The sequence below is a fragment of the Methylotenera mobilis 13 genome (assembly GCF_000384255.1).
GTDB lineage: Bacteria > Pseudomonadota > Gammaproteobacteria > Burkholderiales > Methylophilaceae > Methylotenera > Methylotenera mobilis_B.
In genome coordinates, this window is record NZ_KB913035.1 from 288,357 (window position 1) to 346,027 (window position 57,671).

Consider the following 57,671-nt stretch of genomic DNA (forward strand, 5'->3'; position numbering starts at 1 on the left):
GGGCACCGACCCGAATCAGGCCATGATTAACGTGAAAACGCGTTTAGATCAGGTCATGAGTCGGCTACCAGAACTAGTACAGCTTGAGGGCGTTGTGGTTGAGCGCGTACAGCCTAGTATGCTGATGTATATCAACTTGTTCAGTAAAGATAAAAATGCTGATGAGAAGTTTTTATTTAACTATGCCAACGTCAATGTGATTCCTGAGATTCAGCGCGTTAACGGTATTGCCAGTGCAAAGATTTTAGGTAGCCGCCAGTATGCGATGCGTATTTGGCTTAACCCAGACAGAATGCGGGCTTACAAGGTTTCGATTGATGAGGTGATGAAGGCGATTGGCGAGCAAAGTATTATTGGCCGCCCTGGCCGATTGGGGCAGAGCTCTGGCATTGCTGCACAGTCTAAAGAGTATGTGTTGGTATACAAGGGACGCTATAACAAGCCTGAGGAGTATGGTGACATCATCATCCGCGCTGATTCTGAAGGTGAAATACTGAAGTTGAAAGACTTAGCAAAAATAGAGCTAGGCAGTGAGTTTTTTGATATTTATTCCAACAAAGATGGTTACCCGTCTTCTGCGATTATTTTGAAACAGAACTATGGCAGCAATGCGAGTGAGGTGATTGACCAAGTTAAGGAGAAGATGAAAGAGTTGGAGGGTTCGTTTCCAGCAGGCATGGAATATGAAATTGACTACGATGTTTCTAAATTCTTAGATGCCTCGATTGAAAAGGTGTTGCATACCTTGGTTGAAGCATTTTTGTTGGTGGCATTAGTGGTGTTTATCTTTCTTGGTGATTGGCGCTCTACGCTGATTCCCATATTGGCTGTGCCAGTATCGTTAATTGGTACTTTCTTTTGTATGCAGATGTTTGGCATTACGATTAATCTCATTACCCTATTTGCATTGGTCTTGGCGATTGGCATCGTGGTCGACAATGCGATTGTGGTAGTAGAGGCGGTGCACGCCAAAATGGAGGAAGACGCAGATATTACGCCTTACAAAGCGACTCAAAAAGTACTAGGGGAAATAGGTGGTGCGATTGTGGCCATTACGTTGGTGATGACGGCAGTGTTTGTACCAGTTGCCTTTATGACAGGCCCTGTCGGTGTTTTCTATAGGCAGTTTTCTATTACCATGGCGTCCTCGATTGTGATTTCTGGCGTAGTGGCGCTTTCTTTGACACCAGTACTTTGTGCCATGTTATTGAAAAACCATCATGGACATCCTAAAAGAAAAACACCGATAGGTTACTTCATCGATATGTTTAATCGTTGGTTTGAGCGGCTAACAGGGCGCTACACCAACTTATTAAACAAAGTGGTTACGTTGCGAGCAGTGACTATTCTGGTATTGGCTGGGTTTGCGTTTGGTACTTTTTACATTAACAAAACCTTACCAGCAGGCTTTATCCCTGGTGAAGACCAAGGCCAGATTTACGCCATTATTCAAACGCCACCAGGCAGTACGCTAGAGGCTACCAATAAAGTAGCACGTGAACTGCAAAAAGAGGCCGAGAAAATTGAGGGGATTGCCTCGGTTTCTTCATTAGCTGGCTACGAGATTTTGACTGAAGGCCGTGGCTCCAATGCAGGTACATGTCTGATTAACCTTAAAGACTGGTCTGACCGCGATAAATCTGTGCATGAAATCATTGAAGAGCTGGAAGAAAAGACCAAGAACTTCGGCGCTGTAGTTGAGTTCTTTGAGCCACCTGCTGTGCCTGGGTATGGTGCGGCTTCTGGTCTGGCTTTACGTTTATTGGATAAAACTGATAGCACTGGTTACTATGAGTTTGACAAAATTAATCAGGAGTTCATGGCTGCTTTAGGTAAGCGAAAAGAGTTAACAGGTTTGTTTACTTTTTATGCTGCCAATTACCCACAATATGAGCTAGAAATCGATAATAAGGCTGCCATGCAAAAAGGGGTATCGATTGGTAATGCGATGGAAAATCTCAATATTTTGATTGGTAGTACTTATGAGCAGGGTTTCATCCGCTTCAATAACTTCTTTAAAGTGTATACACAGGCCAGCCCTGAGTTCCGTCGATATCCAAGTGATATTTTGAATTACTACGTTAAAAACGATGATGGTGAAATGGTGCCGTATTCGTCTTTTATGAAGCTTAAGAAGCAGCAGGGTCCGAATGAGATTACTCGGTACAACTTATATAACTCAGCAACGATTCGTGCCACCCCTGCTAAAGGCTATACCACTGACGATGCAATAAAAGCTGTGCAGGAAGTAGCAACAGCAACGCTGCCGCATGGATATGACATTGGCTGGGAGGGTTTGTCTTTTGATGAAGCCAAACGAGGCAATGAAGCCGTGATTATTTTTGCCGTGGTGCTGGTGTTTGTTTACATGGTGTTAGCGGCACAGTACGAAAGCTTCCTGTTGCCACTTGCCGTGATTCTGTCATTGCCTGCTGGTATTTTTGGCACATTTCTATTACTCAAAACCTTAGGTCTAGCCAATGATATTTATGCGCAACTTGGGCTGGTCATGCTGGTTGGTTTGTTAGGCAAGAATGCAGTATTAATTGTGGAATTTGCCGTACAAAAACACGAGCAAGGGATGTCGGTAGCTGCGGCGGCGATAGAAGGTGCGAAAGCACGTTTCCGCCCTATTTTAATGACATCGTTTGCATTTATTGCTGGGTTGATTCCGCTGGTGGTTGCAACTGGTGCAGGTGCAGTTGGCAACCGCACCATCGGTACCTCTGCGTTAGGAGGGATGCTATTTGGCACGGTATTTGGTGTGATTCTAATCCCTGGACTTTACTACATATTTGCAAAAATGGAAGAGGGTAAGTCATTGATTAAAAATGAAGACTTTGAGCCTTTAACCGAGTTGTATCACTACAATAGAGATGATAATGATGAATAAACACAGCTACATTCGCTTGGCAGTCATCGGTGCGTTAGCACTGATGATGCAGGCTTGCTCTATCCCGTTGTTAACCACGAAAAAGGCAGACACTCAACTGCCTGATCACTTCAATAATCGTGCTCAGGAGGCAGAGAATACTGCCGACGTTAACTGGAAGGAGTTCTTTGAAGATCCGTATCTACCAGCCTTGATTGATACGGCGATTGGTAACAATAAAGAAGTGAATATTTTAATTCAACGTATCAGTATCGCATCCAATGAGATTCAGGCGCGTAAGGGTGAGTACCAGCCTTTTGTTAATTTCGGCGCAGGTGCTGAGGTTGAAAAAGTCGGGCGCTATACCCGCAATGGTGCCGTAGAGGAAAATCTGGAAATTAAAGAAGGTAAGTCATTTCCAGAGTATTTAGGCAACTATCAGTTTGGGCTTTACTCATCGTGGGAGTTGGATGTTTGGAAGAAGTTAAGAAATGCAACCAAAGTCGCCACCATGGAGTACATGGCTTCTATCGAAGGCAAAAACTTCTTAGTCACGAACCTAGTGGCAGAAATTGCCAATGCTTACTATGAACTCATTGCCTTAGATAACCAGCTAGAGAATTTGGAACAAAATATTCAAATTCAGCAAAACGCGTTGGAAGTCACCAAGCAGCTTAAGGAGTACGCGAGAGCCACCTCTTTGGCTGTGAAGCGTTTTGAGGCAGAAGTTAAGAAAAACCAGAGCAAGCAATATGTGATTAAGCAGCAAATGGTTGAGTTAGAAAACCGCATTAACTTTTTGCTAGGCAGAACGCCGCAATCTATCCAAAGGGCCTCATCAGGCTTTATGGCTAAAAAGCCTAAGATTATTCAGGCTGGCGTGCCCTCTCAGTTGCTGCAACATCGGCCAGATATCAGAAAAGCAGAGTTAGAGCTCGCTGCGGCAGATTTAAATATTGCGGTGGCGAAAGCAAATTTCTACCCTTCATTTGCAATACGGGCTGGGTTAGGGTTTCAGGCATTTAACCCAAAATATTTGCTCAACACGCCTGAATCTTTAATGTTCTCAATTGCTGGTGATGCAATGGCGCCGCTGATTAATCGTAATGCGATTACTGCCGTGTATAAAAATGCAAATGCAATGCAAATTCAAGCGGCTTACGATTATGAGCAAACCATTATCAACGCTTATGGTGAGGTGTCTAATCAGCTTTCAAGTATTGATAACTTAGAAAAGAACTATCAACTTAAAAGTACGCAGGTTGAGGCTTTAGCTGAATCTGTTGATGTAGCTAACCAGTTGTTTAAATCCGCAAGAGCAGACTATTTGGAAGTGCTGCTAACGCAACGAGAAGCTTTAGAAGCAAAAAGTGAACTAATAGAGACTAAGCAGAAGCAGATAGTCGCAATGGTCGGTCTATATAGAGCACTTGGTGGTGGGTGGAAGTAAGCTGGGCTAGTGCTTTATGTGATTCGTTAGTAATAATGTCCTAACGAATCACAAAATCGCCATTCACCCAAGTGTTACATTCCTTATCGCAATTGCTAAAGCTTTAAAGAGACGCCTAGATTTCTAGGCCATGATTATTTTTATAAAATATTTGGAGTACTAATGAAATTGTTCAAATTATTTATTTTTAGCATTTTCATCACGGCTAACGTAAATGCGAATGAAAGCAACGTTGAATACGATGCAGCTGCTACTCAGAAATTACAACCTCAACCATCAGCAGTGAAAGCTATTGATGAATGTAAGGTAGCTACAAAGCGTGTTTTGGAAGGGAAATTACATCAGCATGATGTGTTAAAAACCCAATTTTTGGGTAAAAGGCCGTACATGGATACAAACAATAAATAGTCACTCACTAGCATAGATTATGTAGAAGCCAGTTTTTATTACTTTCGCAAAATCTATATGATATTGAATGGATATAGAAAATTTAATAATCAGTATCAATCAATAGACATGAAAAAAGGGGCGCTAGAAGCGCCCCTTTGATTTACTAGTGTTTAGAACTAGTTGTGATATGCACGTTCACCGTGTTGGCTTGTATCTAAACCTTCACGTTCAGATTCTTCGCTTACACGTAAACCGATTAACACATCTACAATCTTGAAGGCAATGAATGAAACCACTGCTGATAACAAGATTGCAGTACCTACTGCATAAAGTTGAGCAGTCATTTGTGCACCAAAGTCGTAAGCTGCTACGCCGTTTGCTACATAATCAACTACACCTGCGCCACCTAGTGCTGGGTTAACAAACACGCCAGTCGCTAATGCACCGAAGATACCGCCAATTGCGTGGATACCGAAAACATCTAATGCATCATCGTAACCTAGTAAGTATTTCACTTTCGCCACCATGAAGTAACAGATTGGTGATACTAACAAGCCGATCACGATTGCACCCATTGGACCTACGAAGCCACAAGCTGGAGTAATTGCTACTAAACCTGCTACAGCACCAGACACTGCACCTAACATTGATGGTTTGCTTTTTAGTAACCACTCAGAGAATGTCCAAGACAATGTTGCTGCACCAGTTGCAATGATTGTGTTTACTAAAGCAAGCGCTGCGTAACCGTTAGCTTCAAGGTTAGAACCAGCGTTGAAACCAAACCAGCCCACCCATAGTAATGCTGCACCAACCATGGTTAAAGTTAAGCTATGAGGAGTCATTGCTTCTTTACCGTAACCGATACGTTTACCAACCATGATTGCACCAACTAAACCAGCAACACCAGCATTGATATGTACAACGGTACCGCCTGCAAAGTCTAGTGCACCTTTAGCCCATAACCAACCTGCGTTCGCTACGACAGTTTCAAGAGAAGCTGCATCAGTAATTGCATCTGGACCATCCCAGTACCAAACCATGTGTGCTAGTGGCAAGTAAGCAAATGTGAACCACAACACCATAAATGCTAAGATTGCAGAGAACTTCATACGCTCAGCAAATGCACCAATGATGAGTGCCGGTGTGATGGCTGCAAACGTTAATTGGAACGCAACAAAGACTAGTTCAGGAATATAAACACCTTTGCTGAAGGTTGCACCTAATGATTCAGGAGTAACGCCAGCAAGGAAAGCTTTACCTAAACCGCCAAAGAATGGGCTGCCGCCTGTAAAAGCAATGCTGTAACCATAAATCGCCCACAATACTGCCATGAGTGAGAAAATCATGAATACTTGCATCAATACGGACAACATATTCTTTTGACGAACTAAGCCACCATAGAACAATGCCAAGCCAGGGATGACCATTAGAGTGACCAGCACGGTTGCGATTAACATCCACGCTGTGTCACCCTTGTTTGGTACTGGCGTTGGCGCGGCCTCTGCAGGAGCTGCCTCTGTTGCAGCCGGTGCAACTTCTGCTACAGGAGCGACAGCCTCAGCAACTGGAGCCACTTCAGTTGTTGTTACAGTTTCAGCTGCTGGCGCAGCATCTTCTGCTAATGTGTTACCTGTAAAGCCAAAACCTAGCATGGTAACTAAAGCAAACATCGAGAGTAATTTCTTCATCATGATCCCCTTATAGCGCTTCTACGCCGGTTTCACCGGTGCGAATACGGTAGACTTCTTCTAGATTGAAGATAAAAATCTTACCATCACCAATCTTGCCAGTCGCTGCTGATTTTTCAATCGCATCTACTACTTGGTCTAGTAATTCATCTTTAATCGCTACTTCTAATTTAACTTTAGGTAAAAAGTCTACCACGTACTCAGCGCCACGATATAGCTCGGTGTGACCCTTTTGGCGCCCAAACCCTTTTACTTCGGTGACAGTGATACCCTGTACTCCGATGATTGAAAGCGCCTCGCGCACTTCGTCAAGCTTAAAAGGCTTGATAATTGCGGATACAAATTTCATGAATGTCTCCTAGATTGATATTAACAATGACGGGTTTTGGTCCGTCATTTCTTTAGATTTAATTAGAATGAGCGACCTAAGGTTACAACTAGGCGATCTTTTGTTAAATCTCTAGTTTCGAAGTTGCCGTTGAAACTTGCACCACCAAAGCCATTTTTACCCCAGTAGCCTTTGTTTCCCCCGTTTGTAGCACCTACGTAATATACGCCAGCATTCCAGCCTTCAGATTTAAGTACACTGAATGATTTGCTTAAGCCTACCTTGTAGTCTGTGTAGTCAGGATTGTCTTCATTAGCAGTGTTTGCGCTGCTAGAAACAGTTAAATCAAGTTTGCCAGCAACGTTTAAATGGCCAACGTGACCCACTAAAGTTAGGTCCCACCATGGTAATGGATATGCTGCGTTCATCTCAAGATATGTTGTACCGCTGGTGCTACCATCCCAACCAGTGCTTTTCTCTGCGCCGAACCAGTCGCCTAATGTTACAGATGCTTTAGCACTTAACCATTTGTATGATAAGCCAAAGTTAGCTTCATAAGTGTTCCAACGACCACCTTTTGGTGTTTGGTTAGGAACATTTTGGTAACTATATTTTTTCCAAGTACCATTTGGGTAAAAATAACCAATCGCACCAACAGTGTAACCTAAGCCTTCAATTGCTGAAATTGAACCATTATAACCAGCGTATGCATCAATCTCTAGTGATGCATCCGGGAAAGTGTTAGGAGAGATGCTTGAACCCCAAATGCCAGTATAAAAACCGCTTGAGTGAGTTAGGTCAACACCGCCTTGTAATGCTGGTTTGTGCCATGATTGTGAAACACCACGAACGTAGTAGTCAGATACTAAGCCAATGTTAGATGATAATGTCCAAGTAGGCTCTGCCTCTTTAGTTACTGCAGCTTCTGCAGCTTCTTCTGCAGCTGAAGCGAAAGATGGTGCTACGAGAGCACTCAGAACTGCCAGTGATAGTAATGATTTACGCATGCTATTAACTCCAAATAAAAAAGTGTTATCTAAAAAATACACGATTTTGTTAAAGCAAGTGGCGTGCCAACAATAAAAACGTTTAAAATCAACAAGATATTAAATTGTCTGATTATTGTGTTTATGTAACGCTGGTAAATAATCTGATAAACTAGGCTTAATTAACTAGGAGTTTATCATGCTAGATACCCATAAAATTAATGAAATATCCAATAAAATCAAAGAGGTAGTAGCATCATCTCCTTTGGCGGATGTAGAGAAAAACGTAAATGCACTATTAAAGAGCGCATTCACCAAAATGGAGCTTGTGACGCGAGAGGAGTTTGAGGTGCAAGCGGAGGTGCTACGTCACACGCGTGAAAAACTTGATTTATTAGAAGCTCGCTTGGCTGAATTGGAAGGACAGTAAGCCTTATGAGTTTGGCTGTATTGTATAGTCGTGCGCTGACAGGCATGGATGCACCGCAGGTTGTAGTGGAAGTGCATCTTGCAAACGGCTTACCTAGCTTTACCATAGTCGGTTTGCCTGAAGCTGAAGTTAAAGAGAGTAAAGACCGTGTGCGCGCAGCTTTGCAAACCGCTCAGTTTGAATTTCCCGCACGACGTATTACTGTCAATTTAGCACCAGCAGATTTACCTAAGGAGAGTGGGCGCTATGATTTACCCATCGCATTGGGTATTCTTGCCGCCAGTGGTCAGATTCCTGTTTCATCTTTATCTCAATATGAGTTTGCTGGTGAGTTGGCCCTGACAGGCGAGTTGCGCCCAGTTCGTGGTGCATTGGCAATGACTTATAAGTCTTATCAAAGTGGGCGCGCTTTTATTTTGCCTACCGAAAGTGCGGTCGAAGCTGCATTAGTGAATGATGCCATCATTTATCCAGCAAAAAGTTTGCTAGAAGTGTGCGCACATTTAACCGGGCGCACTTTATTAGTGCAGCTAGATGCCCAGCGACAAGCACAGCCTATTATTTATCCTGATTTTAGCGAAGTTAAGGGACAGTCTGGGCCAAAGCGTGCTTTGGAAATTGCAGCTGCTGGTGGCCATAGTGTGATTATGAGCGGCCCGCCAGGTACAGGTAAAAGTATGTTGGCAAGCCGCTTTGTTGGTATATTGCCTAGCATGGCAGAGGATGAAGCTTTGGAGTCGGCCGCACTACAGTCGTTAAATGGCCATTATAAAATTGAGCATTGGAAGCGTCGTCCATTTCGGTCACCACATCATACTGCTTCTGGAGTAGCTTTGGTCGGTGGAGGAGGCATTCCGCGCCCAGGTGAAATTTCACTAGCGCATCGCGGCGTTTTATTTTTAGATGAGCTGCCAGAGTTTGACCGCAAAGTGTTGGAGGTGTTACGTGAGCCTTTGGAGAGCGGTCATATCACCATTTCGCGTGCAGCACGTCAGGCTGATTTTCCTGCACAGTTTCAGTTAATTGCTGCGATGAATCCTTGCCCTTGTGGGTATTTAGGGCATTTCAACAATAAGTGTCGTTGTACGCCAGATCAGGTTTCGCGTTATAAAGGCAAAATCTCAGGCCCGTTGTTAGACCGCATCGATTTACATATAGAAGTAGCAGCATTAAAAGAAGACGAGCTTACTAAAGCTGCCGATGCGGAAGCGAGTGAGGTTATTCGTAGCAGGGTGGAAAAAGCACGTGATGTACAGCTGCAGCGGCAGGGTAAAGCGAATTTTGCGCTAGGTAGCGCAGAAATAGATCAACACTGTCAGCCTGATGAGGCCGGATTATCCTTGCTCAAAACAGCGATATCGCGTCTAAATCTATCAGCGCGTGCCTATCATCGCATCTTAAAAGTGGCGCGTAGTATTGCCGATTTGGCAGGTGATGCGGATATTAAACCCGTACACATTGCAGAGGCTGTGCAATATAGACGTGGTGACGTGTAGAACTAGATACGGCAAGTAGATACTTGCATGATAAAATTGAGAAAATTTTAACGACTGATTTTCATGGCTCATTTAACGATATCTCCGATAGAAACCAAATTACGCACTTTGTTAGCGCAGCGCATCCTCATTCTAGATGGTGCGATGGGGACGATGATCCAGCAATATAAGCTGACCGAAGCAGACTATCGTGGCGAGCGATTTACTGACTTTAAAGCGCCAGTAGGTGAACGGGAGTTGTTTGTCAAAGGTAATAACGAATTATTGACTTTAACTCAACCTGCGATTATTCAAGAGATTCACGAAAAATACCTAGCAGCTGGTGCAGATATCATTGAAACCAACACGTTTGGAGCCACGGCTGTTGCGCAAGATGACTACCATATGGCGCATCTGGTGTATGAAATGAACGTAGAGGCAGCAAAGTTAGCGAAGGCTGCTTGCGCTAAATACAGTACACCAGAGAAACCGCGTTTTGTAGCAGGTGCATTGGGCCCTACACCAAAAACTGCCTCTATCTCGCCTGATGTAAATGACCCAGCTGCACGTAATGTGAATTTTGATCAGTTGGTGAATGCTTACTTAGAGCAAACGCGAGCATTGGTTGAAGGCGGTGCAGATATCTTAATGGTAGAAACTATCTTTGATACGCTTAACTGTAAAGCCGCATTATTCGCAATTGATGCATTTTTTGAAGAGGTGGGCTATACCCTGCCCCTCATGATTTCAGGCACGGTAACCGATGCCTCTGGACGTATTTTATCTGGCCAAACAGTCACGGCATTTTGGCATTCTGTGCGCCATGCTAAACCGCTCACCATTGGTTTGAATTGTGCACTAGGCGCTACTTTAATGCGTCCTTATGTAGAAGAGTTGTCATCGATTGCAGATACTTTTGTGTGTATCTACCCCAATGCTGGCTTGCCCAACCCGATGTCAGACACTGGCTTTGATGAAACGCCAGAAGTGACCTCAAGTTTAGTAAAAGAGTTTGCGTTGAGTAATTTCTTGAACATTGCAGGCGGCTGTTGCGGAACCACGCCAGCGCATATCAATGCGATTTACAACGAAGTCAAAGACTTACCGCCACGTCAGCTTCCAGTACTGCCGCGCACCTTGAAATTGTCTGGCTTAGAGCCATTTGTGATTGATGATGACTCGCTATTTGTGAATGTGGGCGAGCGTACCAATGTGACGGGTTCTAAGGCCTTTGCTCGTCTGATTATCAACGAGCAATATGATGAAGCGCTAACTGTAGCGCGTCAGCAGGTTGAGAACGGTGCGCAGGTGATTGATATCAACATGGATGAAGGCATGTTGGACGCAATCAAGGCAATGACTCACTTTTTGAACTTGGTGGCATCAGAGCCAGATATCGCGCGCGTGCCGATTATGATCGATTCCAGTAAATGGTCAGTGATTGAGGCTGGGCTGAAATGTGTCCAAGGTAAAGCAATCGTCAACTCTATTTCCATGAAAGAAGGCGAAGAAGAGTTCATTCGTCAGGCGAAATTATGCAAGCGCTACGGCGCCGCCGCTATTGTGATGGCGTTCGACGAAAAAGGTCAGGCCGATACCTTTGAGCGTAAGATTGAGATTTGCAAGCGCGCTTATGATTTATTGGTAAAAGCGCTAGATTTCCCGCCGGAAGATATTATATTCGACCCGAATATTTTCGCGATTGCGACTGGTATTGAAGAGCATAACAACTACGCCGTTGATTTTATCAACGCGACACATTGGATCAAACAACATCTGCCTTACGCCAAGATTTCTGGTGGTGTATCTAATGTAAGCTTTAGCTTTAGGGGTAACGACCCTGCGCGTGAAGCGATTCACACCGTGTTTTTATACCATGCCATCAAGGCTGGCATGACCATGGGTATCGTCAACGCCGGTATGATGGGTGTGTATGACGATTTACCTGCGGAACTTAAAGAGCGTGTGGAAGACGTGGTGCTTAACCGTGTGGTTGACCCCAATAATCCACTAGCCGCTACTGAGCGCATGATTGAGATTGCCAGCACGCTTGTGGCTGGGGGTAAAAAAGAAGCGGCGACGCTAGAGTGGCGCGGCACGCCAGAAAACCCTGTGCCAGTTGAGAAGCGCCTGAGTCACGCCATGGTGCATGGCATTACCGAATTTATTGTAGAAGATACCGAAGAAGCACGGCAAAAAGTCGCAGCGGCTGGTGGCAGACCGATTCATGTGATTGAAGGCCCACTCATGGATGGCATGAACGTGGTCGGTGATTTGTTCGGCCAAGGCAAGATGTTCTTGCCGCAAGTGGTGAAATCCGCACGCGTGATGAAATCTGCTGTTGCGCACCTGATTCCGTTTATTGAAGCGGAAAAAGCGGCAGACGAAGCACGCACGGGGATTGTAGCTAAACCTAAAGGCAAAATGGTAATTGCAACAGTAAAAGGCGATGTGCACGACATCGGCAAAAACATCGTTTCTGTGGTGCTGCAATGTAATAACTTTGAAGTAGTGAATATGGGCGTCATGGTGCCTGCATCAGAGATATTAGCCATGGCTAAAGCCGAAAAGGCCGACATTATTGGTTTGTCTGGTTTGATTACCCCGTCATTAGAAGAAATGGCACACGTTGCGCGTGAGATGCAGCGCGACCCCTATTTCCAAAGTCAGCAAATGCCACTATTAATTGGTGGTGCTACTACTTCACGTGCCCATACTGCGGTAAAAATAGCACCGCATTACGATGGTCCGATTGTTTATGTGGCCGATGCTTCACGTTCGGTGACGGTAATGCAAAACTTACTCACGCCTGAAACACGGGGTGCTTATTTGGCTGAGATTCAGGCAGATTACGAAAAAGCGCGTACGCAGCATGCTAATAAAAAAGGCACGCCGATGTTAACTATCGCTGAGGCGCGTGCCAATAAAGCAGATCTTTCATTTGCAGGCGAAGATGCACCAGTGAAACCTAAATTCATCGGTCGTCGCGAAATTAAAAATGCAGACTTGAGCATCATTGCGCAATACATCGATTGGACACCATTCTTCCAAACTTGGGATTTGGCAGGTTTTTATCCAGCCATCTTAAAAGATGAGGTGGTTGGCGATGCCGCGACCAAGGTATTCAGCGAGGCGCAAGCTATGCTCAAAAAGATCATCGATGGTCGCTGGTTGACAGCTAACGGTGTCGTTGCTTTGCATCCTGCCAACAGGGTACACGATGATGATATTGAGATTTACACCGATGAAACCCGTGAGCAGGTTGCGTTTACCTATTACGGTATGCGCCAGCAAACCGTAAAACCTGTCATTGATGGCATTGCCCGCCCTAACCAATGTTTAGCGGATTTTATTGCACCTAAAGGTACCCCAGACTATATCGGCTTGTTCGCAGTGACGGCTGGCTTAGGCATTGAAAAGCATGAGAAGAATTTTGAAGATGCACATGACGACTACAGCAGTATCATGCTTAAAGCCTTGGCAGACAGGTTAGCTGAAGCGTTTGCCGAGTATATGCATGAGCGCGTCCGTGTTGACTTCTGGGGCTATGCCCCGAATGAAAGCCTAAGTAAAGAAGCGCTCATTAAAGAGCAATACCAAGGTATTCGACCTGCCCCAGGCTACCCTGCCTGCCCCGACCATACGGTTAAACCAGATATGTTTAAGTTGCTACAAGCGGAGACTATTGGCATGGCATTGACCGAGTCATTTGCCATGTCGCCAGGCGCTGCGGTGTCAGGTTTCTATTTTGCACATCCAGAAAGTAAGTATTTCAGTGTGGATAAAATTGGCACAGATCAACTACAGGATATGGCAGAGCGTAGAGGGTTAACTAAAGACTATTTAGAGCGCTGGTTAGCACCGAATCTATCTTAAATTTCCAAAATTTTGTGGTTTAGAAACAAATAAAAATCTTATGCATATTCATATATTAGGTATTTGCGGTACATTCATGGGCGGTATCGCAGTGCTGGCTAAGGCTGCTGGCCATAAAGTCACAGGCTGTGATGCCAATGTTTATCCGCCAATGAGCACGCAGCTAGAGGCGCAAGGGGTGGAGTTGATTGAGGGCTTCGACCCATCGCAAACAGCGCTTAACCCAGATATTTATGTGATTGGTAATGTGGTGTCACGCGGCAATCCTTTAATGGAAGCGATTTTAAATCAAGGCTTGCCGTATATTTCAGGCCCGCAATGGCTGGCAGAGAATGTGTTGCAGGGTAAGTGGGTGCTAGCAGTAGCTGGTACGCATGGCAAAACTACAACAAGTTCTATGTTGGCGTGGATATTGGACTATGCAGGCTTAGCACCTGGATTCCTGATTGGCGGAGTGCCTGAGAATTTTTCAGCATCCGCACGTCTGCCACAAACACCAGTACAAGATAAAAACAGCGTATCGCCTTTTTTTGTGATTGAAGCGGATGAGTATGACACCGCTTTTTTTGATAAGCGTTCCAAGTTTGTGCATTATCGTCCACGTACTGCGGTACTAAATAATCTTGAGTTTGACCATGCGGATATTTTTGAAGATTTAAATGCGATTGAAAAGCAGTTTCACCACTTGGTCAGAACAGTACCTCAACAAGGCTTAGTCGTTGTCAACGGTAAAGAAGCCAGTTTGCAACGAGTGCTCGATAAAGGTTGCTGGACACCTGTAGAGAAGTTTGGCACGGATGACGACTGGCATGCAGTTAATGCACAAGGCAACGGTAGTTTTGATGTTGTTTACAAAGGACAAATGCAAGGACATGTGGCTTGGGGGCTGTTAGGCGAGCACAATCGCATGAATGCACTGGCAAGCATTGCTGCTGCACGTCACGCTGGCGTTGCTGTTGAGGTCAGTATTGCTGCCTTAACCGCATTTAAGAACGTGAAGCGCCGCATGGAAGTGCGTGGTGAAAGTCGAGGTGTGGTGGTGTATGATGATTTTGCTCATCACCCAACCGCGATTGAAACTACTATTGCAGGTTTACGCGCGAAAGTAGGTGCGGCACGAATCTTGGCAGTATTAGAGCCTCGTTCTAACACCATGAAGCTAGGCGTAATGAAAAATGCCTTACCTGCTAGCTTGGCACAAGCTGACTTGGTATTTTGTTATCAGGCGAATTTAGGTTGGGATGCCGGTGCGGCACTTGCGTCAATCGCCAATAAAACGCAAGTACATGACGATCTGACGCAGTTAATTCTTGCCATTAAGCAAGTAGCAACCGCTGGTGACCATGTATTGGTGATGAGTAATGGTGGTTTTGGTGGTATTCATCAGAAATTACTCGATGCTTTAAAAGAAGTGTAGACATTTGGCAAAGCAACCTACAAAAGTAGCGTTACATTCATCGACCTCACTCATTGTAAAAATCAAATCAATGAGTGTGATGACGATTGCGCTCAGTATTTCTTTACTCGTGCATTTAGTGATTCTTAGTATCCATTTCGAACCAGAGCTTAAAAAATTTCGCGATAAGTTACCAGTATTAGAAGTGGTGCTGGTTAATACAAAAACAAAAGCAAAACCTGACAATACAGAAGTCTATGCACAAGCAAATCTGGATCGCGGTGGCAATACAGATTTAGATCGGCAAATGAAAACGGCTTTACCTGCATTAAAACAGCAGCAAGCAGATGTGACACTAAAGCCAGTGGTGAATGTTAAGCAAAGTGCTAAGGCTAGTGAACAGCCATCAGATGAGACACAGGCACAAAAAAATGTAGCTGCGCTAGAAAAACAAGCACAAGCATTAATGACCCAGCTTGAGGCGAAGCACACGGTTGAATCTCAACCAGTACAAAAAGCCAAAGCAACAGAAGTAGATACTCTCCCACAGGAAAGCCAAAGCAAGAGAATTAATCTACAGGACATCACTGCGGCTGCGCTAGAAATGGACCGTCTAGAAGCGTTAATTGCCAAGCAGCAGGATGAGTATCAAAAACGACCTAAGCGCAAGTTTGTCGGTGGCCGCGCGCAGGAATATCGCTATGCGCTATATGTAGAAGCCTGGCGCCAAAAAGTAGAGAAGATTGGTAATCTTAATTATCCGGAAGCTGCAAAGAACTTAAAGCTGTATGGACAGCTACAACTAACTGTTTCAATTAAGGCCGATGGTAGTATTGAGTCTATAGAAGTTAATCGTAGCTCTGGGCATAAGGTGCTGGATGCGGCTGCTCAACATATTGTTGAGTTAGGTGCCCCCTATGCTAGGTTTCCTGACGATGTGCGAAAAGAAATCGACGTATTGAGCATCACCAGAACATGGACCTTTACTAAAGAAGATAGTCTAGCAACGGAATAACTTTGCGCGTGTTTTTTATATTGCTTTTGCGATAGACTCGTTATTTAAGCTGCTGTGCTTAGGTATATTAGTAATGTGCATCCTCTTAATAATTTCTTGAGCATTCATAACGTTTGCACTATTTCAGAACTTTCTAATTAACGGTTAACTTTTTAATGACTAGTCACTTCCAATATCACGTATTTTTCTGCTTAAATCAGCGCGAAGGCGGTGCAGCTTGCTGTATGGACAATGGCGCGGAACAGGCTTTTGATCACATGAAGTCACGTGTGAAAAAGCTCAACTTGAACGGTGTGGGTAAAGTGCGCATTAACCGTGCTGGTTGTTTAGATCGCTGTAACGAAGGCCCTGTCATGGTAGTTTATCCTCAAGCCGTTTGGTACACCTTTGTGGATAACGATGATATTGATGAAATTATAGAAAGCCACTTAGTCAATGGTAAAGTGGTTGAGCGACTCTTGGTTTAATCTGCAGATAGATAATAACTTATTAGATTAAAGTTAATTTAACTTGGATTAAGCGCACACTCAATCAGTGTGTTCATATTCTCTGCCAACACCTGCTTCATTTTCGCATCAAGCGGTGATGTGTTGCTTTCACGCATAGCCTCACCCCAATGCGAGTTTGGAAAATGTTTGTCATGCTCAAAGCGCGGAATCACATGCCAATGGATATGCGGGGTTTTATTACCTAAGCTGGCTAAATTTATTTTGTCAGGGTTGAGTGCTTCCCTTAATGCAGTTTCCACCGCAAACACCACTTTCATCATGCGCGCGCGGTCTTGCGGTGCTAAATCAGTCATTTCTTTAATATGGTCTAGTAACTCTACACGACAATAAGCTGGGTAATCTTCATCGTTAAGCAACACCACACGGCAGAAATCATCTAGCCATAATATTTCATGGGGCGTGGGTTCGCATAATGGGCAACTCATTTAATCCCTTTTAAAACTAATAAAAATAGACGATTAAGAAGCAGTTAGCATTCGGTCTAACGTGAGTTTTGCTAGTTTTGCTTCATGCGCTGGTACCTTAATCTGGTTCACTACCTTACCTTCCACCAAATTCTCCAGTACCCATGCTAGGTGTTGCGGGTCAATACGCGCCATCGTAGAGCATTCACACACTACATGGCTCATAAACTGTACAAGTTTACCTTCTGGTTTCATTTGTTCTGCTAGACGGTTCACTAAGTTTAACTCAGTACCCACCAGCCATTTTGTATTGGCAGGCGCATCACTAATCGTTTTCAAAATATATTCAGTAGAGCCCACATAGTCAGAGTGTTGGCAAACTTCAAACGGTGCTTCTGGGTGCGAAATCACAAATCCATCAGGATGTTCTTCTCGGAATTTAGTGATATTTTGGAGGCGGAACATCTGGTGCACAGCACAATGACCTTTCCACAACAAAATCTTCGCATTCTTGATTTGCTCTACAGTTAAGCCACCTAGCGGTTGGTCAGGGTCCCACACCGGCATTTGTTCTAGTGGAATGCCCATTTTGTAACCGCTCCAGCGACCTAAGTTTTGGTCAGGGAAGAACAACACTTTTTCACGTTGTGCAAATCCCCATTCTAGAATTTTTGGTGCGTTGGTGCTCGTACATACAATGCCACCATGCTCACCGCAAAACGCTTTAAGGTCAGCAGCCGAGTTAATGTAAGTAATCGGCGTGATTTGCTCATCAAAATTAAGTACTTTATTCAGTTCGCGGTAACTACGTTCAACTTTAGCAAGGTTTGCCATGTCCGCCATTGAGCAACCTGCGGCAAGGTCAGGCAAAATCGCGATTTGCTCTGGGCGGCTTAAGATGTCGGCAACCTCGGCCATAAAGTGCACCCCTAGAAATACAATGTACTCAGCATCTAGGTTTTCAGTGTAGCGAGAGAGTTTAAGTGAGTCACCAGTGAAATCAGCATGGCGATACACGCTTTCGTGTTGGTAGTGGTGCCCTAAAATAACAAGGCGTTTCCCTAATTTCTCTTTGGCGGCAATAATCCGGCGCTGACAGTCCGCATCGTCTGCGGCTTGAAATTTTTCAAATTTAATTGGGGCGGCTGGTATGGTTGCAATAGACATAGTATTTTCTAAAAGTGCGCACGCTAAAGCGTATATTTTATAACGGAAACATAGAATAAGTCGACGAGCGGGATGAAGCACAAGGCGCACGGAACGCAGCAGCCGAGATAGTACGATTTGTACATCGAGGTCGCGAGTCCCGCGCAACGACGTGATTCGCACACGTAGTCATTTATTCTATGTTTCCTAAAGTTAATTGATGTCGTTCACCTAATCGTCTTAATGCATCTACATTTGTCCACGAAAACACCCGTTTTGCAGCCTCACGCCAATCGACCCATTCATATTGCAAATGTTCGTCAGGCGCCAGTGTAACGGGCAAGGGACTAGGTAGCACTAAGCCGAATAAGTGTTCGCGGTTCTCTGTGACGCCAGGCGCATAGCGATGGCGCCAATGAGGGTAAATTTCATACACATTTGAAACTTGCCAATCTTCCAAAGCGAATTGCTTAGCATCTATGCCTGTTTCCTCAGACACTTCACGAACGGCTGCCTGATAGGGTGTTTCATCACCCTCAATGCTACCCGTGACTGATTGCCAAAATCCTGCCTTATCTGCACGTTCCATAATTAACACTTTTAAATCAGGTGTGTGGATCAGTACAAGCGCAGAAACTGGGGTTTTATACGTTTTCAATGTGGATTGTTGGCCGTGTTAATGGTTTATGACTGAACCGTATTGGTTTTAGCAGCGCTAGTGAGGTTTTTTGGCAGTTGAAATACAACGCTTTCAACCACACCTTGCAACTCCTGAACATTACCCGCGCCAAAGTTCTGTAATTGCGCAATCACTTCTTTCACTAATACCTCTGGGGCAGAAGCACCGGCAGATACCCCTACTTTTTTCTTGTTAGCTAACCATTCTGGTTTTAAGTAACTGGCGTTATCCACCATGTAGGCATCAATGCCTTGGTTTTTTGCAACTTCACGCAAGCGGTTAGAGTTTGAGCTATTAGGTGAACCTACGATAATCACCAAGTCACAATCTTGCGCCATGATTTTCACTGCATCCTGTCGATTTTGCGTGGCATAACAAATGTCATCGCTTTTCGGCGCGTTAATATGTGGAAATTTCTCTTTTAGTGCGTTGATGACTAAAGCTGCATCATCCATGGAGAGTGTGGTTTGTGTTACGTAAGCGAGCTTAGCAGGGTCTTTCACAGTTAATACAGCAACATCTTCAGGCGTTTCTACTAAGTACATTCCGGTGCTGTTTGTCGTATCGCTTGCTTGATGATCGTCGGTGCTAGTTTGCTCAACTTGCCCCATTGTCCCCTCAACTTCAGGGTGGCCTTTGTGACCAATCATCACGATCTCCATCCCTGCCTTGCGCATTTTCTCAACTTCTATATGCACCTTCGTTACTAACGGACAGGTCGCGTCGTAGGCAGTCAGCCCGCGTGATTCAGCTTCTGCCCTTACCGCTTTTGACACGCCATGTGCGCTAAAAATGACGATACTGCCACTAGGAATTTCATCTAACTCTTCAACGAATACTGCACCTTTGGCACGTAGCTCATCGACGACAAATTTGTTATGCACTACTTCATGGCGCACGTAAATCGGCGCACCGAATTTATCTAAGGCTTGTTCCACGATAATAATAGCGCGGTCAACGCCCGCACAAAACCCGCGAGGGTTAGCAAGTACGATAGCGGCTTCGATTGAAGGCGCTTCGCCTGTAGGCTGGTGTTTCAGAGTGGTTTGTTCAGGGTTCATATTTCATCAACATTCAAATTGCATCAAGCGCTGAGCGCATCAGGTATAATTGCTTCTTTTAAAATAATTAAATTAAAAATATTTTCAGTGAGTCGGCATCACCCAATATTGGGTTAGCTGGCATTAAGTTAGCTGGACTATACATTTTTACTATGAAAAATACTGCAACCCTACTGATTACTTGCCCAGATACTAAAGGCATTGTCGCAGCAATCGCTGATTTCTTACTTCAGCACAATGCTAATATTTTACACGCAGACCAACATCAGGATGCGGAAAATAATCTATTTTTAATGCGCGTTGAATGGGATCTTACAGGATTCAATTTAAATGAAGCGAGCTTTAATCAGGCATTCTCTGAAGTTGCTAACAAATTTAGCATGCAGTGGCAGCTTAAATTATCTCAGCATAAAACGCGCGTCGCCATTATGGTATCCCAATATGACCATTGTTTAGCTGATTTGTTGCATCGTCATAAAAGTGGGGAATTGGCCTGTGAAATACCTTTAGTGATTAGTAACCATCGTGATACTGAAGCGCTAGTTAAATTTTATGGCATTGATTTTCATCATATTGAAGTCAATAAAGACAATAAGTCTCAAGCTGAAGCTGCTCAATTTAAGCTCTTTGCGGATTACAACATTGATTTAATCGTGTTGGCGCGCTATATGCAGATTTTATCGCCAGACTTTGTATCACGCTACCCGCAACGTATTATCAATATTCATCATTCTTTCTTGCCAGCCTTTATTGGTGCGCGACCTTATCACCGCGCATTTGAGCGTGGTGTTAAATTGATTGGTGCAACCAGCCACTATGTGACAGAAGTGTTAGATGAAGGTCCCATTATCGAGCAAGGCATAGACCGCATTTCGCATCGAGATCAAGTAGAAGACCTTATTCAAAAAGGGCGTGATCTGGAGCGCGTTGTCTTATCAAAAGCGGTACGCTGGCATATTGAAAACCGTATTCTGCTATACGCGAACAAGACGGTTATTTTTGATTAAGAACATTCAATTAGTTAAGCCGGTAATTAATTAAGCTAGTCCAGTAAAAAAGCGCAGATTAATCTGCGCTTTTTTTATCAATTGTTTGTTAGCAACAATGTTGATTTACCAACCTAGTTGTTTGGCAATATATTTTCACCAGCAAATAAATCAGCAATCTCTTCACGCTTTCTGACTAAGTGGCACTGATCGTTATCCACCATCACTTCTGCGGCGCGTGGTCTAGTGTTGTAGTTACTAGACATGCTCATGCCATAAGCACCTGCAGACATAATTGCCAACAAATCACCTTCTTGTAATGCAAGGGCTCTGTCATGACCCAAAAAGTCGCCACTCTCGCATACTGGCCCTACTATTTCGTAAATTACTGAAGCTTCTGTTCGAGGCTTAACTGCTTTAATGTCGTGGTAAGCATCATAGAGTGCTGGGCGCATTAAATCATTCATCGCAGCATCGACAATCGCGAAGTTCTTTGTTTCTGTTTGTTTTAAATACTCAACTTTAGTGAGTAAAACACCAGCATTGCCGACTAAAGCACGGCCAGGCTCAAATACCAGTTTCACATCGCGATCACCTAGTTTCTCGCGCATTGCTTTTGCATAAGCCGTAAACTCTGGTGGTGTTTCGTCGTTATAGCAAATGCCAATACCTCCACCAAGGTCGATATGTTGGATATGAATATTGTTTTCTGCCAAAGCATCTACCAGTGCTAGAACGCGATCAAAGGCGTCTAAAAACGGGGATAACTCAGTAATTTGGGATCCGATATGACAATCCACACCATGAATCGCGATATTTGACATTCCTGCGGCTTGTAAATAAATGTCCAACGCATCTTCATAAGCTACGCCAAATTTATTATTTTTTAAGCCTGTAGAAATATAAGGGTGGGTTTTAGCATCTACGTTTGGGTTTACCCGTAATGATACAGGTGCAATTTTCCCCATGTAGGCCGCAACATCGTTCAAGCGTACTAACTCACTGGCAGACTCTACGTTAAAGCAAAAAATACCAGCTTCTAAGGCTGCGCGCATTTCTTCCGCGGTTTTACCTACACCAGAGAATACGACCTTTTTAGGGTCCCCACCCGCAGCAATCACTCTGGCCAGTTCACCACCAGATACGATGTCAAAACCAGCGCCAAGTTTTGCAAATAAATTCAAAATCGCAAGGCTAGGGTTAGACTTTACAGCAAAGCATACTAAGTGGTTGGCGTCTTTAAAGCCAGTGCTAAAGCGTTCAAAGGCTTGGCTAAGTGCAGATTTAGAATATACGTAACAAGGTGAGCCAAAATTCTCTGCAACTTGTGTAAGTGCAACATTTTCGGCATGTAACACGTCATTTTTAAGCGTAAAAGTATTCAAAGTAATGTCTTAACAATAATAGGTTGAAAAGCAGCCGATTTATTGACTGGATGAAGTCGGCTGTGGGTATGCTTGTTCAGGAATGTATAGCGGACCTTTGGTGCCGCAGCCTGTTAGAATTAGCTGAGTAATCAAAAGTAACATAATTTTTTTTGTAAATGGCTTCATAAATATTTAGTGTGATTATTTTAGATAAAGTTGATTATCCACAGCATTTAATAATGCGACTTATTCTATCATTTTTTAGCTGTCTTAATGTTAAGCTAATGTTGTAGAACGCTATTTAGTAACCGTTTATTCGGTGAAATTTACCGACTGTCGGTTGCTAATGGACATCGATTGATGTCAGTAGCATGATGCATTTTAAGTAAAAGGGGGATTGGAATGGTGAACTCAAAAGTAATCCGGCTTAGTCGTATGGCAATATCAAAAGGCTTTACTTTGATAGAGTTGATGATAGTTGTAGCAATTATTGGCATTCTTGCAAGTGTGGCTTTACCTGCTTATAACGATTATGTGGAAAAAGCAAAAGCAGCAGAGGGGCCTACTGCATTGGCAGATGCTAGAGTGAAAATGGAACAGTTTTTTCAGGATAATCGAACTTACGATGGCGGGCCATGTCCTGCAAATATCAAAAACTTTACTTTCACCTGCGACTCAGATGCTACTACATATACGTTAACCGCAGATGGTGTTGGTGATATGAGCAACTTTCAATTTACTATTGATCAAGACAATAATAGGTCTTCTGTCTACGATGGTACTAGTGGTGCCGGCTGTTGGTTAACAGGTAAGAATGGCACATGTTAATTTTGTGCAAAAATCGGCAACAAATACGGCGGACTAGTTTTAGTCATGCTGGTTTTAGTTTAGTCGAATTAATGGTGGCTGTGGCTGTGATTGGTATTCTTGCTGTATTTGCGTTACCAAGTTATACAATTTGGATTGAGAATACTAGAATTCGAAATGCGGCAGATTCAATTAACTCTGGCTTACAAAAGGCACGGGTTGAAGCATTAAAACGTAATGCAGATGTTAAGTTCGAGATAGGTGTAGGGTCTGATTGGACAATCGGCTGCGTCAATGTGACTGCTGATTGCCCAGACACGATTGAAGAGAGGCGCGTTAAAGAAGGTTCTTCAGCCAGTATCTCTGTGACAGCAACGCCAGTTGGATCTACTATTTTGGTTTTTACCAGTTTAGGGCGTGTTCGGTCTGCATTAGAAGGGGCGCCAGAGGAGCCATTTACTCAGCTTGATATTGATAACTCATCGATGAGTGGCTCGGAAAGTCGAGATCTGCGAATTTTGATTGATGCTGGTGGTGCTGGCAAAATGTGTGATCCTTATACAGGATTGTCTGACACTGATCCTCGAAAATGTCCTGCCTGAGGTGTTTAAATGATTAAACAAAATCAAATAATGAGAATTGGGCGTCCAATATTAAAAGCCTCAAATCTTAAAGCTAAAGCGCAGCAAGGGATGGCGTTACTTGAGTCTATGATTGCAATTGTCATTTTCTCAATGGGAATTTTGGCTTTAGCTGGCCTGCAAAGTGTGTTGGTTAAAAGTACGTCAGATGCTAAGTATAGAGCTGAGGCTACGTTTATCGCTCAGCAGCGCTTGGGGTTGGTATGGGTGGGCTCTGGTGACCTTGCTGATTCAGCAGAGGTTGATACTGATATATCAGATTTATTACCTAATGGTACCCGCACAGTTTCCATTTCGCCAGAGCGTGTTGTGACAGTGACAGTAAGTTGGCAATTACCGGGTGAAGATGAACATACCTATAGTGCTAATGCTAGAGTTGAAGGTATCTAAGATGAAGCTGAACAAAAAACATCTATCTTATGACCGGTTGTACCAGTCAGGCTTCAGTTTGGTTGAACTCATGGTCGGCTTAGTGATAGGCTTAATTGCCAGCTTAGTAATTATGCAAGTATTTTCAGCGTTTGAGGGTCAAAAGCGGAGCACTTCAGGTACGGCAGATGCGCAAACTAATGGGAGTATTGCATTGCATCACATTCAACGTGACGTACAAATGGCTGGTTATGGCTTGCCTATGCCTAGTGCCGACGCAGATAACACGTCACTTAATTGCAGTCCATTCCCAGTATTTGACCATGATGATAACCCAGCCACCCCTGACCTTGATGTATTTCCTTTGGTGATTGACGATGCAGGTAGCGCTGATGGTGTGAGTGATGTAGTGACAGCACGTTTTAGCAATACCGCAATGGGCGCAATTCCCGTCAAGATTGTCAATGCAACGAATGCTAATGCTGCTACAGGGTTGGCTGCGGAAAATAATATAGGTTGTAAAGACAATGATATTGTTTTGATTAGCCAAGGACCATTGTGCCGAATGACGCGCGTAGCAGATGCTAACGGAAGCCCAGATACATTGCAGAATATTGCTTTAATAGGATCTACTCCAGTGGGGGCGCCAATTGCTATTGGTGCAAAAATAGCTTGTATGGGTGATTGGCGCGATTACAGATATGAGGTTGTAGATAATCAGCTTACTTTGGATGGTGTGCCGATCGTATCTGAAATTGTGAATATGCAGGCGCAGTATGGGGTCTCAGCGGTAGCGAACAGCAATCAAGTGGTGAATTGGGTCAATGCGACTGGCGCTTGGGCTACACCTACGGTAGCTGACCGAAATAGAATCAAAGCGTTACGCATTGTTATAGTGGCTCGTAATGACTTATTAGAAAAAGATGACGTGACTGCTCCATGTACAACGGCAAGAGGAGTAGTAAATAATGGGCCTTGTGCATGGGATGACGCTGATTTTGATGCCGCGCCAACGATTGATTTATCAGCAATAGAAGATTGGCAGAGATATCGCTATAAAACATTTGAAACGATTATTCCATTACGTAACATGCTTTGGTCTAGGGATGTATTATGAAGATTCAAATCCTACAATCTTTCAAGCAACAAGGTGTCGTGTTATTTGTCGCGCTGATTGCATTAGTTGTCATGTCCTTGGCTGCTGTTGCGCTGATTCGCTCCGTTGATACTAATACCATTATTGCAGGCAATATGGCGTTAAAACATAATGCGCTAGTATCATCTGATCGAGGTGTAGAAACTGCCTTAAATTGGTTGGAAGCTCAGGCGGTAGCTAACCCAGAGAGTCTTTATTCTGATAACCTGGCTCAAGGTTATTATGCAACCTTTTTGCCAGAGGAAGGCTCTCCTGATTTAGACTCCTCGATCGTACTTAAAGCGGATGCAACATGGGCTGCTGCCGCTGTTGCCACTGGTGATGGCGTTGTTGGCGGTACAGAAACCAGTAGTGGCAACAACATAAGATTTATTATTCAGCGTATGTGTCGAGACACGGTCGCTCCTGCTAGCAATATATGTTTGTTAGGAGATCCTGAAATAGGCAATGGTAGTAAAAAAGTGGTACCAGGCGACCTGGGTGGCGCTGAAATTAATACCCAACAAAGTCCAGTTTACAGAATCACAACACGTGTCGCTGGGCTTAAAAATACCGTTAGTTATGCCCAGACATATGTCTATTAGGAGTTAGCGATGCAACGATATCATCAAGAGTATAGGTATGTTTGGAGTCGTTTGGTGGCGGCAATCGCTTTATCTTTTGCTATTCTGATGCCGCAAACTACTATTTCTGCACCAGTGATATCACCTTTGGATCTAGCCACAGTGCCATTGGCTAATAGTCCAACTATCACCATACAACCTAACCTATTATTTATTCTAGATGACTCAGGCAGTATGAGCTGGGATTACATGCCGGACTGGGCAAATAGTGGCACTGATTCACTATTTAGAAACGCTAGTTATAATACTGTGGCTTACAACCCTAGCATTCGCTATTTGCCACCAGTTTTTTTTGACGCATCAGGTTTAAATACAAGTCAGTATCCTAGCCAAGTAGGGCAAAACACAGATACAGGCGCAAGCACTGCAAGCAAACCAAATTGGCGTCAAGTGAAATATAACGCTTATAGCGGCTCTGGCTACCCTACAGGGACTAAAAATTTAGAAACAGACTCCGCTTACTACCATATTATTCCTGGTGAATATTGCACAAAACCTGATTTGCGAGTTTGTGTAGCGCAATCATCAGCTTCAACTACTTATCCTTATCCTGCGCCAGTCAGGTGGTGTAACAATACAACTAATGCTAGCGCGGCCACGCCCGCAGCTAACAGCTGCCAAGCTACAAGAATTCAAACAGGCACGACCTTTAATGAACTACGTGCTCCAACCCAGCGCACTGCTACCATTCGGATTGATAATTCAAATAGTTGTACTTCTGTGAATGGTGTTTTAATTTCAAGTAAACAAATTATGGCGAGTGCAATTACTTGTTCAAGTACAGAAAGTACCACAGCCGATAGAATCGTAACTGAAATCAATGCTTGTACTTATGCTAAAACTGGCAACTGTACTACGTTAGGTTACAGTGCATCTAGATCCTCTGCGACTATCACAATATTTGCACCGACAACTATTACAGCTACGCCCGATGCACCAACTTCAAATGGGTCGTTGACGACAACTAGAACTGCATTTTCTAAAAACAATGTACCTGGAGAAAGGGTGTTTGTGCCAATAGCAAGCTCAGAAAATGGCTATGTGTTACCTGGTTCTACTGTTAAAGCAGTTACTCGCACTGATTGTGCTGGTGCAACTTGTACTTATGTAGAAGAAATGACGAATTATGCAAATTGGCATACCTATTATGGTACGCGTGGGCAGTCGATGAAAACTTCTGCGAGTATTGCATTTAAAGATGTGACAGAGGATTACCGTGTAGGCTTTATGACCACATCGACCCGATCTGCCCAAATGCTTAATTTTGATACATTTAATACCATACAAAAAGCAGCTTGGTACAGTAAATTTTTTGCTGCACCAGCAGATAGAAACACGCCACTTAGAGGTTCACTCTCAAAAGCTGGACGTATTTATGCGAACGAGGCCTTAGCTAAACGAGGAGTTTTTACAGACCCTGTTCAATATGAGTGTCAACAGAATTTCGCTTTATTAACCACAGATGGTTACTGGAATACTGGCGATGAAACGTCAACCTATGCAGGTGGGCCCCTAGGCGTAGATAGTGCTAACGTGGGTAATAATGATAGTGCTGCTGATAACACACCAAGACCAATGCGTGAAGGCGCTACAGCCCGGTCTGATACATTAGCGGATGTTGCTAAATATTACTTTGATACGGATATACGTAGGAATGATTTAGGTAATTGTGACGGTGCTAAAGGTCCTGACGTTTGCCAGTCTCCTGCACCATCCACAGCTAACCAAAAGCAAAATATGGTGACGCTGACTTTAGGCATGGGGGTTGACGGTGTGTTGTCGTATACCTCTGATTACAAAATTGCGACATCAGGTGATTTCACTGACATAAAAAATGGCGTAAAAAACTGGCCTGATCCTATAGCAAACACTGGGCCAGAGCGCATTGATGACCTTTGGCACGCAGCTGTGAATGGTGGTGGAACCTATTTTAGTGCAAAAAACTCTACAGATTTGGTAAGTCAGCTTAAAGAAGCCTTAGCTTCTATTGAGGTGAAGCTTGGCGCCGGATCTGCAGCGGCAACTAGTACGCTAAACCCTGTCGCTGGAGATAATAACGCATACGTAGCTAGCTATACTTCAGGATATTGGATTGGTAATTTAGAAAAAAGAAGTATAGATATTGTGACTGGTGCGGTGAGCCAGTCAGCTAGTGCTTGCGTAGAAGATGTAGTGCCTTCCTCCTCGTGTGTTAGCCCATCCAGTGTTGTGCCTGATGGTAGCGGAGCATACAACTGTGTGACACCAAACATAACTGACGTAGCCGCTTGTAGTGGTACTTTGGTGGGTACTGACTGTAGTGTACCGCTATCAGTTGCTTGTGTTGGCACTTTGAAGAGTAAAGTAGCGAACTTAACCGATACCCGCAAAATATACATGAATAGTGGCGGTGCTTTGACGGACTTTACTTTAGGTGCAATTACCTCCGCAGGTTTAGCCAGCACCCTGCAACCTGCTTTTTTGGCGGCTAACTTAACACAATGGCCAACCTTAACCCCTGAACAGCAGGCAAATGTGACATCTGCTCGTTTAGTGGCTTATTTGCGTGGTCAAACTGGTTATGATGAAAATGCTACCCTACCTGAAAATAAGCTATTCCGTAAACGTCAGGCGGTGTTAGGCGATGCTGTAGATTCTAAACCAGCGTTTTTAGGTAAACCAACTTTTAAATATGCTGATACAGGCTACTCTGCATTTAAAGAAGCAAAAGCAACCAGAGCTAAAATGGTATTTATGGGTGCCAATGATGGCATGTTGCATGCGTTTGATGCAAATACATTACAAGAGTTATGGGCATATGTGCCGAGTATGGTGATTCCGAATATGTGGAAGCTGGCAGATAGCGCATATGGTAATAAGCATAGTTATTATGTGAATGGTGACCCTATTATTTCCGATGTCTATGATGGTGCAGCTTGGAGAACAATATTAGTCGCTGGCTTAAACGGTGGTGGCCGCGGGTATTACGCACTAGACATTACAGATCCGGTTAACCCTACCCTGTTATGGGAATTTGATGCGAATGATCAGCCAAATCTAGGTTATACCTTTGGCACGCCTATCATTACTAAAAAGTCTGATGGGACATGGGTGGTCTTAGTTACCTCTGGCTATAACAATATTCCGGATAACAGTGCTTTTTACTTGTTGACTGATACTAAGTTCAAACCTAATAATCCTGCACTTTATAATGGGGGAGATGGTAAGGGGTATTTGTATATATTGAATGCACTTACCGGTGTTGAAATTTCTGCGATATCAACGGGTATCGGAAGTACATCATTACCAAGTGGTTTGGCCGAAATCAGTGCTTATGCTGATGACCCAGAGAAAAATAATACCGCTACTTATGTGTATGGTGGTGATTTGTTAGGTAATCTCTGGCGGTTTAATCTTGCTGATAATAGTAAGCTATTATTTGCAACGCTCCAAGCATCAGGTGCACAGGCAATTACCACTAGCCCAGAGCTAGGAACTATTAAAAATAAACGAGTGGTGTTCGTAGGAACTGGTAAGTACCTTGAGGTGAGTGACCTGACAGATATTAGCAAGCAAACGCTTTACGCAATTAAGGATGATAATGCGACTTCTACAGTCACCGACCCTCGATCTGTTCTTGTGCAGCAAACCATCGTGCCTGAGGGTTTTGATACGCGGAAGAGTGGAACGAGTAACGCTGTAGACTTTGGTTCTGGTTTAGGTTGGTATATAGACTTCCCTGATAAAGGTGAGCGTCAGAACGTGGCATCGCAACTAGTACTAGGTACTTTGCTTGTACCAACCACAGTACCTACCTCTTCTGCTTGCCAACCAGCAGGCTATGGTTGGTTAACTTTCTTAGATTATGAAACAGGTACGGCGGTTAATAACTTAGGCTCTAATGTTGTTTCGTTAAGAACTAATGCGCCTACGGTTGGTTTTAATGTGGTTTATATTGATGGTAAACCAAAAGTTTCAATCGTAACAGCAGATAACCCGACACCTCAGATATTAGAGGTTCCATTTACTGGCTCTGGTACTGGTTTCCAAAAACATAGATCTATTTGGCGAGAGTTAAATTTCTAGTAGAGGGTATCTTCTATAAATTAAGTATAGCGCTGTAAATAATGTGGTTAACTTTTACGCTGTTTCCCTAGTGAAGCAATACCTTTTAAGGTAGATGGTATAGAGTAATCCGTACTAGAGGAGTCTCGGTATTTTATTTTTAATGAGTGGTATATTACAAGTTTTAACATCTACACTAGTCATAAATGCGTTTACTCAGGGCGAGTAGTGTAGATAGCAGTGGCCGTTTGCTCTAACACCTCGCCGCTTTTTTCTGTTTTACGTATCTTTACCGGAATGTTTTGATAATCAAGAGCAAGCCATATCTCGGTTTTTTCTTGATTATCCCCACTCTTTAATAAGTGCAAAGTTTTAAGCTCACCCAGCTTAGTATTAATCGTTTCCTCACCTTCAAAGCTATAGGTGTAAGTGCGTAAATATTTACCATTTGTCATGGTTATTTGCATAGAGTTTAATGGTGGGGTAAACATAAACTGGTACATAAAGCTTAAAAAATCCTGTGTTCCTTCAGGTAACGGTTCTGACTTTTTGCCCTTTTTACTTGTCATTTCAATGACACCATCAGACCACAACAAATTTGCGTATTGGTTCTTTTCACTATTCCCACCGTATTGGTATGCATAATAGTTTGGTTTTAAACCTTCTTCATTCACGGTTCCTTCACTGTATTGTTCTAATTTACTTAGAAAAAGTGAAGCGACCCCTTTTGCCTCGGTAATGCTGGTTAACTGATAGGAATTTCTACGCAGGCTCATATTGAAAGTAATCTGTGTGACACCAAGTACACCTGAGTCACCACCACGCGTGACTTCAAATTCGGTTTGTACGTATTGATAAGCCGTCGTTATGTCTGTATTGGCACTACTTGCAGTTTCAGTAATTGTAGTATTTTCTATCGAGCTCTCTGCAATTAAGCCTTCACTTTGAGGGCTGGTATCGGATTCTGTATTGGTTTGATTGTCAGAATCAAGTGGATTGGTATTGGGAGTTTCAGTATTTAACACGCTCGTAGGTACTTCCGAATCTAATGTTGGTTCATCTGTATCAGGAGCTGTTGACTTTTGTGTAATTGGGTTCGGGCGTTCCTGAGGGACGTATGGTTTGATAGGCCTTTTCTCTGGAAGTGCTTTTACCAAGCGAACATTAATGGAGGTTAGATTTTTAATATCTGATGGAAATGAAATTGAATAGCTGATGAGCAATAATATATGCAAAGCCATAGAAATAAAGGCTGCAATTAGTAGCCATTTATTTTGGGCAAAGCGTAATTTTAAGGTGCTCAGTATCATGTGGCTTTGTGATGAGTGATGTTCAAGTTGATGACGCCGAATCAATTTTTTCTGAGCTATTATTAAGTAACTGATGAGTAATCAGTCCATTTACTACGCCAAAAAACAATGCTGCTAGTGCAAAAATTGGGATTAAATAAGCAACGCTGGCATGTGGAATCAGCCATAGCCTTACAATCATTAGCTGTCCTGCAATGTGTGCAAAAGCCGCTATCATGCTTAATGATACCGCACCAAAGTACTTTCTTGGTAAGTGCATACTAAGCCACAACACACCTAAACTAAATAGTGCGCCGGCTAGACTCAGTATGAAAGTTGGCGATAGAAATTGACCTAACAATAAACTGCTGGCAAACACACGGAGTATGCTTACCCAAGCGGCACTCGTAAAGTTGTATTTATATAGTACATATAAAGTCACAATGTTTGCGATACCTGGCTTAACGCCTGGTAAAGGGGATGGAATCAGTGCTTCTAACATATGTAGCGCAATAGCAAATGCTGCAAGTTTGGCTATTCTGTGATCATCGAGGGTAGTGTTAATCTGCATTTAATCGTATATGTATGATTGATTGCGCTATTTTTACACTAATAGTTAAGTGAGTCGTAGTGTTTTGTTTCGCCAACTAGTTCTAAACTTAGTTGGTTCGGTAAGCAAATAGCAGCCTGACCTGATCGTGATAACCAGCCTTGGTGCACACAGTATTGATTATGGCATGGGGATTGGGCAAATCTGGCTTTGCCGTTCATGATACTGATTGTGGCGTTGCCTATCGTTCCTTTGACATGAATATCACGTTGTTGATTAAGGCTGTAGGTGCCATAAACGGTATCACCTAGGCGGATTTGAACTGTGGTCGCATGCTCATGTGACCACAGTTGTTGGAACAGAACGATGATCAACATGCTGCTGGCAACAAATATGAGCCAATCACCAATGAGCATGGCACTTGTTATCGCTTTAATGTTGCGTAGTAGTTTGAACATACGCATGCTTCTTAAAATCTTGATCCAGCCAAGTGAGTTTATTTTGCATTTCCTTGGTGACAAATACTTGAGATGATTGATTAATCACCATAAAGTGATTAATACCCATCGCAGTAGCGATTTTTGATTTGCTTTCAGCAGGCTCAATAAAAATGGGTTTTGATGCAACATCAGAAAGTACGCCAGCTTGCGAATGATATGGTGCTTGCGGAGGAATTAGTACTGTTACTGCTTGCGTATGTTGGACTGGATAACCTGTGCGCGGATCAATGATGTGACAATAGCGTTTACCATCTAACATGAAGTAGCGCTGATAATCACCAGACGTACCAATTGCCCAGCCATCAAGTAAATCAAGTGTGGCAATCGCAGAAGGTTTACGCGGATGTTGTATCCCTACCCGCCAAGGCTTATCTCCATGCTGACCAAGTGCAATGATATTGCCGCCTATGTTAATGAGTGCATGCTTCACATATTGCTTGCGCAGATAGCGTACTGCTCTATCTAAGGCATAGCCTTTTGCATAGCCGCCTAAATCAAGCTTAACACTACTATTTGTGCTGTAAGCAGAATTATTCGTCACAACAATATCATCCATACTAGGGTTTGCACTGACTAAGGCGCTGATTTTCTTATCATCGACACTGGTTGCGGCAAACTCATCTGCCTGAAACCCCCATGTGCCGATTAAATGGCCAATGGTTGGATTGAACAAGCCATTCGATTGTTTTGATAGTTTTGTGGCATCTTGCAGAACTTCTATCATGAGTGGGCTGATGTTTAATGGCTTGTTTTGGGAGGCGAATGCTAAGTTGAGCGCGCCTAACTCACTGACTTGGTTTTCAGAAACGGGCTTCCATGCGTGTAACTGATGATGCAAGTGCTGAAAATCTTGCAAGATTTCATTTGAAAGAGACTTAGCACGCTCTTCTGGTTCACCATAAATACTGATATCAACCAGCGTGCCAAATACGAAGCTTTGGCTGTGGTAGAGCGGCGGTTTTTGATAAACAATGAATCCTAATATTGCAATGCAGCATATCGCTACAGTCAATACGGTGCTCAACCCTTTACGCATTTATTGGAGCTGTTGTTGCTCTAAAGCATTGATAAAGAGGCTGGCTGGATTGCAATCGGTTTGGTTTGCAATTTCGACCATACCAGTAGGGCTTGTTACGTTAATTTCTGTCAGGTGCTCACCAATGACGTCTAAACCCACTAAAAACAGACCTTCTTGCTTCAGTACTTTTCCTACAGTCATTGCAATGTCACGGTCTCGACTAGTGAGCGGCTGAGCCACACCAGTACCTCCTGCGGCTAAGTTGCCGCGCGTTTCGCCAGCCATTGGAATCCTTGCAAGTGCATATGGTAATGGTTCACCATCAATCACAATAATACGCTTATCGCCTTGCACGATAGCTGGTAGATAACGTTGCGCCATGATAGTGCGGGTACCAAACTCGGTAATGGTTTCCAATATCACACTGATGTTAGGGTCTTGCAGCGTGAGCCTGAAAATACTGCTACCGCCCATGCCATCTAAAGGTTTCACTACAATATCTTCATGTTTCTTTAGAAAATCACGAATGAATGTTTGATTGGAAGTGACTAAAAACTCAGGTGCAAATTGCGGGAACCGTGTGACTGAGAGCTTTTCATTCCAACCGCGGATCGTCACGGGGTTGTTCAATACGCGAGCGCCCTGATTAGCTGCTATTTCAAGTAAGTAGGTGCTGTAAAGATACTCGTTATCAAAAGGAGGATCTTTGCGCATGATAATCGCATCAAAATCACAGGGGGCGAACTCTGCTTTCTCAGAAGTGATATAGTTTTTTTCAGTAAAGTTAAACTTCTGTACATTAATTCTAGCTTGTTCGCCACGCAGAAAAATATCATGTTGCAAGCTCACAAATAGCTCATGACCACGCTGACTAGCCTCTCGCATAATGGCGAGGCTAGTGTCTTTGTAGCTTTTTAAGCTTTCAAGCGGATCCAGAATAAATACTAGTTTCATGTACAGACTTTATTGATTTAAAGGGTCTTGTTCTTGCAACTCAATTGCAGCAGCCAGTAACGCTAAACGTGCGACTACACCATACGCATAAAAGCGGTTAGGGGTGGCATCTGGCGCGCCTGCACAGTCAGGTAGCGTGCAAGGTTTTTCAAAAGCCAACGGCACAAAGTGTGAGCCTGGCGCATTCAGATTTTCATCTACGCCTCTACCAGTGTGTACACGGTAAAAACCGCCAATCACAAAGTGATCCATCATATAGACTACTGGTTCTGCAACCGCATCATTAATGCTCTCAAACGTGTAAACACCCTCTTGAATAATCACTTCAGTGACTTCTAAGCCTTCCTTAATCACTGACATTTTGTTACGTGCCTTGCGGTTTAGGCCACGTACGTCATCAGGGGATTTGACAGTCATAATACCCATGCCATAGGTGCCGGCATTGGCTTTTACAATCACAAATGGCTCTTGGGATACGCCGTATTCTGCGTATTTAATTTTAATCTTTTCAAGCAATGATTCAACTTTAGCAGCGAGGCAGTCTTCGCCAGTGCGGTCATTAAAGTCAATTTCGCCACATGTTTCAAAATATGGATTAAGCAACCATTCATCTATACCTAGCAATGCCGAGAACTCATGTGCAACACGGTTATAAGCAGCAAAGTGTTGTGATTTTTTGCGTGTACTCCAGCCTGCGTATAGCGGCGGAATTAAATCTTGTTCTAAATCTTTAAGAATGTCAGGAATGCCACCGGATAAATCATTATTAAGCAAAATTGCACAGCTATCAAATGCGGTAAGATTGGTAGTGCCTAATTTGGATGCTGGCAACTTGATGCGGTTGCCTTCGCGTACCACAGGTTCTAACAATAGCGGCTGACCATCATGTGTTTCTAGTAAGGTAGGTTCGGTGATTTCTGGTGAGATTGAGCCGACTCTTACGTCCATGCCTGCTTGTTTTAAGATATTTGCAAGCTCAACTACGTTGCGCAGGTAATAAGTATTGCGGGTGTGATTCTCGGGAATGATAAGTAAGCGGCTTGCCTCTGGGCAAACCTTTTCTACCGCGACCATGGCTGCCTGCACACATAAATGCAAAAATTCTGGATTAAGGTTGTTAAAGCCACCTGGAAATAAATTCGTATCAACAGGTGCTAATTTGAAACCAGCGTTGCGTAAATCAACAGACGCATAGAATGGCGCCGCATGGTCTAACCATTTTGTACGAAACCAATGCTCAATTCTTGGCATGGCATCCAGCATGCTTTTTTCAAGTGATAAAAGTGGGCCATTGAGAGCTGTTGTTAAATGCGGAACCATATTTTCCTTTTTTAAACTTTAACGCGGTTAGTTAGGGTAATCGCTATGCCAATACAGTGCCGTTTTAAGTAATCACTTGGTGAGCCTGTGCATCAGCATGGTAGCTACTTCTTACCATGGGGCCACTGGCTGTATTATTAAAGCCCATCGCGTCTGCTTTTTGTTTTAAAGATTCAAAAATATGAGGTTCAACATAACGCATCACTGGTAAATGATGCACGCTAGGCTGTAAATATTGCCCCAGTGTCAGCATGCTGACATGATGCGCGCGTAAGTCTTGCATCACTGCTAGAATTTCCTCATCAGTTTCACCCAAACCTAACATCAAGCCTGATTTGGTAGGAATATGTGGATACATTTCACTAAATACTTTTAATAAGTTTAATGAGTTTTGATAGTCAGAGCCTGGTCTTGCTTGTTTGTATAGTCTTGGTATCGTTTCAAGGTTGTGATTCATCACATCAGGCGGCGCCTTGCGAAGAATTTCAAGTGCAATATCTAAGCGACCACGAAAATCTGGGACTAATATTTCAATTCTGATATTGGGTGAGTGTGCACGTACCGCTTGGATACAATCAACAAAATGTTGTGCGCCACCATCCAGCAAATCGTCACGATCTACGCTGGTAATGACGACATAATTGAGTCGCATCTGTGCAATCGTTCTCGCTAGATTTTCTGGTTCATTCACATCTGGAGGTAGCGGTTTGCCGTGTGCGACATCGCAAAATGGACAGCGACGTGTGCAAATATCGCCCAGAATCATAAAGGTTGCGGTACCACTACTAAAGCATTCACCAATGTTAGGACAGCTGGCTTCCTCACAAACGGTATGCAGATTATTCTCACGCAATACACGCTTGATCTCTTGATACCGTGCGCCATCAGGTGCTTTCATGCGTATCCAGTCAGGTTTGCGCTGAATTGGCTGCGGAATGATTTTAATGGGAATGCGCGACGTCTTTGCCGCGTCAATTTCTTTTACCCCAGCAACTTTTGGTGTGGGCGTTTTATTAGGGGTTACGTTCGTCATGCAAATGCTCTAGTTTGCTGGTAAGCATTTTTACAAGTTGCTCACCAATGGTTTGTATATTGGCATCAATGCCCAAGTCTTTAGTTTGTGTCACTGCAAGCCCTTTGTAGCCACAAGGGTCAATCGCGCTAAATGGCCTTAAATCCATGTCTATATTAAGGCTTAGGCCGTGATAGCAACAATTGTTTTTAACACGTAGCCCTAATGAGGCTATTTTTGCCTCGTCTGAGTTAGCTAAGCTTACATAAACGCCAGGCGCATCTTTTTTTGCTACTGCGTTTACTTTGTATTGGGCCAGTAATTCTATCACTGTATTTTCTAGCAAGCTGACTAAACTACGTATATTAAGATTGCGTCTTGATAGGTCTAATAACACGTAAAGGATGACCTGCCCAGGTCCATGATAGGTGATTTTGCCACCACGGTCCGTATTCACGATGGCAATATCATCACGGGAAGGTGGTGCGACCTGTTTACGGTTGAGTCCTAGTGAGTAAACAGGAGGGTGTTCAGTGAGCCATATTTCATCGGCTGAATCTAACCCTCTAGCTGTTGTGAATTGTTGCATCGCCTCGCATGTTGCTTCAAATGAGGTAACGCCTAAATTTCTAACAATGATATTGTTTAACATCACTAATGGATGAGTAACTTAAAGCGTGTACTTCACTAATGGGTGTGATGTTAACAAGCGATAAACATCATCAAGCTGGGCCTGCGAAACGACATCAACAGAGCATGTCAAACTGATATATTTACCATTAGAACTTGCACGCATTTCGATATGTTCAGCATTAAAGCTTGGCACAATCGTTTGAATCAAGCTAATAATCGTCGTCGAGAATATTTCTTGTGTTTCCCCCATCACCTTAATAGGAAATCGACAGGGGAACTCGATGAGTGGTGGTGTTACTTGTGGGTCGATATCAGTCATCTTAATTGCGTTTAATTTTGTTAGGTTGTTATTGCATCATTAATTTAATAGAGTCCCAAGCCCGACCAAATAAGCCTGCTGCAGCGACTGACTTATTTGCAATTAATGCACGTTCGCTGATGGTTCTGCCATTGAGTACAAATTTAACTTGGCCAATCACTTGACCTTTTTTGATTGGGGCAATTAGTGGCTGTGTACTTGAAACAATCGCTTTAACATTGGCGTACTCACCTTTTGGCAGCGTCAAGTAAAGGTCGCTTGCTACGGTTGATGAGATTTCATTTGCATCGCCTTTCCAAACTTTAAGCTTACTCACCGCTTGGTTTTGTTTGTATACCAAAGTTGAGTCAAAGAATTGAAATCCATAGTTCAATAGTTTTTGGCTTTCAGTGGCACGCGCTGTGTCAGTCGGAGCACCTAGAATGACTGAAATATGACGTGTGTTGTCGCGTTTTGCCGTAGAAATTAAACAATAACCTGCAGACTCGGTATGGCCGGTTTTCATGCCATCTACGTTAGGGTCTAGCCATAAAAGACGGTTGCGGTTTGCTTGTTTAATATTGTTGTAGGTATATTCTTTAACAGAGTACAGGCGTTTGTATTCTTCTGGAAAGTCGCGAATTAGTGCCATGGCTAAGGTCGCTAGATCTTCTGCAGTGGTGTAATGTTGTGGGTCTGGTAAGCCAGTAGCATTCATGTAATGCGTGCTCTTCATCCCTAAACGTTGCGCCTCTTTGTTCATCATTTGCGCAAACTGTTGCTCTGTACTCGCAATTCCTTCGGCCAGCGTAATTGATGCATCATTACCTGAAACAATAATCATGCCATGTAGAAGTTCATCAACAGTGGCAGGTTTATTAGGCTCGATAAACATTTTTGAGCCTTCAGTTTTCCAAGCATGTTCGCTTACAGGTAGCGTTTGGTTTAGTTGTAAATGGCCGTTTTTAACTGCTTTAAATACGAGGTAGGCAGTCATGATCTTTGTGAGTGAAGCTGGCTCTACACGCATGCTCGCATTGTGTTGTGCAACCACATGCCCATTATTAAAATCTTTAAGTAAGTATGCCTTGACCGCTAAACTTGGCGGTGGTGCAATCTGTGCAGCACCGGCATGTGCTAAGTTTGTGAAAGAGGTAATAGCCAAAGTAATGGCTAAAGAAGAGTTGGTAATAATGCGCGTTAAGCTGTATTTTTTGATGATATGCATGAGATTCAATGGTTGGGTTTACTGATTGGTAACAATGGCTGATATATTTAGCTGGCTTCGTACTTTGTTTGCATGAATGTCTGCTTCTCTTTTACTTGAAAAAGGACCTAATTTGACACGATGCAAACCATTATTATACACGTTAGTGACGGCTGCATCGCCCGCAAGGTCTAGGTCCATAATTTTCTTTTGTAACAATTCACCATTGGCTTCACTCTTAAAAGCACCTGCTTGTACGTAATAGCCCGAGGGCGATATTGCTTTACTGGGCGCTGATTGGGATATCAACGTGTTATTAGTATTGCTTGAGCTTATTAATTCAGTTGTTTGAGCTGTGCTAGTGCTGGATGGTTCTACAGCTGCAACATTCGTCTTAGCGGCAATACTTAAAGCTTCTGGGCTGGTATCAATCGCAGTGACCTCTACTAGCCCGCTGCCTTGGGCGACTAAACCAAGTTTATAGGCGGCCGCATAGGACAAATCAATTAAACGATCATGTTTAAAAGGGCCTCTGTCGTTGACTCTTACGACCACAGCACGTCCATTGGTAGGATTCACTACTTTTACATAGCTAGGAATCGGTAAAGTGGTGTGTGCTGCGGACATGCCGTACATATCATAGACTTCGCCGCTAGAGGTTTTTCTACCGTGATAGCGCTTTCCATACCATGACGCAACACCTTGTTTTGAATAAGGTGCATAGGTTTTCATCGGAACATATTTTTGACCTAGAGCTTGATAGGGTTTGTTGCTACTGACGAGCGGCTTTTCTGTTCTAGGTTCGGCATCCGGAATGCTAGCAATATCAATTGAGGTGTTGTCGCCAGGGCCGTCATCAAGGTAATAACCGCCTTTATTATTAGACTCTTTAGATTGTTTTGCTGGTGGGCTTTTGGTGTTTGTTGATTCAGGTTTTGTGCTGTTTGTACTGGCACAACCAGCTAACAATACCAACCACAAAATAATGAAGCTTTTTTGGAAAATAACCATTGAATTCCTCCTCTGCAATACAAGTAACTAGGTTGCAACGAGTTTTTTATGCGTGTGTATGCTCATCAGTATGCCAAAACCTAGGTACAGTGTCACCAGCGAGGTGCCACCATAGCTAATTAACGGCAATGGTACACCAACAACAGGTAATATGCCGCTTACCATTCCCATGTTCACGAATGCATATGAGAAAAAGTTAAGGGTAATACTACCAGCTAATAGTCTAGAAAATGTGTTTTGCGCCTGTGATGCAATCACTAATCCACGGGCGATAATCAAGCTAAATAGAGTGAGCAGTAACATATTGCCTAAAAAGCCAAATTCTTCACTAAAGACAGCAAAAATAAAGTCCGTAGTGCGTTCTGGTAAAAAGTCGAGTTGCGTTTGCGTGCCATTGAGCCAGCCTTTGCCCGCGCCGCCGCCAGACCCAATCGCGATAATCGCCTGAATCGTATGGTAACCAGCGCCTAATGGGTCTTGGGTGGGGTCAAACAGAATTTCAATACGTTTTCTTTGGTACTCATGCAATAACGACCAAAAAACAGGCATAAGTGCGAGTAAAGAGGCTGATGCTATTAATAGAAACCGCCAACTTAAGCCGGCCAGAAATAATACATAGAAGCCGGAAGACGCAATCAATAATGATGTGCCTAAGTCAGGTTGTTTCATAATGAGTGCGACAGGAATTGCTAGCAATACGCTACCTACCACAAAGTTGCTGGCGCTAGGTTTGCCTTCTCTACTGGCAAAATACCAAGCGAGCATCATTGGTACGGCAATTCTCATTAATTCAGAAGGTTGAATTTGCATGAAGCCTAAATTTAGCCATCGGCGCGCACCATGACTGATGGTCCCGAATAGTGCGACACCTATCAGTAGCAATAACCCAAGGATGTAAAGTGGACGCGCCGCACGCTCCAGATTCAGCGGTGAAATGTTGGCGGCTAGCCACATCGCACCCAGTGCCACAGCAACGTTAACGCCTTGTGCATAAATGCGTGAAAAGTCTTGGCCTGATGCACTGTAAAGAACAAATAAACTTAATAACAAAGCAAAAAACAGGCAAGCCATTAAGAATGAGTCGAAATGCTTGAATAGAAAATGAAAGATTTTGCTAATCATGGAACTCTTCTTCTGAGGTAGTCGTGGTGCCGGTTGCGCTTGCTGGTAATGGTTCCGCCACAGCCGCAGGTTCGATAGCCGGCGTTTTTCCTAATAAGTAATAGTCCATGACTTTTCTTGCGATAGGCCCAGCTGCGGAGCCACCGTGGCCGCCGTTTTCAACAATCACAGCAAGTGCGATGGTTGGGTCTTCAGCGGGGGCGAATGCAATAAACAATGCATGGTCACGATGGCGTTCATTGATAGTATGCTCGTTATATTTCTCGTTTTGCTTAATGCCAATCACTTGGGCCGTACCTGTTTTTGCAGCGATTGAGTAGCCAGCGTTTGCACCGACACTCGCAGCAGTACCACCAGGTAAGGTGACGTCTACCATGCCACGTTTTACAATCTCCACATTATCAGGATTTAGCGTGATGCGGTCTTGCACGATGTTAGGAATGAATACTTGCTTACCCGTTAAGCCATTTTGAATTTTTGTCACTAAATGTGGTTTCATGGCGACGCCATTGTTCGCCAGAATTGCAGTAGCTTGCGCTAATTGTAGCGGTGTTGCTAGCGTATAACCTTGCCCAATCCCAATAATCACAGTTTCACCTGGATACCAAGGTTGTTTGTAACGACGCATTTTCCATTCTGGTGTTGGTAATAAGCCTTCGATTTCACCCTTAATATCAATATCAGATTTTCTACCAAATCCAAAATGGCGCACAAATGATGTGAGTCTTTCTATTCCTAACTCCATGGCCAACCCATAAAAAAAGGTGTCACAAGAAACGGTAATCGCTTTTTGCATATCTACCATGCCGTGTCCACTTGGTTTCCAGTCGCGATAGCGATGTCGGCTACCAGGCAGCATAAAGAAACCTGGGTCTTGAATCGCAAAAGGTGGATTGCGCTTCCCTGCCTCTAGCCCGGCCAGTGCGACGAACGGCTTGAATGTGGAGCCAGGTGGGTAAATGCCTCTAAGTGGGCGGTTAATGAGTGGTTTGTCTAAAGACTCATTAAGCAGCTTCCAGTTTTCAGTATCAATCCCATCTACGAATAGATTTGGGTTAAATGTTGGTTGACTGACGTAGGTTAACACTTCGCCTGTTTTTGGATTAATGGCAACCATTGCACCACGGCGCTCGCCAAATGCAGTTTCGGCAATTTCTTGCAGTTTACTGTCCGCGGAAAGAATCAAATTGTCGCCAGGAACCGGTGCGTTGCTAGATAACACCCGCACGGCATGACCATCTGCATCAATTTCCACCTGTTGGAAACCCGTGGTGCCGTGTAGCTGCTGCTCATAAAATTGCTCTAAGCCGCTTTTACCAATGTGATCTGAGCCTTTATAGTTTGAATAAACGCCTTCTTGTTTAAGGTTTTCTATGTCTTTGTCATTAATGCGCCCGATGTAGCCCACCATGTGTGAACCCAGCTTACCAAGTGGGTAATGTCTAAACAATCGTGATTTAATTTCAACGCCAGGAAATCGGTAATGGTTAACTGCAAATTTAGCCGCCTCAATTTCATTAAGATGCGTGCGAATTGGTGCGCTTTCAAAGCTGTGGCTTTGTTCTCTAAATTTTTTAAAGCGCTTTTTATCTAATGAGCTAACTTCAATCAGTTGGCCCAGTTCGGTAATCGTGTTGTCGAGATTTTTTACTTTAGCTGGTGTGATTTCTAACGTATAAACAAAAAAATTATGTGCGAGTACAACGCCATTTTTATCTAAAATTAAACCCCGGTTAGGAATGGTGGGGACAAGAGAAATGCGGTTGTTTTCTGCTAGCGTTTGATAGTGGTTGTAATGCAGTATTTGTAAATAATAAAAGCGAAATGCGAGTAGCGCAAATAAGCTAAGTACAACTAAGCCTGCGACACCTAGGCGTAGCCTAAAATAATATTGCTCATGAATATAGTTTTTGAGTTCAGCAACCATACTTACCTCATTTACTACGAGAGGCTCTGCTGGTGTTCAAGCCAAGTGCAACGGCAGTTTGCCACAAAATGACGCCTGTGAAGCTAGGTAAAAAGTAAGCCCAGCCTAGTGATTCATTACCAGCAAAGGTTTTTACTGTGAGTAAGGTAAGTTGTGAAATCAATAATAGTAGTAATACATAAACTAGTTGCTGTGTGTTGCTGAATAATACCAAGCGACGCTGGTAGATGACGGCCACAAAAGTAGTGACGGTATAAGCAAGCGCATGTTGTCCAAAGACGCCGCCTGTCGCTAAATCTACCCATAAACCGATAAACCAAGCAGTGCCAATATTACATTTATTGGGTGCGCGGAGTATCCAGAAAATGATGACCAATAATACAAAATCAGGGCGTAGCTTAAGTGCAACACCTGACCAAGGCAGCAGTAGGCATATGAATGCGATTAGCAGTGATAAGTAGATCGTTTGTAACTTAGTCTTGTGCATTTGGTTTGTTTGGGGTGCTAGAGTCAATGGCTGTTACAGGTGCGCCATTCGTTATTTTTTTATGTTGTCCCGATGCCTTCATCGGAGGTGCTTTTACTGTTTCAGCAGCGGTAACGCTGGTGCCGGTATTTTCTGTTGTCTGATTAGTGCTGACTGCGCTGTTAGTGCTTTCTAGTTGAGAGATACTAACGAGTAGTACTTGCTTATGATTCTCGATCCCACCTGTAGGCACGCAAATGATTCTAGCAAACGGTGAATCTGGCGTGGTTTGAATGTTTGTCACAGTAGCGACAGCAAGCCCTTTCGGATAGATGCCATCAATACCAGAGGTAATCAGTTTGTCGCCTGGTTTGATATCTACGTTTGCTGGCAGGAAAGGTAGGTCTAAGGTGTTGTCACGGCCATGCCCAAAAGCAATTGCTCGTAATCCGTTACGTTCAATTTGGATGGGAATGGTGAGTGATTTGTCAGTAATCAGCGTGACTTCACTACTTGCTGGATAAGTGCGTGTCACCTGCCCAATCACGCCTTTTGCATCAACAACCGCGGCACCCTCCACCACATGATGAACACTACCTCGATTCACGACTATCTTTTTGGTAAAAGGGTCGCGACCTACATGTAGAATTTCGCCAAGCTGACTAAATTCTTCAAGTGATTGATTGGCTTGTAGCAACTCGCGTAAATTGGTGTTTTCTAGCTGAAGTGTTTTCATCTTTTGCAAAGAAATTGCTTGTATCAAAGCTTGTTTTCTTAGCAGCTGATTTTCATTGAGCAAGCGGTGGTGCGTAGAAAAATACTCGTTCGTTGATTCGTAGAGCATGGAGGGTGCATTTGCAATGAGTTGCAAGGGTTGTAACACCACCATTAAATGTTCACGTAGGCTACCTAGATATTGCAACCGTGAATCGGTTGCCATTAGCGCTAATGACAGTGCAGAAAAGAACGCTAGGCGTGCAAGCGGACTTGGACCGCGCGCAAAAAAAGCTGGGGCTTGTTGTTGATCCAGATTTTGATGATAGCCAGCCATTGTGAGTGTGTTTTAGTTCCAAACGTTAATGCGATTAGTAGGAAAACGATAGGCCGTATCAATACGGCCTATCGTGATGGTTTCAATTAAACCAAAAGCTAAAAACTGGTGGGTACTCAGTCGCAGTAATATTTACCGTTTTCAGCATGCTTAGTTTTTTGATGGTAATTTGGTTATTCGTAAGCGAAAATGCTGCCTAGTCTATCCATTTCCTCCAGCGCACGACCGCATCCGCGAGCCACGCAGGTAAGTGGGTCTTCTGCCACAATCACTGGTAAACCAGTTTCTTCAACCAGTAGACGATCTAGATCGCGTAACAGTGCGCCGCCGCCAGTGAGTACCATGCCTTTTTCTGCAATATCTGCGCCTAGCTCTGGTGGTGTTTGTTCAAGCGCTGATTTTACGGCACCGACGATAGCGTTGAGTGGCTCAGTCAGTGCTTCAAGAATTTCATTGCTTGAAATTGTAAATTTGCGTGGTAAACCTTCTGCAAGGTTGCGACCAGTCACTTCCATTTCCAGTACGGTTGAACCTGGGAAAGCAGAGCCGATTTTTTTCTTGATGGCTTCAGCAGTAGGCTCTGAAATTTGCATGCCGTAGTTGCGACGGATGTAATCAATGATTGCTTGGTCAAATTTATCGCCACCTACGCGCTCTGATTTTGCATACACGATACCGCCAAGTGAGATAACGCCCACTTCAGTCGTGCCGCCGCCGATATCGACGACCATCGAGCCTGTTGCTTCTGATACTGGCATATCCGCACCAATTGCGGCTGCCATCGGCTCTTCAATTAAAAATACTTGTTTAGCACCAGCGCGTTCAGCAGATTCTTTAATGGCACGGCGCTCAACTTGGGTAGAGCCAACAGGGACGCAAATGATAATACGTGGGCTTGGCGCAAACCAGCGTGAATCGTGCACGCGGCGGATAAAGTACTTAAGCATTTGCTCTGTGATGGTGAAATCTGCAATCACACCATCTTTCATTGGGCGAATGGCTTGAATATTGGCAGGTGCTCGACCGAGCATGCCTTTTGCCTCTGCACCAACGGCTAGAAGGATTTTTTTGCCATTAGGGCCACCTTCTAAACGGATAGCAACGACTGACGGTTCGTCAAGTACGATGCCTTTGCCGCGAGAGTAAATAAGGGTGTTTGCTGTGCCTAGGTCAATGGCAAGATCATTTGAAAAATAACTACTAATAGAACCGAACATTATGTTTTTCCTGTGGTGTGGAGCTTGTTTAATACTGTTTACTTGTTTAATCCTTTGGTAATCGTCACTGACGCAATTAAGGTACACGTAAAATCAGGTTATAATACCGTATATCTTGTTGAAAATTAAGATGCATTGGAAAATTAAGGTGCATGGGGATAATTTTAAGAGAGTGGCGTAAGCTTAATAGCGATTGTGTCACTTGCACTGTCCTTCAATTGACAAACAATATATAAAAATAGGTTTTTTACCTACCCAATTCAACTATACATTTCGGACTGTTAGAAGTATGGCACTTAGTACTGAAGATATCAAAAAAATAGCGCATCTTGCCCGTATTGAAGTGAGCGATAGCGATGCTGCTGCAACCTTGTCAAAACTGACTGGGATTTTAGGCCTTATCGAGCAAATGCAGGCAGTGAATACTGACGGCATTGTGCCGATGTCACATTCGCAAGATGTGGTGCAGCGTTTACGAGACGATGTGGTGACCAAAACCAATCAGCGTGAGGCGTTTCAAAAAATTTCGCCTGCAATTGGCAATGGTTCCGAAGCGCGTGCGGTAGATGGCGGTCTTTATCTTGTCCCTAAAGTAATCGAGTAATCGCAATATGATCAACAGTAGCTTAAAAACTTTAGCCCAAATGTTGGCTAATAAAGAAATTTCTAGCGTAGAGCTGACACAAACCTTTTTGAATCGAATTGATGCGTATAACCCAGTGATTAATGCTTATATTGCATTGGATCACGAAAAAACGCTCGCTCAGGCTAAAGCGGCAGATGTACGTATTGCCGCTGGCAATGCTACGCCGCTGACTGGTATCCCTATCGCACAAAAAGATATTTTCTGTGCAGAAGGTTGGAAAACAACGTGTGGTTCGAAAATGTTGGAAAACTTTATCGCACCCTATGATGCGCACGTGATTACGCAATTTGATCATGCTGGTGCGGTGAATTTGGGTAAAACCAATATGGATGAGTTTGCGATGGGCTCATCGAATGAAACCAGTTACTTTGGTGGCGTGAAAAATCCGTGGGATTTCACTCGTGTACCTGGCGGCAGTAGCGGCGGTAGTGCTGCGGCAGTGGCTGCGCGTTTATGTGCGGCAGCCACTGGCACGGACACTGGTGGGTCAATTCGCCAGCCAGCCTCATTGTGTGGCTTTACTGGATTAAAACCAACCTACGGTGTGGTTTCACGCTACGGTATGATCGCGTTTGCCTCTAGCTTGGATCAAGCGGGACCGATGGCAAAGTCTGCTGAAGACTGTGCATTGATGATGAATGTGATGGCTGGTTTTGATGAGCGCGACTCAACTAGTTTGAATCGTGACAAAGAAGATTACACCCGTGAGCTTTACAATTCAAATCCAAATAAGCCGTTGCAGGGTTTAAGAGTTGGCTTACCTAAAGAGTTTTTTGCAGACGGCTTGGATGCTGGGGTTGCAACGGTGATTGAAGATGCAATTGCTGAATACAAGAAACTAGGCGCCGAGATTGTAGAAATTTCACTGCCAAATACAGGCTTGTCTATTCCTGTTTATTACGTGCTAGCGCCGGCTGAGGCGTCAAGCAATCTATCTCGCTATGACGGTGTGCGTTATGGCCACCGTGCGTCAGAATATACTGATTTGATGGATATGTACTGCAAGAGCCGTGCTGAGGGCTTTGGTGCAGAGGTTAAACGCCGCATTTTAATTGGCACGTACGTGTTAAGTGCAGGTTATTACGATGCTTATTATCTTAAAGCCCAGCAGATTCGTCGTTTAATCGCGCAAGACTTCGAGGTAGCTTTCAAAAAATGTGACGTAATTATGGGACCTGCAGCACCATCTACCGCGTTTAAGGCAGGTGAGAAAGTGGATGATCCTGTTGCCATGTATCTGCAAGACATTTACACCATCTCAACCAACTTGGCTGGTTTGCCTGGCATGAGTGTTCCAGCTGGTTTTGCTACAAGTGCAGATGGTAAGCCATTGCCAGTAGGGTTACAGATTATTGGTAACTATTTTGATGAAGCGCGTATGTTGAACGTGGCGCATCAGTATCAACAAGTGACAGATTGGCATGCTCAAGCACCAACCCTGGATAAGCCAGAAGGAAACGCATAATGGAATGGGAAGTCGTGATTGGGTTGGAAACGCATACCCAACTAAGAACAAATACTAAAATTTTCTCAGGTGCTTCAACCACTTATGGTGCAGAGCCTAACACGCAAGCGTGTGAAGTGAGTATTGCATTGCCTGGGGTTCTGCCAGTGCTGAATAAAGAAGCAGTTAATTGCGCGATACAGTTTGGTTTAGCGGTGAACGCAGAAATTGCTCCGCGCTCAGTATTTGCGCGCAAGAACTACTTTTATCCAGACTTACCTAAAGGCTACCAAATTAGCCAGTATGAGCTACCAGTAGTGGGTAAAGGTGCGGTGACCATACAAGTGCCAGCTGTTGGCAAAAATGCTGCTTATGAAAAGGTGATTAACATCACGCGTGCGCATTTAGAAGAAGACGCTGGTAAATCTGTGCATGGTGCGGTTGAAGGTATGAGTGGCATCGACCTTAATCGTGCAGGTACCCCGTTGCTAGAGATTGTGACTGAGCCAGACATGCGTTCAGCGGCTGAGGCCGTTGCCTATGCAAAAAAACTGCATGAGTTGGTGCAGTGGATTGGTATTTGCGATGGCAATATGCAAGAAGGCAGTTTTAGGTGTGACGTCAACGTATCAGTGCGACCAAAAGGTACAGAGAAGCTCGGCACACGTCGTGAAATTAAAAACCTGAACTCATTCAAGTTTATGCAACAAGCGATTGAGTACGAGACACGCTGGCAGATTGAAACCTTGGAAGATGGCGGTACGATTCAGCAAGCAACTGTGCTGTTTAACCCAGATACAGGTGAAACACGCGCAATGCGTAGTAAAGAAGAAGCAAACGACTATCGTTACTTCCCTGATCCAGATCTATTGCCATTAGCCATTACAGAAGCTGATAAAGCGCGAGTTGCTGCACAAATGCCTGAGTTGCCAGAAGCAATGAAACTAAGGTTTGAAACGCAGTTTGGCTTAACTAGCTATGACGCTGCCAGCCTGACTGCTAGCCGTGAGTTAGCTCAGTATTTTGTAGAAACGGTAGACGCAGGTGCAGATGCAAAACCAGCTGCCAATTGGGTGATGGGCGCTATTTCAGCAAAACTGAATGCAGAAGAAAAAACATTGGCTGCATCACCAGTTAGCGCAGTGAATTTGGCTAGTCTGCTAAAACGTATTGCTGATAACACCATTTCAAATAATGCAGCTAAACAGGTGTTTGAGGCGATGTGGAATGGCGAAGGTGAAGTTGATGCTATTATTGACGCAAAAGGCTTAAAACAAGTATCAGATACTGGCGCAATTGAAGCCATTATTGATGAAGTTTTGGCTGCGAATGCTGCAATGGTAGAAGAGTTTAAAGCGGGTAAAGAAAAAGCATTTAATGCTTTAGTCGGTCAAGCGATGAAAGCTTCAAAAGGTAAAGCCAACCCTGCTCAAGTCAATGAAGTGTTGAAGAAAAAACTAGGCGCTTAATTCTTATCACTAGGGTCAGTTTAATTTTTGTAAGTCATTGATAGAGCCTCTAAAAATAAAAGCCTTGCGGTGTTAGCCGTAAGGCTTTTTTAATTGTAGGCTGGTAATTTGGGTTCACTGGCTTGCTTGTCAGGCAATGATTGCGCGACAGGTCACTTTGTATTTTATGGTGTTTCTTTACTGGGTTGGCTCTTAAGCAAAAGGTAGCGTTTTTTATCTTCTTCAAAACGTTTTCGGGTCGCGCCAATCGCAGTATTCCGAGCTGCTATTTTTTCGTCTAGGCTTTCAATCTGTGCCTGTTCGTCAGCAATGTCAGCTTTCAGCTCGCTAGGAATTTCTTTCTTTCTTTTTTGAAAACTGGCGACCATTGCCTTTTTTGTATCAATACTTTTTTGATGGTTAGCTTTTTCTTGCTGTAAATTCTCTAGTGCAATTTTATCTAGCTGAATATTACGCTCTAACGCTAAGTCAATTTCGTTGGCGTTAGTAAATGCGCCAAGTAATGCTTTATCTTTTTTAGATTGTTCTGATTTGGCTTGTTCTATTTTTGCAAGCGCATCGGTATTGTCTTGAGTTGGTGCCGGCTTGTTATGTTTGACAGTAATGCCCTGACGGTTAATCAGTGAGTTTTCACGATTAATGTATTGAGTAGGGATGGAGTCACCATAATGTGTGACTCCTTTTTCATCTTTCCATTTTACGATTCGCCCCGTACTCTCTGCTTGTGCATATTGGATTGAACACAGCGTTAGACATAGTGCTAATGACCAGAGCGTGTTGGTGGCAACCTGACTGATTGCAGCTGAAGCCAATGAGATTGGCTGTTGTAACGGTTTAAACAATCTTTCCATGTCGATGTGAATAACCTTTCTGGTTGCTACATTAACTATGGATCAGCAAGTGTCCTGCAACAAGCCGCCTGTAGTTAATTAAATGACACCATATTTTTGTCGATATGCTTCAACTGCATGCAAATTTTGCGCCATCTCAGATTTGTGATGTAGATAGGTCAATAAATCATTGAGGTTAGCAATAGCGCAAACTGGTATCTTGTTGGTGTTAATCACTTCTTGTACTGCCGAAAGCTCGCCTAAGCCTTTCTCTTGTCTGTCGATGGCAATCGCTACACCGCAAGCACTGGCGCCGCTTGCATTAATTAGCTCAACAGACTCTCGTACTGAGGTGCCTGCCGAAATCACATCGTCGATGATGAGAACTCGACCTTTCAATGGGCTACCCACAATCACACCACCTTCGCCGTGATCTTTGGCTTCCTTGCGATTGTAGGCATAAGGGACATTGTGACCATCTTTGGCAAGTGCAATCGCAATACTTGCCGCTAATGTAATGCCTTTGTAGGCTGGACCAAATAACATATCGAATTCAATGCCAGAGTTTTTAATCGCTTTAGCGTAAAATTCGCCAAGTTTCATCAGACTTTCGCCATCATTAAATAAACCAGCATTAAAGAAGTAAGGGCTTAGCCTGCCTGCTTTGGTTTTAAATTCACCGAATTTTAAAACCTCTTTTTCAATCGCAAATGCGATAAAATCTTGTCTGAACTGATCGAGTGATTGGGTCATAATAGCTTCTGATAATTATTTGGAATTAAGTTTTGAAGATTATATCGTTAAATTTAAATGGCATTCGCTCTGCAACCAATAAAGGTTTATATACGTGGTTAAAAAAACAGGATGCAGACATCGTTTGTATGCAGGAAATCAAAGCGCAAGCTGGCGATATGACTGATGAAATGTTGAATCCAGAAGGATACTTTGGCTACTTTCATTACGCAGAAAAAAAGGGTTACAGCGGCGTAGGTATTTACTCAAAAACCAAGCCAGATAGCATTGTAGTGGGGTTGGGCATTACCGATATTGATAACGAGGGGCGTTACATTGAGGCTAGGTTTGGCAATTTAAGTGTGGTGTCATTGTATTTACCTTCTGGCTCAAGTGGTGAAGAACGACAAGCCTTTAAGTTTAGTGTGATGGAGCGCTTTATGTTGCATCTGAAAATGCTTAAAGATAGTGGTCGCGATGTAGTGATTTGTGGTGACTGGAATATCGCGCATCAAGAAATTGACCTTAAGAACTATAAAGGCAATCGTAAAAATTCAGGATTTTTGCCAGAGGAGCGTGCTTGGCTAACGGCGTTATTTGATGAGGTGGGTTGGGTAGATGTGTACCGTAAGTTACACCCTGAAACTACCGATGCATGTTATACATGGTGGAGCAACCGCGGGCAAGCGTGGGCTAAAAACGTGGGTTGGCGTATTGATTATCAGATTGCGACAACAGATTTTGCGAATAAAGCCATTAGCACCAGTGTTTATAAAGAGGAGCGCTTTAGTGACCATGCGCCATTGATTGTGGAATACCAATAGTTTTTATAGTTATTTCTATAAATAACGCAGCCATGTATTCGCTTTTGTACCACGGGCACTCCGATTTTCTAAGCGATAAATCGCTTGAAAAGTCGTATGAAAGTCGTATGTAGGAGCGACGCTCCGTCGCGATTTGTTACTGTAGATTGGTAATCTTAGTTATTTTGCTGAATATCTTTTGCAGTCTCGTTCCATGGTGCTATTTTTAATAGTAGCACCATGCCTGGAATGGCAATTAAAAAGCAGAGGATGAAGAAGTCGCGCCATCCTAGGCTCTCTACCATGTAACCTGTTGCCGCATTGGCAAAAGTACGCGGCACAGCAGCCAAACTAGTAAACAATGCAAATTGAGTGGCGGTGTAAAGTGGGTGCGTGGTTTTTGCTATGTAAGCAACAAAAGCGGCCGTCCCCAGCCCTACGCCCAGCGCCTCAACTCCAATCACCATGCCTAACCATAATAAGCGCTCTTGCAAGCTAAAACTGGTACCGAGTATTTGAAATTCAAAAAACGAGCTAAATAAGGTAGGGTTGTTTGCTGCATCCGCAAGCCAAGCAAAGCCTAAAATGGCGATCATCTGCACTGCACCAAATATCCATAATGATTTGTTGATGCCAAGCTTAATCATCCAAAGGCCACCGATAAGGCCGCCTAGTACGCTCGGCCAAAGGCCTGCATTCTTAGCGATTAAGCCGATTTCAGTTTTGCTGTAACCCATGTCTAAATAAAATGGCGTAGCCAGTGCGGTAGTCATGCTATCCCCTAGTTTGTATAGGAAGATAAACGCGAGGATGAATAGTGCAGATTTTAGTCCGTTACGTTCGATGAACTCTTTGAATGGCTCTACAATCGCCGCGCGTAAAGTTTTTGGCGCACCGTATCTTAATGCAGGTTCCGTTATCAATAGCGTCATGATGAGGCCTGGCAGCATAAATAGCGCTGTAATGATAAACACGCTACTCCATGGCAGGTGGTCTGCGAGGATGAGTGATAGAGAGCCAGGTACTAAGCCTGCAATTTTATATGCATTCACATGTACGGCATTACCTAGACCTAGTTCTGCGTCTATCAGTAACTCTCGTCTGTAGGCGTCTAGTACAATGTCTTGGCATGCGCTAAAGAAAGCGACCACTGTTGCTAGATAAGCAATACTCCATATGTCAAATTTTGGGTTAAAGGCACCAAAAGCTGGAATTGATAGCAGTAATAATACTTGCCAGATGACCAACCAGCCACGGCGGCGGCCTAGCGGGGGTGTGAAGCGGTCAAATAGTGGTGCCCATAGGAATTTCCATGTAAAAGGCAGGCTGATTAATGCAAACAAGCCAATCGATTTAAGGTCTACTCCCTCTGAGCGCAGCCATGCTGGTAGTAGGCTGATCAGTATGAAGAGTGGGAGGCCTGAGCTAAACCCTGTAAATACACAGATGAGCATTTTTTTGCTCATGAGTGATTGACGTATGGTTAGCTGTGCGGCTGTTTGCAAAATAATTACTTGGATTTCAGGCGGTACATTGCCAAACTGCCAAGCAGATTAGGCATTAAATTCACCTCTTTGCCATCTGTAATTACGCGACGCTCTAATATCTCAATATTGTGATTTTTACAAAATTGGTCAAAATCATTGATCGTGCAAAGGTGTACGTTGGGTGTATCAAACCATTGATAAGGTAGTGTCTTAGAAACTGGCATATTACCCGTAGCGATTTGCATACGATTGCGCCAGTAGCCAAAGTTAGGGAATGTGACAATCACTTCCTTACCCACGCGCAGCATTTCCAGTACGATTTCTTCCGTATTGTGCATGGCTTGCAGTGTTTGCGAAAGAATCACCGTATTAAATGACTGGTCTTCAAAGCCCGATAAGCCATCTTCTAAATCCATTTGAATGACATTTGTGCCACTAGCAACGCATGCTAGCAAATTGGCATCATTCTTTTCTACGCCGTATCCTTTTACCTCAAGCGAGCTTTGTAAAAATTGCAATAACTCACCGTCTCCGCAACCTAAATCTAGTACTTTGGAGCCAAACTTTACCCAATTTGCAATAATCGCAAAATCTTGACGATACTGTGCAACGTTTTTTGTAATATTTACATTATTTTGCATGGTTGCCACCAACTTCAATATTGCTTAAATAAGTACGCAAAATCGCGTGGTAATGCTCGTCGGGCATTAAAAAAGCATCATGACCATGTGCTGCGGTCACTTCCGCGTAGCTAACAGTGCGTTCGTTATCGAGCAGTGCTTTTACTATCTCGCGTGAGCGTGCGGGTGAGAAGCGCCAGTCACTAGTGAATGACAGCACTAGAAACTTAGCTTTGACTTGACTTAGGGTTTTGCTCAAATCTCCGCCATAGGCTAATGCAGGATCGTAATAGTCTAATGCGCGGGTCATGCGTAAGTAGGTGTTGGCATCAAATTCGCCAGCGAATTTATCCCCTTGGTAACGCAGGTAAGATTCCATTTCAAACTCAACGTCAAAGCTATATTTAATGCTGTCTTTAAGTTTGCGGCCAAATTTTTCACCCATGGCATCATCACTCAGGTAAGTAATGTGGCCAAGCATACGCGCAATGCGCAAGCCGCGACGAGGTACCACGCCATGTTCGTAGTAGTCACCACCGTGAAATTCTGGGTCTGTAATAATGGCTTGGCGTGCAACCTCATTAAATGCCATGTTCTGGGCAGTGAGGTTAGGTGCAGAGGCAATCACTAATGCGTGGCGAACACGGTCAGGATAAGCGATTGTCCACTGTAACGCTTGCATGCCACCCAAGCTGCCACCAATGACTGCGGCTAGTTGAGTAATGCCAAGTTGGTCTAACAAACGTGCTTGTGAATTTACCCAATCTTCTACTGTGACAATAGGAAACTCAGAGCCCCATGGTTTTCCTGTTGCTGGATTGGTGCTTACCGGCCCAGAGCTGCCATGACAGCCGCCTAGGTTGTTAACGCCGATGACGAAAAATTTATTGGTATCTAGTGGTTTGTTAGGACCTACTAAGTTATCCCACCAGCCTGGATACTTATCTTTTTCGGAGTATTTGCCAGCAACATGATGCGTGCCTGAAAGCGCATGGCAAATCAGGACAGCATTGGATTTATCGGCATTTAATGTGCCGTAGGTTTCGTATACAAGGTCAAATTGTGAGAGCGCTGCGCCGCTTTTAAGCGTCAGCGGTTCGTTAAAGTGCGCAGTTTGTGGGGCAACAATGCCGATAGTGTTATTTTCAGACATAGTATGATTATACTATGTAGCACTGTAAAAGTTTATGTTGCTAATGCGCTATGTGCCGATGTGTATAAATTTTTGTTGCGTTAAGTCATGTCGATGCCATTGACCATCCTTAAATGACTCGATGAGTTGACGTGCACGACCAGCCGCCATGCCGTTAAATCCTGGGTGATCTTGGTCAAGATAGTCAGTTAATCCAGTGAAAGAGGCCATCTCTTCACGGGTGACGTGCTCGTAACTCATGGTCCATTCAGTAAAGCTTCTTTCTGCAATAGGCTCTCTGATCAGCTTGACGACGTGGTGGTTGCGTTCATCTAGACATATTTTCTCGTATAGAGCATCTACTAGCTGCTCTTCCCCTTCCAGTACTTGAAAGAAGCAGTCATCCATATAGAGCAGCATGCCAGTGATGCCTTGGCGTTGATTGCAGGTACGAGCGGAATTTAGTAGCGATAGTAATTCATCATGCGTCATGTGGTGTGCTGCGACGCTGGTGTATGCTAATAGTATGAGTTGATTCGTTTCTGACATCGAGTTCTCCAGCGATGTTGTGTATAACTGTGACAAAAGCGCTAGTACTTCGTTCAGGTGATGCTAATCCCAGTGTGTACTGACGATCAGTGGATTCTTTCCTATCGTCACGCGGTCATTAGCACCAAGGTCTTTGATGGTTGTGATGTCAATCAGCCCACTCTGTGCCATTAAATCTGTGACTAAATGCGCTTGGTTGTAGCCATGTTCTAGCATTAGCCAGCCTTGAGGGTGCAGGTGTAATAGGCAGTTGTCTACGATTTGACGAATGTCATCAAGGCCGTCGGTACCTGAGGCTAATGCCGACATTGGTTCGAATCGCAAATCTCCTTGTGTTAGGTGGATGTCATGCTGTTCAATGTAAGGCGGGTTGCTGACAATCAGATTAAATCTTTCGCCCTCCAGTGCTGAAAACCAGTTGCTCAGGCGGAAATCAACCTGCGTTAAATCCAGCTGGTTGGCATTGCGCTTGGCAATATCAAGTGCGCCACTTGATGCATCGATTGCTGTTACTTGAGCTTCTGGGCGGTGCTCGGCGATGGCTAGTGCGACTGCACCCGTGCCTGTGCCTAAATCTAGCACTGTAAATGGTGTATCAGTGGGGATTTTGTCTAAAGCAGTTTCTACTAATGTTTCAGTATCTGGCCGTGGAATTAGCGTGTCAGGCGTCACAATCAGATTTAGACCAAAAAATTCACGCTGACCTAAAATATAAGCAATCGGCTCACCTAGAAGTCGGCGTGCAAGTAGCGATTCGAAGTCGGCTTTTATCTTGTCTTGTAGTGCGTCACTCTCGTGCGCTAGTAGCCATGCACGATTCACGTTCAGCACATTTTGTAGTAAGAGTTGGGCCTCGAATTTCGCCTCGTTACCCTCTAATGATAGCGTTTTAATGAGGCGATGCTGTGCTTTAGCCCAAGTGGTGCGAACTGTTTGCGTCAATTAGTTGTCGTCGCCCAAGCTGGCCAATAAGTCAGCTTGATGCTCTGCTGATAATGCACCAATCAACTCGTCCATATCGCCTTCGGTAATCGCATCAATTTTGTATAAGGTCAAGTTGATGCGGTGGTCAGTAATGCGGCCTTGGGGGTAATTGTAGGTGCGAATACGCTCTGAGCGGTCTCCGCTACCAATGAGGCTTTTACGCTCGCTGGCGATTTTACTTTGTTGTTCATCCACTTGTTTGGCTTTAATCCGTGCGGCCAATACGGCAAATGCCTGTGCTTTGTTGGCATGCTGGCTTCGGCCTTCTTGGCACTCCACCACAATACCTGTAGGGGCGTGGGTTAGACGTACAGCTGAATCGGTTTTGTTAATGTGTTGCCCACCTGCGCCACTGGCACGGAAGGTATCGATACGAACGTCCGCTGGGTTAATTGCTACGTCGTTAATTTCATCCGCCTCTGGCAATACGGCTACCGTACAGGCGCTGGTATGAATGCGCCCTTGGGTTTCGGTATCAGGGACACGTTGTACGCGGTGACCGCCACTTTCAAATTTCAGTTTTGAATAAGCGCCGTAGCCTTCAATTTTAGCGATAATTTCTTTGTAGCCACCCATCTCGCCTTCGTTGGCAGACATGACTTCTACTTTCCAGCCTTGGCGTTCTGCATAGCGAGAGTACATGCGGTATAGGTCGCCCGCAAATAAGCCTGACTCATCGCCACCCGTGCCTGCGCGGATTTCCAAGAAAATATTTTTCTCATCGTTAGGGTCTTTAGGCAGCAGCAGTGTTTGTAGTGCAGCTTCAATTGCCTCTAACTTCGCTTTGCCTGCTTCGATTTCTTCTTGTGCAAACGCTTTCATTTCTGGATCGCTCAGCATGCTTTGCGCTTCGCTGATGTCAGCTTCGGCCTGCTCAAAGGCACGATATTGTTCTACAATCGGTGTGATTTCCGCATGCTCACGGGTCAGTTTTCGATAGTTGTCCATGTCGTTAGTGATGCCTTCACTGCTCATCAAACGGTCAATCTCATCTAGGCGCTCGCTCAAGTTGGCGAGCTTGGTTATCATGCTTGGTTTCATTGTTTATTTCTCTAGTAGTACTGCTTAACTTTTAATTTGATATAAGTCTTTTAAAATTTCTTCGAGTTTTGCGTGCTCATCACCATGTGTGTTGTTTAATGCATGGCTGGGCGCATGCAGAAATTTGTTGGTGAGTGCGACACTCAGTGCTTCTAACGCTTTTTCTGGGTGTTCACCTTTTTGTAGCAGTTTCAACGCTTTTTCTAGTTCAGATTTTCGCATATGCTCTGCTTGGTCGCGCAGGGCCTTGATGGTTGGCACTGCATCGCGCTTTTTAAACCATTGCATAAAGTTTTCAACACGCGTGGCGACAATTATTTCCGCTTCAACCGCGGCTGACTGCCTGTTTTCAATCCCATCCGAAACGACTTGGGCCAAATCATCTACTGTGTATAAAAATACATCATCCAGTTCTGCAACTTCAGGCTCAATATCGCGTGGTACGGCTAGGTCAACCATGAAAATTGGGCGGTGGCGGCGTGCTTTAATAGCGCTTTCTACCATGCCTAAGCCGATAATGGGTAATGTGCTTGCTGTTGAAGTGATGACGATATCAAAGTTAGCAAAATAGGTAGGCAAGTCGTTGAGTAAAATCGCCTCACCATTAATTTTTTGCGCAAGTGTTGAGCCACGTTCAATGCTACGGTTAGCAATGGTAATG

54 protein-coding genes (2 of these 54 cut by a window edge) are annotated in these 57,671 nt (G+C 43.9%); 20 read left to right on the forward strand and 34 right to left on the reverse strand.

Annotated elements, in window-relative coordinates; all coding sequences use genetic code 11:
• The 3 genes from A391_RS0101385 to A391_RS0101395 form a co-directional block, all read left to right on the forward strand.
• Positions 1-2,893: the 3' portion of an efflux RND transporter permease subunit gene (locus A391_RS0101385; protein WP_019896835.1), read on the forward strand. It extends 287 nt beyond the left edge of the window; only the last 2,893 of its 3,180 coding nucleotides appear in the window; its start codon lies off the left edge, out of view; the stop codon is at positions 2,891-2,893.
• On the forward strand, positions 2,883-4,322 hold the full coding sequence (locus A391_RS0101390; protein WP_019896836.1) for a TolC family protein: 1,440 nt from the start codon (positions 2,883-2,885) through the stop codon (positions 4,320-4,322). The genes A391_RS0101385 and A391_RS0101390 overlap by 11 nt, the downstream gene beginning before the upstream one ends.
• A 162-nt stretch (positions 4,323-4,484) precedes the next feature.
• Positions 4,485-4,730 carry a hypothetical protein gene (locus A391_RS0101395; RefSeq protein WP_019896837.1) on the forward strand — a complete coding sequence of 82 codons (246 nt, stop codon included), beginning with the start codon at positions 4,485-4,487 and terminating at the stop codon, positions 4,728-4,730.
• A 158-nt stretch (positions 4,731-4,888) separates the two neighbouring features.
• Here A391_RS0101395 and A391_RS0101400 read toward each other — a convergent pair whose 3' ends face one another.
• The 3 genes from A391_RS0101400 to A391_RS0101410 all read right to left on the reverse strand — a co-directional run bounded on the left by A391_RS0101400 (position 4,889) and on the right by A391_RS0101410 (position 7,735).
• Positions 4,889-6,400, reverse strand: a complete 1,512-nt coding sequence (locus A391_RS0101400; protein ID WP_019896838.1) for an ammonium transporter — start codon at positions 6,398-6,400, stop codon at positions 4,889-4,891.
• Positions 6,401-6,410: 10 nt separating this feature from the next.
• On the reverse strand, positions 6,411-6,749 hold the full coding sequence (locus A391_RS0101405) for a P-II family nitrogen regulator (protein ID WP_015833227.1): 339 nt from the start codon (positions 6,747-6,749) through the stop codon (positions 6,411-6,413).
• 62 nt (positions 6,750-6,811) lie between these two features.
• Positions 6,812-7,735: a TorF family putative porin gene (locus tag A391_RS0101410; protein ID WP_019896839.1), complete on the reverse strand. Its 924-nt coding sequence runs from the start codon at positions 7,733-7,735 to the stop codon at positions 6,812-6,814.
• A 178-nt stretch (positions 7,736-7,913) separates the two neighbouring features.
• Here A391_RS0101410 and A391_RS0101415 point away from each other — a divergent pair, with 178 nt between their 5' ends.
• From A391_RS0101415 to A391_RS0101440, 6 genes are all read left to right on the forward strand, one after another.
• Positions 7,914-8,144 carry an accessory factor UbiK family protein gene (locus A391_RS0101415; protein ID WP_019896841.1) on the forward strand — a complete coding sequence of 77 codons (231 nt, stop codon included), beginning with the start codon at positions 7,914-7,916 and terminating at the stop codon, positions 8,142-8,144.
• A 5-nt stretch (positions 8,145-8,149) separates the two neighbouring features.
• Positions 8,150-9,640 carry a YifB family Mg chelatase-like AAA ATPase gene (locus A391_RS0101420; RefSeq protein WP_019896842.1) on the forward strand — a complete coding sequence of 497 codons (1,491 nt, stop codon included), beginning with the start codon at positions 8,150-8,152 and terminating at the stop codon, positions 9,638-9,640.
• Positions 9,641-9,703: 63 nt separating this feature from the next.
• Positions 9,704-13,495 (forward strand): methionine synthase, encoded by a 3,792-nt coding sequence (gene metH, locus A391_RS0101425; protein WP_019896843.1) that lies wholly within the window; start codon positions 9,704-9,706, stop codon positions 13,493-13,495.
• 40 nt (positions 13,496-13,535) lie between these two features.
• Positions 13,536-14,912, forward strand: a complete 1,377-nt coding sequence (mpl, locus tag A391_RS0101430) for a UDP-N-acetylmuramate:L-alanyl-gamma-D-glutamyl-meso-diaminopimelate ligase (RefSeq protein WP_019896844.1) — start codon at positions 13,536-13,538, stop codon at positions 14,910-14,912.
• 4 nt (positions 14,913-14,916) lie between these two features.
• Positions 14,917-15,906, forward strand: coding sequence for a TonB family protein (locus A391_RS0101435; protein ID WP_019896845.1), 990 nt, complete (start codon positions 14,917-14,919; stop codon positions 15,904-15,906).
• 155 nt (positions 15,907-16,061) lie between these two features.
• Entirely contained in the window at positions 16,062-16,373 is a 312-nt protein-coding gene (locus A391_RS0101440; RefSeq protein WP_019896846.1) for a (2Fe-2S) ferredoxin domain-containing protein, read from the forward strand.
• A 38-nt stretch (positions 16,374-16,411) separates the two neighbouring features.
• Here A391_RS0101440 and A391_RS0101445 read toward each other — a convergent pair whose 3' ends face one another.
• From A391_RS0101445 to ispH, 4 genes are all read right to left on the reverse strand, one after another.
• On the reverse strand, positions 16,412-16,840 hold the full coding sequence (locus tag A391_RS0101445) for an HIT family protein (protein ID WP_019896847.1): 429 nt from the start codon (positions 16,838-16,840) through the stop codon (positions 16,412-16,414).
• A gap of 33 nt (positions 16,841-16,873) precedes the next feature.
• Positions 16,874-17,986, reverse strand: a complete 1,113-nt coding sequence (nadA, locus tag A391_RS0101450) for a quinolinate synthase NadA (RefSeq protein ID WP_019896848.1) — start codon at positions 17,984-17,986, stop codon at positions 16,874-16,876.
• 172 nt (positions 17,987-18,158) lie between these two features.
• Positions 18,159-18,623, reverse strand: coding sequence for a dihydroneopterin triphosphate diphosphatase (gene nudB / locus A391_RS0101455; protein ID WP_019896849.1), 465 nt, complete (start codon positions 18,621-18,623; stop codon positions 18,159-18,161).
• 26 nt (positions 18,624-18,649) lie between these two features.
• Positions 18,650-19,705, reverse strand: coding sequence for a 4-hydroxy-3-methylbut-2-enyl diphosphate reductase (gene ispH / locus A391_RS0101460; RefSeq protein WP_019896850.1), 1,056 nt, complete (start codon positions 19,703-19,705; stop codon positions 18,650-18,652).
• Positions 19,706-19,857: 152 nt separating this feature from the next.
• Here ispH and purU point away from each other — a divergent pair, with 152 nt between their 5' ends.
• Complete coding sequence (gene purU, locus A391_RS0101465; protein ID WP_019896851.1) at positions 19,858-20,712, forward strand: formyltetrahydrofolate deformylase; 855 nt, start codon at positions 19,858-19,860, stop codon at positions 20,710-20,712.
• 113 nt (positions 20,713-20,825) lie between these two features.
• Here purU and lysA read toward each other — a convergent pair whose 3' ends face one another.
• Both lysA and lptM read right to left on the reverse strand, forming a co-directional pair.
• The gene (gene lysA / locus A391_RS0101470; protein WP_019896852.1) at positions 20,826-22,076 is read right to left on the reverse strand and encodes a diaminopimelate decarboxylase; all 1,251 of its coding nucleotides are present in this window, start codon (positions 22,074-22,076) and stop codon (positions 20,826-20,828) included.
• A gap of 39 nt (positions 22,077-22,115) precedes the next feature.
• Positions 22,116-22,244: an LPS translocon maturation chaperone LptM gene (lptM, locus tag A391_RS14245; protein WP_081621909.1), complete on the reverse strand. Its 129-nt coding sequence runs from the start codon at positions 22,242-22,244 to the stop codon at positions 22,116-22,118.
• A gap of 216 nt (positions 22,245-22,460) precedes the next feature.
• On the opposite strand from lptM, the gene A391_RS0101475 reads away from it, so the two are divergent.
• The 6 genes from A391_RS0101475 to A391_RS0101500 are packed head-to-tail and all read left to right on the forward strand — an operon-like array spanning position 22,461 to position 29,719.
• Positions 22,461-22,886: a type IV pilin protein gene (locus A391_RS0101475; protein WP_272912494.1), complete on the forward strand. Its 426-nt coding sequence runs from the start codon at positions 22,461-22,463 to the stop codon at positions 22,884-22,886.
• On the forward strand, positions 22,880-23,467 hold the full coding sequence (locus tag A391_RS0101480) for a GspH/FimT family pseudopilin (RefSeq protein WP_019896855.1): 588 nt from the start codon (positions 22,880-22,882) through the stop codon (positions 23,465-23,467). Before A391_RS0101475 ends, A391_RS0101480 begins: the two co-directional genes overlap by 7 nt.
• Positions 23,468-23,476: 9 nt before the next feature.
• Positions 23,477-23,896 carry a type IV pilus modification PilV family protein gene (locus A391_RS0101485; RefSeq protein ID WP_019896857.1) on the forward strand — a complete coding sequence of 140 codons (420 nt, stop codon included), beginning with the start codon at positions 23,477-23,479 and terminating at the stop codon, positions 23,894-23,896.
• 1 nt (position 23,897) lies between these two features.
• Positions 23,898-24,992: a PilW family protein gene (locus tag A391_RS0101490; RefSeq protein ID WP_019896858.1), complete on the forward strand. Its 1,095-nt coding sequence runs from the start codon at positions 23,898-23,900 to the stop codon at positions 24,990-24,992.
• Positions 24,989-25,615, forward strand: coding sequence for a pilus assembly PilX family protein (locus A391_RS0101495; RefSeq protein WP_019896859.1), 627 nt, complete (start codon positions 24,989-24,991; stop codon positions 25,613-25,615). Before A391_RS0101490 ends, A391_RS0101495 begins: the two co-directional genes overlap by 4 nt.
• Before the next feature lie 9 nt (positions 25,616-25,624).
• Positions 25,625-29,719, forward strand: coding sequence for a PilC/PilY family type IV pilus protein (locus tag A391_RS0101500; protein ID WP_019896860.1), 4,095 nt, complete (start codon positions 25,625-25,627; stop codon positions 29,717-29,719).
• A gap of 191 nt (positions 29,720-29,910) precedes the next feature.
• Here the strand turns inward: A391_RS0101500 and A391_RS0101505 are convergent, their stop codons facing one another.
• The 16 genes from A391_RS0101505 to A391_RS0101580 form a co-directional block, all read right to left on the reverse strand.
• Positions 29,911-30,939: a DUF3108 domain-containing protein gene (locus A391_RS0101505; RefSeq protein WP_157261316.1), complete on the reverse strand. Its 1,029-nt coding sequence runs from the start codon at positions 30,937-30,939 to the stop codon at positions 29,911-29,913.
• Between the two features lie 91 nt (positions 30,940-31,030).
• Positions 31,031-31,558 carry a Gx transporter family protein gene (locus A391_RS0101510; protein WP_019896862.1) on the reverse strand — a complete coding sequence of 176 codons (528 nt, stop codon included), beginning with the start codon at positions 31,556-31,558 and terminating at the stop codon, positions 31,031-31,033.
• A gap of 38 nt (positions 31,559-31,596) precedes the next feature.
• Positions 31,597-31,995, reverse strand: a complete 399-nt coding sequence (locus A391_RS0101515; RefSeq protein WP_019896863.1) for a NusG domain II-containing protein — start codon at positions 31,993-31,995, stop codon at positions 31,597-31,599.
• Entirely contained in the window at positions 31,970-33,073 is a 1,104-nt protein-coding gene (locus tag A391_RS0101520; RefSeq protein ID WP_019896864.1) for an FAD:protein FMN transferase, read from the reverse strand. Before A391_RS0101520 ends, A391_RS0101515 begins: the two co-directional genes overlap by 26 nt.
• Positions 33,074-34,009, reverse strand: a complete 936-nt coding sequence (gene gshB, locus A391_RS0101525; protein WP_019896865.1) for a glutathione synthase — start codon at positions 34,007-34,009, stop codon at positions 33,074-33,076. It abuts the gene before it with no gap.
• A gap of 9 nt (positions 34,010-34,018) precedes the next feature.
• The gene (gene gshA, locus A391_RS0101530) at positions 34,019-35,329 is read right to left on the reverse strand and encodes a glutamate--cysteine ligase (protein ID WP_019896867.1); all 1,311 of its coding nucleotides are present in this window, start codon (positions 35,327-35,329) and stop codon (positions 34,019-34,021) included.
• A 64-nt stretch (positions 35,330-35,393) separates the two neighbouring features.
• Complete coding sequence (gene lipA / locus A391_RS0101535) at positions 35,394-36,362, reverse strand: lipoyl synthase (protein ID WP_019896868.1); 969 nt, start codon at positions 36,360-36,362, stop codon at positions 35,394-35,396.
• Positions 36,343-36,993 (reverse strand): lipoyl(octanoyl) transferase LipB, encoded by a 651-nt coding sequence (lipB, locus tag A391_RS0101540; RefSeq protein ID WP_019896869.1) that lies wholly within the window; start codon positions 36,991-36,993, stop codon positions 36,343-36,345. The genes lipA and lipB overlap by 20 nt, the downstream gene beginning before the upstream one ends.
• An 18-nt stretch (positions 36,994-37,011) precedes the next feature.
• Positions 37,012-37,293 carry an HP0495 family protein gene (locus A391_RS0101545; RefSeq protein ID WP_019896870.1) on the reverse strand — a complete coding sequence of 94 codons (282 nt, stop codon included), beginning with the start codon at positions 37,291-37,293 and terminating at the stop codon, positions 37,012-37,014.
• Between the two features lie 28 nt (positions 37,294-37,321).
• Entirely contained in the window at positions 37,322-38,500 is a 1,179-nt protein-coding gene (locus A391_RS0101550; protein WP_019896871.1) for a D-alanyl-D-alanine carboxypeptidase family protein, read from the reverse strand.
• An 18-nt stretch (positions 38,501-38,518) separates the two neighbouring features.
• Complete coding sequence (locus A391_RS0101555) at positions 38,519-39,490, reverse strand: septal ring lytic transglycosylase RlpA family protein (RefSeq protein WP_019896872.1); 972 nt, start codon at positions 39,488-39,490, stop codon at positions 38,519-38,521.
• Between the two features lie 27 nt (positions 39,491-39,517).
• Positions 39,518-40,612, reverse strand: coding sequence for a rod shape-determining protein RodA (gene rodA, locus A391_RS0101560; RefSeq protein WP_019896873.1), 1,095 nt, complete (start codon positions 40,610-40,612; stop codon positions 39,518-39,520).
• The gene (gene mrdA, locus A391_RS0101565) at positions 40,605-42,539 is read right to left on the reverse strand and encodes a penicillin-binding protein 2 (protein ID WP_019896874.1); all 1,935 of its coding nucleotides are present in this window, start codon (positions 42,537-42,539) and stop codon (positions 40,605-40,607) included. Before mrdA ends, rodA begins: the two co-directional genes overlap by 8 nt.
• Before the next feature lie 7 nt (positions 42,540-42,546).
• Positions 42,547-43,026 carry a rod shape-determining protein MreD gene (mreD, locus tag A391_RS0101570; protein WP_019896875.1) on the reverse strand — a complete coding sequence of 160 codons (480 nt, stop codon included), beginning with the start codon at positions 43,024-43,026 and terminating at the stop codon, positions 42,547-42,549.
• Positions 43,013-44,056: a rod shape-determining protein MreC gene (gene mreC / locus A391_RS0101575; RefSeq protein WP_019896876.1), complete on the reverse strand. Its 1,044-nt coding sequence runs from the start codon at positions 44,054-44,056 to the stop codon at positions 43,013-43,015. Before mreC ends, mreD begins: the two co-directional genes overlap by 14 nt.
• A gap of 173 nt (positions 44,057-44,229) precedes the next feature.
• Positions 44,230-45,273: a rod shape-determining protein gene (locus tag A391_RS0101580; RefSeq protein ID WP_019896877.1), complete on the reverse strand. Its 1,044-nt coding sequence runs from the start codon at positions 45,271-45,273 to the stop codon at positions 44,230-44,232.
• Positions 45,274-45,562: 289 nt separating this feature from the next.
• Between A391_RS0101580 and gatC the strand changes: the two genes are divergently transcribed.
• The 3 genes from gatC to gatB are packed head-to-tail and all read left to right on the forward strand — an operon-like array spanning position 45,563 to position 48,832.
• The gene (gatC, locus tag A391_RS0101585) at positions 45,563-45,877 is read left to right on the forward strand and encodes an Asp-tRNA(Asn)/Glu-tRNA(Gln) amidotransferase subunit GatC (protein ID WP_019896878.1); all 315 of its coding nucleotides are present in this window, start codon (positions 45,563-45,565) and stop codon (positions 45,875-45,877) included.
• Positions 45,878-45,884: 7 nt separating this feature from the next.
• Entirely contained in the window at positions 45,885-47,384 is a 1,500-nt protein-coding gene (gene gatA, locus A391_RS13585) for an Asp-tRNA(Asn)/Glu-tRNA(Gln) amidotransferase subunit GatA (protein WP_019896879.1), read from the forward strand.
• On the forward strand, positions 47,384-48,832 hold the full coding sequence (gene gatB, locus A391_RS0101595) for an Asp-tRNA(Asn)/Glu-tRNA(Gln) amidotransferase subunit GatB (protein ID WP_019896880.1): 1,449 nt from the start codon (positions 47,384-47,386) through the stop codon (positions 48,830-48,832). Before gatA ends, gatB begins: the two co-directional genes overlap by 1 nt.
• A gap of 164 nt (positions 48,833-48,996) precedes the next feature.
• On the opposite strand, the gene A391_RS0101600 is transcribed toward gatB, so the two are convergent.
• Positions 48,997-49,683 (reverse strand): DUF4124 domain-containing protein, encoded by a 687-nt coding sequence (locus tag A391_RS0101600; protein ID WP_019896881.1) that lies wholly within the window; start codon positions 49,681-49,683, stop codon positions 48,997-48,999.
• A gap of 78 nt (positions 49,684-49,761) precedes the next feature.
• Positions 49,762-50,415, reverse strand: coding sequence for an orotate phosphoribosyltransferase (gene pyrE / locus A391_RS0101605; RefSeq protein WP_019896882.1), 654 nt, complete (start codon positions 50,413-50,415; stop codon positions 49,762-49,764).
• Between the two features lie 32 nt (positions 50,416-50,447).
• Here pyrE and A391_RS0101610 point away from each other — a divergent pair, with 32 nt between their 5' ends.
• Positions 50,448-51,218 carry an exodeoxyribonuclease III gene (locus tag A391_RS0101610; protein ID WP_019896883.1) on the forward strand — a complete coding sequence of 257 codons (771 nt, stop codon included), beginning with the start codon at positions 50,448-50,450 and terminating at the stop codon, positions 51,216-51,218.
• A gap of 155 nt (positions 51,219-51,373) precedes the next feature.
• Here A391_RS0101610 and A391_RS0101615 read toward each other — a convergent pair whose 3' ends face one another.
• The 7 genes from A391_RS0101615 to hemA all read right to left on the reverse strand — a co-directional run.
• Positions 51,374-52,663: an AmpG family muropeptide MFS transporter gene (locus tag A391_RS0101615; RefSeq protein ID WP_051089085.1), complete on the reverse strand. Its 1,290-nt coding sequence runs from the start codon at positions 52,661-52,663 to the stop codon at positions 51,374-51,376.
• Between the two features lie 44 nt (positions 52,664-52,707).
• Complete coding sequence (gene metW, locus A391_RS0101620) at positions 52,708-53,325, reverse strand: methionine biosynthesis protein MetW (RefSeq protein WP_019896885.1); 618 nt, start codon at positions 53,323-53,325, stop codon at positions 52,708-52,710.
• On the reverse strand, positions 53,315-54,457 hold the full coding sequence (metX, locus tag A391_RS0101625) for a homoserine O-succinyltransferase MetX (protein WP_019896886.1): 1,143 nt from the start codon (positions 54,455-54,457) through the stop codon (positions 53,315-53,317). Before metX ends, metW begins: the two co-directional genes overlap by 11 nt.
• A gap of 48 nt (positions 54,458-54,505) precedes the next feature.
• Positions 54,506-54,985, reverse strand: coding sequence for a BLUF domain-containing protein (locus A391_RS0101630; RefSeq protein WP_019896887.1), 480 nt, complete (start codon positions 54,983-54,985; stop codon positions 54,506-54,508).
• 63 nt (positions 54,986-55,048) lie between these two features.
• On the reverse strand, positions 55,049-55,927 hold the full coding sequence (gene prmC, locus A391_RS0101635; protein WP_019896888.1) for a peptide chain release factor N(5)-glutamine methyltransferase: 879 nt from the start codon (positions 55,925-55,927) through the stop codon (positions 55,049-55,051).
• Positions 55,928-57,010 (reverse strand): peptide chain release factor 1, encoded by a 1,083-nt coding sequence (gene prfA / locus A391_RS0101640; protein ID WP_019896889.1) that lies wholly within the window; start codon positions 57,008-57,010, stop codon positions 55,928-55,930. It abuts the gene before it with no gap.
• 24 nt (positions 57,011-57,034) lie between these two features.
• Positions 57,035-57,671: the 3' portion of a glutamyl-tRNA reductase gene (hemA, locus tag A391_RS0101645; protein ID WP_019896890.1), read on the reverse strand. It continues 608 nt past the right edge of the window; only the last 637 of its 1,245 coding nucleotides appear in the window; its start codon lies off the right edge, out of view — the gene reads right to left on this strand; its stop codon occupies positions 57,035-57,037.

Coding starts and splice junctions, on each gene's coding strand:
- A391_RS0101390 (WP_019896836.1), top strand. CDS start 2,883: ATGATGAATAAACACAGCTACATTCGCTTGGCAGTCATCGGTGCGTTA.
- A391_RS0101395 (WP_019896837.1), top strand. CDS start 4,485: ATGAAATTGTTCAAATTATTTATTTTTAGCATTTTCATCACGGCTAAC.
- A391_RS0101400 (WP_019896838.1), bottom strand. CDS start 6,400: ATGAAGAAATTACTCTCGATGTTTGCTTTAGTTACCATGCTAGGTTTT.
- A391_RS0101405 (WP_015833227.1), bottom strand. CDS start 6,749: ATGAAATTTGTATCCGCAATTATCAAGCCTTTTAAGCTTGACGAAGTG.
- A391_RS0101410 (WP_019896839.1), bottom strand. CDS start 7,735: ATGCGTAAATCATTACTATCACTGGCAGTTCTGAGTGCTCTCGTAGCA.
- A391_RS0101415 (WP_019896841.1), top strand. CDS start 7,914: ATGCTAGATACCCATAAAATTAATGAAATATCCAATAAAATCAAAGAG.
- A391_RS0101420 (WP_019896842.1), top strand. CDS start 8,150: ATGAGTTTGGCTGTATTGTATAGTCGTGCGCTGACAGGCATGGATGCA.
- metH (WP_019896843.1), top strand. CDS start 9,704: ATGGCTCATTTAACGATATCTCCGATAGAAACCAAATTACGCACTTTG.
- mpl (WP_019896844.1), top strand. CDS start 13,536: ATGCATATTCATATATTAGGTATTTGCGGTACATTCATGGGCGGTATC.
- A391_RS0101440 (WP_019896846.1), top strand. CDS start 16,062: ATGACTAGTCACTTCCAATATCACGTATTTTTCTGCTTAAATCAGCGC.
- A391_RS0101445 (WP_019896847.1), bottom strand. CDS start 16,840: ATGAGTTGCCCATTATGCGAACCCACGCCCCATGAAATATTATGGCTA.
- nadA (WP_019896848.1), bottom strand. CDS start 17,986: ATGTCTATTGCAACCATACCAGCCGCCCCAATTAAATTTGAAAAATTT.
- ispH (WP_019896850.1), bottom strand. CDS start 19,705: ATGAACCCTGAACAAACCACTCTGAAACACCAGCCTACAGGCGAAGCG.
- purU (WP_019896851.1), top strand. CDS start 19,858: ATGAAAAATACTGCAACCCTACTGATTACTTGCCCAGATACTAAAGGC.
- lptM (WP_081621909.1), bottom strand. CDS start 22,244: ATGAAGCCATTTACAAAAAAAATTATGTTACTTTTGATTACTCAGCTA.
- A391_RS0101475 (WP_272912494.1), top strand. CDS start 22,461: ATGGTGAACTCAAAAGTAATCCGGCTTAGTCGTATGGCAATATCAAAA.
- A391_RS0101480 (WP_019896855.1), top strand. CDS start 22,880: ATGTTAATTTTGTGCAAAAATCGGCAACAAATACGGCGGACTAGTTTT.
- A391_RS0101485 (WP_019896857.1), top strand. CDS start 23,477: ATGATTAAACAAAATCAAATAATGAGAATTGGGCGTCCAATATTAAAA.
- A391_RS0101490 (WP_019896858.1), top strand. CDS start 23,898: ATGAAGCTGAACAAAAAACATCTATCTTATGACCGGTTGTACCAGTCA.
- A391_RS0101495 (WP_019896859.1), top strand. CDS start 24,989: ATGAAGATTCAAATCCTACAATCTTTCAAGCAACAAGGTGTCGTGTTA.
- A391_RS0101500 (WP_019896860.1), top strand. CDS start 25,625: ATGCAACGATATCATCAAGAGTATAGGTATGTTTGGAGTCGTTTGGTG.
- A391_RS0101505 (WP_157261316.1), bottom strand. CDS start 30,939: ATGGCTTTGCATATATTATTGCTCATCAGCTATTCAATTTCATTTCCA.
- A391_RS0101510 (WP_019896862.1), bottom strand. CDS start 31,558: ATGCAGATTAACACTACCCTCGATGATCACAGAATAGCCAAACTTGCA.
- A391_RS0101515 (WP_019896863.1), bottom strand. CDS start 31,995: ATGTTCAAACTACTACGCAACATTAAAGCGATAACAAGTGCCATGCTC.
- A391_RS0101520 (WP_019896864.1), bottom strand. CDS start 33,073: ATGCGTAAAGGGTTGAGCACCGTATTGACTGTAGCGATATGCTGCATT.
- gshB (WP_019896865.1), bottom strand. CDS start 34,009: ATGAAACTAGTATTTATTCTGGATCCGCTTGAAAGCTTAAAAAGCTAC.
- gshA (WP_019896867.1), bottom strand. CDS start 35,329: ATGGTTCCGCATTTAACAACAGCTCTCAATGGCCCACTTTTATCACTT.
- lipA (WP_019896868.1), bottom strand. CDS start 36,362: ATGACGAACGTAACCCCTAATAAAACGCCCACACCAAAAGTTGCTGGG.
- lipB (WP_019896869.1), bottom strand. CDS start 36,993: ATGTTAAACAATATCATTGTTAGAAATTTAGGCGTTACCTCATTTGAA.
- A391_RS0101545 (WP_019896870.1), bottom strand. CDS start 37,293: ATGACTGATATCGACCCACAAGTAACACCACCACTCATCGAGTTCCCC.
- A391_RS0101550 (WP_019896871.1), bottom strand. CDS start 38,500: ATGCATATCATCAAAAAATACAGCTTAACGCGCATTATTACCAACTCT.
- A391_RS0101555 (WP_019896872.1), bottom strand. CDS start 39,490: ATGGTTATTTTCCAAAAAAGCTTCATTATTTTGTGGTTGGTATTGTTA.
- rodA (WP_019896873.1), bottom strand. CDS start 40,612: ATGATTAGCAAAATCTTTCATTTTCTATTCAAGCATTTCGACTCATTC.
- mrdA (WP_019896874.1), bottom strand. CDS start 42,539: ATGGTTGCTGAACTCAAAAACTATATTCATGAGCAATATTATTTTAGG.
- mreD (WP_019896875.1), bottom strand. CDS start 43,026: ATGCACAAGACTAAGTTACAAACGATCTACTTATCACTGCTAATCGCA.
- mreC (WP_019896876.1), bottom strand. CDS start 44,056: ATGGCTGGCTATCATCAAAATCTGGATCAACAACAAGCCCCAGCTTTT.
- A391_RS0101580 (WP_019896877.1), bottom strand. CDS start 45,273: ATGTTCGGTTCTATTAGTAGTTATTTTTCAAATGATCTTGCCATTGAC.
- gatC (WP_019896878.1), top strand. CDS start 45,563: ATGGCACTTAGTACTGAAGATATCAAAAAAATAGCGCATCTTGCCCGT.
- gatA (WP_019896879.1), top strand. CDS start 45,885: ATGATCAACAGTAGCTTAAAAACTTTAGCCCAAATGTTGGCTAATAAA.
- gatB (WP_019896880.1), top strand. CDS start 47,384: ATGGAATGGGAAGTCGTGATTGGGTTGGAAACGCATACCCAACTAAGA.
- A391_RS0101600 (WP_019896881.1), bottom strand. CDS start 49,683: ATGGAAAGATTGTTTAAACCGTTACAACAGCCAATCTCATTGGCTTCA.
- pyrE (WP_019896882.1), bottom strand. CDS start 50,415: ATGACCCAATCACTCGATCAGTTCAGACAAGATTTTATCGCATTTGCG.
- A391_RS0101615 (WP_051089085.1), bottom strand. CDS start 52,663: ATGAGCAAAAAAATGCTCATCTGTGTATTTACAGGGTTTAGCTCAGGC.
- metW (WP_019896885.1), bottom strand. CDS start 53,325: ATGCAAAATAATGTAAATATTACAAAAAACGTTGCACAGTATCGTCAA.
- metX (WP_019896886.1), bottom strand. CDS start 54,457: ATGTCTGAAAATAACACTATCGGCATTGTTGCCCCACAAACTGCGCAC.
- A391_RS0101630 (WP_019896887.1), bottom strand. CDS start 54,985: ATGTCAGAAACGAATCAACTCATACTATTAGCATACACCAGCGTCGCA.
- prfA (WP_019896889.1), bottom strand. CDS start 57,010: ATGAAACCAAGCATGATAACCAAGCTCGCCAACTTGAGCGAGCGCCTA.